The organism is Enterococcus mundtii, assembly GCF_002813755.1.
GTDB classification, from domain to species: Bacteria; Bacillota; Bacilli; order Lactobacillales; family Enterococcaceae; genus Enterococcus_B; species Enterococcus_B mundtii.
In genome coordinates this window covers 2,707,815-2,765,485 of sequence record NZ_CP018061.1, presented here as the reverse complement: position 1 = coordinate 2,765,485, position 57,671 = coordinate 2,707,815, and the positions used below count along the sequence as shown (strand labels likewise).

At 39.3% G+C, this 57,671-nt stretch carries 44 protein-coding genes and 3 rRNA genes (1 of these 47 only partly in view); 38 read left to right on the top strand and 9 right to left on the bottom strand.

Annotated features, from left to right (window positions below; genetic code table 11):
• Nucleotides 1–270: 270 nt before the first annotated feature.
• The 14 genes from EM4838_RS12920 to EM4838_RS12855 all read left to right on the top strand — a co-directional run bounded on the left by EM4838_RS12920 (nucleotide 271) and on the right by EM4838_RS12855 (nucleotide 15,208).
• Entirely contained in the window at nucleotides 271–837 is a 567-nt protein-coding gene (locus EM4838_RS12920) for a hypothetical protein (RefSeq protein WP_139843993.1), read from the top strand.
• 122 nt (nucleotides 838–959) lie between these two features.
• Nucleotides 960–1,565, top strand: a complete 606-nt coding sequence (locus EM4838_RS12915) for a hypothetical protein (protein ID WP_071867532.1) — start codon at nucleotides 960–962, stop codon at nucleotides 1,563–1,565.
• 132 nt (nucleotides 1,566–1,697) lie between these two features.
• On the top strand, nucleotides 1,698–2,165 hold the full coding sequence (locus EM4838_RS12910) for a hypothetical protein (protein ID WP_071867533.1): 468 nt from the start codon (nucleotides 1,698–1,700) through the stop codon (nucleotides 2,163–2,165).
• Between the two features lie 151 nt (nucleotides 2,166–2,316).
• On the top strand, nucleotides 2,317–3,966 hold the full coding sequence (locus EM4838_RS12905) for a putative polysaccharide biosynthesis protein (protein ID WP_071867534.1): 1,650 nt from the start codon (nucleotides 2,317–2,319) through the stop codon (nucleotides 3,964–3,966).
• 31 nt (nucleotides 3,967–3,997) lie between these two features.
• Nucleotides 3,998–4,717, top strand: a complete 720-nt coding sequence (locus EM4838_RS12900; protein ID WP_071867535.1) for a pseudouridine synthase — start codon at nucleotides 3,998–4,000, stop codon at nucleotides 4,715–4,717.
• A 462-nt stretch (nucleotides 4,718–5,179) separates the two neighbouring features.
• A complete protein-coding gene (locus EM4838_RS12895) occupies nucleotides 5,180–5,872 on the top strand; it encodes a cell division ATP-binding protein FtsE (protein ID WP_081367455.1) in 693 nt (230 codons plus the stop codon).
• Nucleotides 5,873–7,012: 1,140 nt separating this feature from the next.
• Nucleotides 7,013–7,960 (top strand): ABC transporter permease, encoded by a 948-nt coding sequence (locus EM4838_RS12885; RefSeq protein ID WP_034689760.1) that lies wholly within the window; start codon nucleotides 7,013–7,015, stop codon nucleotides 7,958–7,960.
• Between the two features lie 11 nt (nucleotides 7,961–7,971).
• On the top strand, nucleotides 7,972–8,892 hold the full coding sequence (locus EM4838_RS12880) for a carbohydrate ABC transporter permease (RefSeq protein ID WP_071867537.1): 921 nt from the start codon (nucleotides 7,972–7,974) through the stop codon (nucleotides 8,890–8,892).
• 25 nt (nucleotides 8,893–8,917) lie between these two features.
• The gene (locus EM4838_RS12875; protein ID WP_071867538.1) at nucleotides 8,918–10,378 is read left to right on the top strand and encodes an ABC transporter substrate-binding protein; all 1,461 of its coding nucleotides are present in this window, start codon (nucleotides 8,918–8,920) and stop codon (nucleotides 10,376–10,378) included.
• Between the two features lie 236 nt (nucleotides 10,379–10,614).
• Nucleotides 10,615–11,229, top strand: a complete 615-nt coding sequence (locus EM4838_RS12870) for a YesL family protein (protein ID WP_065095929.1) — start codon at nucleotides 10,615–10,617, stop codon at nucleotides 11,227–11,229.
• Nucleotides 11,222–12,967 carry a sensor histidine kinase gene (locus EM4838_RS12865; RefSeq protein ID WP_071867539.1) on the top strand — a complete coding sequence of 582 codons (1,746 nt, stop codon included), beginning with the start codon at nucleotides 11,222–11,224 and terminating at the stop codon, nucleotides 12,965–12,967. The genes EM4838_RS12870 and EM4838_RS12865 overlap by 8 nt, the downstream gene beginning before the upstream one ends.
• A complete protein-coding gene (locus tag EM4838_RS12860) occupies nucleotides 12,957–14,411 on the top strand; it encodes a response regulator transcription factor (protein ID WP_071867540.1) in 1,455 nt (484 codons plus the stop codon). The genes EM4838_RS12865 and EM4838_RS12860 overlap by 11 nt, the downstream gene beginning before the upstream one ends.
• A 211-nt stretch (nucleotides 14,412–14,622) precedes the next feature.
• A complete protein-coding gene (locus EM4838_RS16905) occupies nucleotides 14,623–14,724 on the top strand; it encodes a putative holin-like toxin (RefSeq protein ID WP_219908715.1) in 102 nt (33 codons plus the stop codon).
• A gap of 382 nt (nucleotides 14,725–15,106) precedes the next feature.
• Nucleotides 15,107–15,208 carry a putative holin-like toxin gene (locus EM4838_RS12855; protein WP_071867541.1) on the top strand — a complete coding sequence of 34 codons (102 nt, stop codon included), beginning with the start codon at nucleotides 15,107–15,109 and terminating at the stop codon, nucleotides 15,206–15,208.
• A gap of 298 nt (nucleotides 15,209–15,506) precedes the next feature.
• On the opposite strand, the gene EM4838_RS12850 is transcribed toward EM4838_RS12855, so the two are convergent.
• A complete protein-coding gene (locus EM4838_RS12850) occupies nucleotides 15,507–17,660 on the bottom strand; it encodes a GH92 family glycosyl hydrolase (RefSeq protein WP_071867542.1) in 2,154 nt (717 codons plus the stop codon).
• The gene (locus tag EM4838_RS12845; RefSeq protein ID WP_071867543.1) at nucleotides 17,641–18,708 is read right to left on the bottom strand and encodes a GntR family transcriptional regulator; all 1,068 of its coding nucleotides are present in this window, start codon (nucleotides 18,706–18,708) and stop codon (nucleotides 17,641–17,643) included. Before EM4838_RS12845 ends, EM4838_RS12850 begins: the two co-directional genes overlap by 20 nt.
• A gap of 150 nt (nucleotides 18,709–18,858) precedes the next feature.
• Here EM4838_RS12845 and EM4838_RS12840 point away from each other — a divergent pair, with 150 nt between their 5' ends.
• The 5 genes from EM4838_RS12840 (at nucleotide 18,859) to EM4838_RS12820 (ending at nucleotide 24,397) form a co-directional block, all read left to right on the top strand.
• Nucleotides 18,859–20,148 (top strand): glycoside hydrolase family 125 protein, encoded by a 1,290-nt coding sequence (locus EM4838_RS12840; RefSeq protein WP_071867544.1) that lies wholly within the window; start codon nucleotides 18,859–18,861, stop codon nucleotides 20,146–20,148.
• Nucleotides 20,149–20,162: 14 nt separating this feature from the next.
• Complete coding sequence (locus tag EM4838_RS12835; protein ID WP_071867545.1) at nucleotides 20,163–22,844, top strand: alpha-mannosidase; 2,682 nt, start codon at nucleotides 20,163–20,165, stop codon at nucleotides 22,842–22,844.
• A 3-nt stretch (nucleotides 22,845–22,847) separates the two neighbouring features.
• Entirely contained in the window at nucleotides 22,848–23,720 is an 873-nt protein-coding gene (locus EM4838_RS12830) for an ROK family protein (RefSeq protein WP_071867546.1), read from the top strand.
• A 184-nt stretch (nucleotides 23,721–23,904) separates the two neighbouring features.
• Complete coding sequence (gene relB, locus EM4838_RS12825; RefSeq protein WP_019723047.1) at nucleotides 23,905–24,138, top strand: type II toxin-antitoxin system RelB family antitoxin; 234 nt, start codon at nucleotides 23,905–23,907, stop codon at nucleotides 24,136–24,138.
• Nucleotides 24,128–24,397: a type II toxin-antitoxin system RelE family toxin gene (locus EM4838_RS12820; protein ID WP_071867547.1), complete on the top strand. Its 270-nt coding sequence runs from the start codon at nucleotides 24,128–24,130 to the stop codon at nucleotides 24,395–24,397. Before relB ends, EM4838_RS12820 begins: the two co-directional genes overlap by 11 nt.
• Before the next feature lie 115 nt (nucleotides 24,398–24,512).
• Here the strand turns inward: EM4838_RS12820 and EM4838_RS12815 are convergent, their stop codons facing one another.
• Together EM4838_RS12815 and EM4838_RS12810 are read right to left on the bottom strand one after the other, a co-directional pair.
• Entirely contained in the window at nucleotides 24,513–24,896 is a 384-nt protein-coding gene (locus EM4838_RS12815) for a GyrI-like domain-containing protein (RefSeq protein WP_071867548.1), read from the bottom strand.
• Nucleotides 24,897–25,057: 161 nt separating this feature from the next.
• Nucleotides 25,058–25,912: an RluA family pseudouridine synthase gene (locus tag EM4838_RS12810; RefSeq protein ID WP_071867549.1), complete on the bottom strand. Its 855-nt coding sequence runs from the start codon at nucleotides 25,910–25,912 to the stop codon at nucleotides 25,058–25,060.
• A 209-nt stretch (nucleotides 25,913–26,121) separates the two neighbouring features.
• On the opposite strand from EM4838_RS12810, the gene EM4838_RS12805 reads away from it, so the two are divergent.
• The 3 genes from EM4838_RS12805 to EM4838_RS12795 all read left to right on the top strand — a co-directional run bounded on the left by EM4838_RS12805 (nucleotide 26,122) and on the right by EM4838_RS12795 (nucleotide 29,409).
• A complete protein-coding gene (locus EM4838_RS12805) occupies nucleotides 26,122–28,296 on the top strand; it encodes a PBP1A family penicillin-binding protein (RefSeq protein WP_071867550.1) in 2,175 nt (724 codons plus the stop codon).
• Between the two features lie 67 nt (nucleotides 28,297–28,363).
• Entirely contained in the window at nucleotides 28,364–28,705 is a 342-nt protein-coding gene (locus EM4838_RS12800) for a YlbF/YmcA family competence regulator (RefSeq protein ID WP_010734167.1), read from the top strand.
• Between the two features lie 173 nt (nucleotides 28,706–28,878).
• Complete coding sequence (locus EM4838_RS12795; protein ID WP_071867566.1) at nucleotides 28,879–29,409, top strand: hypothetical protein; 531 nt, start codon at nucleotides 28,879–28,881, stop codon at nucleotides 29,407–29,409.
• Nucleotides 29,410–29,643: 234 nt separating this feature from the next.
• On the opposite strand, the gene EM4838_RS12790 is transcribed toward EM4838_RS12795, so the two are convergent.
• Genes EM4838_RS12790 through EM4838_RS12775 form a run of 4 tightly spaced genes read right to left on the bottom strand, consistent with a single transcriptional unit; the run spans nucleotide 29,644 to nucleotide 34,705 of the window.
• The gene (locus EM4838_RS12790; RefSeq protein ID WP_071867551.1) at nucleotides 29,644–30,330 is read right to left on the bottom strand and encodes a rhamnogalacturonan acetylesterase; all 687 of its coding nucleotides are present in this window, start codon (nucleotides 30,328–30,330) and stop codon (nucleotides 29,644–29,646) included.
• 2 nt (nucleotides 30,331–30,332) lie between these two features.
• Entirely contained in the window at nucleotides 30,333–31,736 is a 1,404-nt protein-coding gene (gene uxaC / locus EM4838_RS12785; RefSeq protein ID WP_071867552.1) for a glucuronate isomerase, read from the bottom strand.
• 45 nt (nucleotides 31,737–31,781) lie between these two features.
• A complete protein-coding gene (locus EM4838_RS12780; RefSeq protein WP_071867553.1) occupies nucleotides 31,782–33,287 on the bottom strand; it encodes a UxaA family hydrolase in 1,506 nt (501 codons plus the stop codon).
• A gap of 5 nt (nucleotides 33,288–33,292) precedes the next feature.
• Nucleotides 33,293–34,705: a tagaturonate reductase gene (locus EM4838_RS12775; RefSeq protein WP_071867554.1), complete on the bottom strand. Its 1,413-nt coding sequence runs from the start codon at nucleotides 34,703–34,705 to the stop codon at nucleotides 33,293–33,295.
• A 372-nt stretch (nucleotides 34,706–35,077) separates the two neighbouring features.
• On the opposite strand from EM4838_RS12775, the gene EM4838_RS12770 reads away from it, so the two are divergent.
• Nucleotides 35,078–37,267, top strand: coding sequence for a helix-turn-helix transcriptional regulator (locus EM4838_RS12770; protein ID WP_071867555.1), 2,190 nt, complete (start codon nucleotides 35,078–35,080; stop codon nucleotides 37,265–37,267).
• Between the two features lie 164 nt (nucleotides 37,268–37,431).
• On the opposite strand, the gene EM4838_RS12765 is transcribed toward EM4838_RS12770, so the two are convergent.
• Nucleotides 37,432–38,304, bottom strand: a complete 873-nt coding sequence (locus EM4838_RS12765; RefSeq protein ID WP_023520460.1) for a carbohydrate ABC transporter permease — start codon at nucleotides 38,302–38,304, stop codon at nucleotides 37,432–37,434.
• Nucleotides 38,305–38,587: 283 nt separating this feature from the next.
• On the opposite strand from EM4838_RS12765, the gene EM4838_RS12760 reads away from it, so the two are divergent.
• The 15 genes from EM4838_RS12760 to EM4838_RS12690 form a co-directional block, all read left to right on the top strand.
• Nucleotides 38,588–39,559 (top strand): ABC transporter permease, encoded by a 972-nt coding sequence (locus tag EM4838_RS12760; protein WP_071867556.1) that lies wholly within the window; start codon nucleotides 38,588–38,590, stop codon nucleotides 39,557–39,559.
• 15 nt (nucleotides 39,560–39,574) lie between these two features.
• Complete coding sequence (locus EM4838_RS12755; RefSeq protein WP_071867557.1) at nucleotides 39,575–40,216, top strand: YesL family protein; 642 nt, start codon at nucleotides 39,575–39,577, stop codon at nucleotides 40,214–40,216.
• Complete coding sequence (locus EM4838_RS12750) at nucleotides 40,213–41,718, top strand: extracellular solute-binding protein (RefSeq protein WP_071867558.1); 1,506 nt, start codon at nucleotides 40,213–40,215, stop codon at nucleotides 41,716–41,718. Before EM4838_RS12755 ends, EM4838_RS12750 begins: the two co-directional genes overlap by 4 nt.
• A gap of 82 nt (nucleotides 41,719–41,800) precedes the next feature.
• Nucleotides 41,801–42,904, top strand: coding sequence for a glycoside hydrolase family 88/105 protein (locus EM4838_RS12745; RefSeq protein WP_071867559.1), 1,104 nt, complete (start codon nucleotides 41,801–41,803; stop codon nucleotides 42,902–42,904).
• Nucleotides 42,901–44,220, top strand: coding sequence for a glycoside hydrolase family 28 protein (locus tag EM4838_RS12740; RefSeq protein ID WP_071867560.1), 1,320 nt, complete (start codon nucleotides 42,901–42,903; stop codon nucleotides 44,218–44,220). The genes EM4838_RS12745 and EM4838_RS12740 overlap by 4 nt, the downstream gene beginning before the upstream one ends.
• A 5-nt stretch (nucleotides 44,221–44,225) precedes the next feature.
• The gene (locus EM4838_RS12735; RefSeq protein ID WP_071867561.1) at nucleotides 44,226–45,107 is read left to right on the top strand and encodes an alpha/beta hydrolase family protein; all 882 of its coding nucleotides are present in this window, start codon (nucleotides 44,226–44,228) and stop codon (nucleotides 45,105–45,107) included.
• Nucleotides 45,107–46,012, top strand: a complete 906-nt coding sequence (locus tag EM4838_RS12730; RefSeq protein ID WP_071867562.1) for a pectinesterase family protein — start codon at nucleotides 45,107–45,109, stop codon at nucleotides 46,010–46,012. Before EM4838_RS12735 ends, EM4838_RS12730 begins: the two co-directional genes overlap by 1 nt.
• Entirely contained in the window at nucleotides 46,013–46,438 is a 426-nt protein-coding gene (locus EM4838_RS12725; RefSeq protein WP_071867563.1) for a DUF4064 domain-containing protein, read from the top strand. It abuts the gene before it with no gap.
• The gene (locus EM4838_RS12720; protein WP_071867564.1) at nucleotides 46,425–47,987 is read left to right on the top strand and encodes a glycoside hydrolase family 43 protein; all 1,563 of its coding nucleotides are present in this window, start codon (nucleotides 46,425–46,427) and stop codon (nucleotides 47,985–47,987) included. Before EM4838_RS12725 ends, EM4838_RS12720 begins: the two co-directional genes overlap by 14 nt.
• 596 nt (nucleotides 47,988–48,583) lie before the next feature.
• Nucleotides 48,584–50,144: ribosomal RNA gene (locus tag EM4838_RS12715) — 16S ribosomal RNA — on the top strand.
• 230 nt (nucleotides 50,145–50,374) lie between these two features.
• Nucleotides 50,375–53,289 (top strand): 23S ribosomal RNA (locus EM4838_RS12710).
• 90 nt (nucleotides 53,290–53,379) lie between these two features.
• Nucleotides 53,380–53,495 (top strand): 5S ribosomal RNA (rrf, locus tag EM4838_RS12705).
• Together the 16S, 23S and 5S rRNA genes form the textbook arrangement of a ribosomal RNA operon.
• A gap of 203 nt (nucleotides 53,496–53,698) precedes the next feature.
• On the top strand, nucleotides 53,699–54,913 hold the full coding sequence (locus EM4838_RS12700) for a metallophosphoesterase family protein (protein WP_071867702.1): 1,215 nt from the start codon (nucleotides 53,699–53,701) through the stop codon (nucleotides 54,911–54,913).
• On the top strand, nucleotides 54,910–57,633 hold the full coding sequence (locus tag EM4838_RS12695) for an ATP-binding protein (protein ID WP_071867703.1): 2,724 nt from the start codon (nucleotides 54,910–54,912) through the stop codon (nucleotides 57,631–57,633). Before EM4838_RS12700 ends, EM4838_RS12695 begins: the two co-directional genes overlap by 4 nt.
• Nucleotides 57,617–57,671, top strand: partial view of a 3'-5' exoribonuclease YhaM family protein gene (locus EM4838_RS12690; protein WP_071867704.1) — the 5' portion only. Its footprint extends 890 nt past the window's final position; the window shows 55 of its 945 coding nt (coding positions 1–55); the start codon lies at nucleotides 57,617–57,619; the stop codon falls past the right edge of the window. The genes EM4838_RS12695 and EM4838_RS12690 overlap by 17 nt, the downstream gene beginning before the upstream one ends.

The window sequence follows — 57,671 nt, the reverse complement described above, 5'->3', positions numbered from 1 at the left end:
AAATAGTGCACAAAAAAACAATGAATGTAGTAAAGAAGTGTTCCATTGCTGATATCCAACAGCAGATCAAGCGAGATACGGAAATCTTACTAAGGAATCACTGATTGAAATAAAAAGAGAGAAGGTCTAAAAATGAATTCTGAAAAAATAAGCGGATTTAATGAGCAGTTATCAAAGAGAAATACTGTATCTAAAGAGAAACGAGAGCAATCTGAACGGAGCAGAGAGGTTGAATCTTTACATTCAAAAAATCATCTAGAGGATAGTTCAATGTATAGTATAGAATCTGACTCAATCTACTATAGTCTAGACGATAGCTATAGTTCACAAGATCATTTGATACCTAGGGAACAAGCCAAACAAGCGAGTCAAGACAGTGGGAAACAACTGGGAATGATGACCAGGGGGTGGAGAAATCTACTAGATTCTAAATTTTTAAATAGCGTAGCCTTAAATAAGGCGAAGGAAGAGTTCGGTGGAGGCAGAATCACGCAACATTCAGAAGAACGAACAAAAAAAACAGTCAACAGTGTTCCATCTTTAGGGAGAACCTCTCTACAGCTTAAATCAAAACGACGAAGAATTTTGTCATACATAGTTGAAAAAATCCAAAAAATAGGCAGGAGAACAAAGAGAAAAGAACCTAGAACAGTTGGGAATTGTTCGTTACCAAAGCCAAAAACGATCCAAAAAAATGAGAAGCAGTCCACTAAGATAATAAGGGATAGTCCAAGCTACTTGCCGCATAAACTTCGTTCGGCGAATGAAGCTGCCAAAACGGCAAATAACTTATTTTCAAAAAAAGAAAAGGCTGTGGTTTCTAAAGAACGAGGGTAAATCGTTTGGTCTCAGCTTTAACGTTTTAGTAGAAAAAACGTTAAAAGGACAGAAACAAACTAGGTCTGTCTGATAGTATCTGCAAGGCAAGTCTTAAATAAAAAAGAAAGAAGGAATAGAAAATGATTGATGAAGAAATACGTGAATTTGGGGAAAAGTTATTGAACAAAAAGGATCTATCGAAAGAGGAGAAGCTTATAGCCTTTAAATATATAGTTTCACATTATAATATACCAGAAGATGATGTAATAGCCAGACTAGAAAACAACTTTGTACGCAAAGAAGACTCATTTAATGAGGCGATAGATCAACCTCATCGTGAACAAAGATTCAGACCCCTAAAGCAAATCGGTCGAGCAATTCAGTTACTGTGGAGAAGAGCATGGGGAATGATAAGAGGCGATCGAAAGTCCGATAGAATTGCTTTAGAACAGGCGAAGAAGGCGCAAGTTGTCACTAAAAACAACAACGAACAACAATCGAAAGCAGGAATCAGTCGAAGCGACTTGACTACAAGTAGAACAAAACACGCAAACAAATTTGATGATGTAAAGGCTACAGAAGATTCGCCGCAGAGTCCACAAATGTCCAAAAAAACCATTGAGGCTGTGAAAGAGAGTCCGATATACTTCACACGTAAAATTCGTTCGGCGAATGAATTTGCACAGGCAGTAAACACCGCATTAACTAAAAAGGTAAATCATCCGATTTCCAAAGAACGAAGATAAACGTTTGGTCGGAGCGTGAAAGTCTAAGTAAAACAAAACCTTAAAAGGATGGTAGATGGTAAAGAGAATAATCTATCTTGTTTCAATCTAAAAATTGTTATTTAAATAAAAAATGGAAGAAGGAATAGGACAATGAATCCAGAAATCACTATGAATTCGATCATCCCATGTATCAACAAGTATAGGCGACAACGTGCAAAATATGATGTATATGAATTAATTAAATTAATACAAGAAGTAGAAACTAACCCTAAACTGCAAGAATTGTTAGCTAAAGAAGGAGGTCCGACTAAAGGGGAAGCAGCGTTAGACTATGTGTTAAATAAGATAGATCGTAAATTTGCAGAAGAACTAATTCCTAGCAAACGTTCATCTAAAAAGACTGTACCTACAAGCAAAATGTTTCCTATAAAATCAACGAATGATGGAAAGACAAGAGACGCTCTAGTTACCTCTGATCAAAATAGTAGAAAATTATATACTAAATTCGAAATAGAAGGTTTTAATAGAAAATGTGATTATGCAAAAAAAAATGCAACTGTTGTAAATAGCAACTTAGAAAAAAATGAAAAAGCGATGATTTCGAAAGAACGAAGATAGAGAACCAGTTCATCCTGTGAGTGAAATAAAACAGTGATTACGTAAAAACTACAACCGCTACAAAATAAAAAAAGCCGATAAAAAGATTGCTACTTTGTGGATTTACACTTAAAATATGAGTAATGTTTTGAAGAAAGTTGGAATCTGATCAATGACTAATCAAAGAAAACCAGCAGTAGAAAATTTGACAGTTCAAGAGAAAATGGCTAGAGGTTCTGCTTGGATGACTGCAAGTAATATGATCTCTCGATTACTTGGTGCGGTCTATATTATTCCTTGGTATGCTTGGATGGGCGAAAATGCAAAGGCTGCCAATGGATTATTCAATATGGGGTACAATATTTATGCGTTATTCTTAATGATTTCAACTGCAGGGATTCCAGCTGCCATTGCGAAACAAACCGCACGTTACAATTCATTGAATGAATACGGGACGTCTCACCGGTTGTTTCTAAGAGCAATGCAAATGATGGCTGTTTTAGGAGTGTTTTTTGCAGGATTTATGTATTTTGCCTCGCCTTGGTTAGCTCGTGCCTCTGGTGGTGGGGAAGAATTGATTCCAATCATGCGCTCATTAAGTGCAGCACTACTAGTGTTTCCTTGTATGAGTGTTATTCGAGGATACTTCCAAGGGAATCAGGAAATGATGCCTTATGCACTTTCGCAAATCGTTGAGCAGATTGCACGCGTTTTTTATCTGTTGCTTTCTACATTCATCATCATGAAAGTCCTGTCAGGTGACTACGTAACTGCGGTGACTCAATCGACTTTTGCAGCATTTATTGGGATGATCGTCAGCTTGGCAGTCTTATTATATTTTTTGAAAAAACATCAAGCGTATACAGCAGCTCGTGTGCAGTATAGTGAAAATCAAGTGACGATTGCCACGAAAGAATTGTTGTTGGATACGATCAAAGAAGCGATTCCTTTTATCATCGTAGGATCGGGGATCACGATTTTTAAATTAGTCGATCAATTTACATTTATTAAAATCATGTCGGATACCACTGAGTATTCCAATGCCCAATTATTGGATCTTTTTTCAATTTTCAGTGCGAATCCTGACAAGTTGACAATGGTCGTCATTGCTTTAGCGACGTCGATTGCTGCGACAGGCTTACCTTTGATCACGGAAGCGGTAACGATCAAGGATCGTCGTGGACTAGCAAAATTAACAAGCAGTAATTTACAGTTGTTTTCCTTTATTATGTTTCCTGCAACGTGTGGAGTGATGCTCTTGGCATACCCTTTGAATACTTTATTTTATACACCAGATCAACTAGGAAGCCAAGTATTGATCCAAGCAAGTTTTGTCGGTCTTTTTCTAGGACTTTATATGCTTGTATCGAATATGCTCCAAGGGATGTTTGAAAATAAAGCGGCGATCCAATACTTACTGGTTGGGTTTCTCGTAAAATTAGTCTTGCAGTATCCAGCAATCCGTATTTTTGAAGTGTATGGACCATTGCTCGCAACGATGATTGGATTTATCATTTCTTGTTCGTTGATACTAAAGAAAATCCATCAAGTGGCTCGCTTCAATCGGAAATTTGTATGGCGCCGCACCTTATTGATTTTTATTCTTACTCTGTTGATGCTCCTTGCAGCTGGGCTGACGAAAATGATTTTTGGGATGTTCTTGAACCAAGACAGTAAGTTCCAATCACTAATATTAATTGTTTTAGTCGCTGGAGTGGGTGGTTTGGTTTATACGTATCTGGCACTTAAGCTTCGTCTCGCAGATAAGTTATTAGGTCGTCAAGGGATGATTCGCTTACGCCGACGTTTGCGCATCAAATAAGACAGGCATTGCTTGAAAAGGGGACAATCACATGCGTTTAGATAAATTTTTAGCTGACATCGGTCTTGGCAGCCGCAAAGAAGTCAAAGGGCTAATCAAAAATGGCTTGATCACAGTCAATGGAAACTGTATTAAAAGTGATAAATATCAAGTGAAAGAAACCGAAGACACGGTGATGTATCTAGATGAATCCTTACATTATCAAAAAGATTTTTATTATATCTTGAATAAACCTGCCGGCGTAGTTTCAGCAACTCAAGATAATCATGATCAAACCGTCATCGACTTACTTTCTGATGAAGATTTTCGGGAAGATTTATTTCCAGTCGGTCGGTTAGATAAAGATACAGAAGGATTGTTGATCCTGACCAATGATGGACAGTTTTCACATCAATTACTCTCTCCTAAAAAACACGTAGAAAAAGAATACTTGGCAGAGGTCAAAGGTGTGATGACGAAAGCAGATGTGTCAGCCTTTGCAGAAGGGTTACTCATTGATGGAGAGGAACAGACCCTGCCTGCAAAACTGTTCATTGACTCAGTCGATGAAAAAACAAACACTTCTCGTATCCGCTTGATCTTACATGAAGGCAAATTCCATCAAGTGAAACGGATGGTAAAAGCCGTTGGAAAAGAAGTCACTTACTTGAAACGGATACGTATGGGGAATTTTCTTCTGCCAGAAGATTTAATTCTAGGAGAGTATCGCCAAATGACACCAGATGAATTGGCACAAGTAAGAAGTAAATAGAGCCTGAAACACAGCTTATAGGATTGGGGTATACTACTCAATCCTATAAGCTTTTTGTTTAGGGCTGACAAAGAAGTGTATAGTGGAAAGTCTAAACACAAGAAGGAACTAAAAAGTAATTTCCATATACGATTATGATGTTAAATCAACCAATTATGACGGATAAAACAAAATAATAAATATATAATGTATTATACTCAGTGTATAAATCATTTGAATTTTTTATTAACTAAAAATATTAATTATGTAATTTGCTCAAATAATATTTTAGGAAATATTATGCTCTATTATATTTCTATTTTCCCAAAATGGGAGGTACATAACGAATGAAAAAAAGCTGTTTTAAAAGTTTATTTAGTTTATAACCAGGAATAATAATTTATTTATGTGAGATGGTAGTTCAGAGAAAATATCTATAGGTAGGTTCTATGTCAATATTTCAAAACAAGGCAGAGGGGAAGTATGAAAAAGAATAATTTCATCTTGATGGATAATCTTGGAGTGGAACATAAAAACAATAAAGTATTAAAAAATATAAATATGCAAATTGAACATGGAGAATTTGTATTTTTGATAGGAGAAAGTGGCTCGGGAAAAACCACTTTAATTGAGTTGATTCAAGGGAGACGAATGTATAATACGGGTAGCTTGAAAATCAAGGATAAAGAATTATGTCAATATAACTATATCGAATTACAAAATTTAAGGGAAATGATGGGGGTAGTTTTTCAAGACACAAGATTGATTGAAGAGTGGACAGTATTTGAAAATATAGCTTATAAATTGGAATATTTAGGTTATCCATTCTCATTGATACAGTCGAAAGTTGAGGAAGTTACAGCAGATCTAAAAATAGATCAATGTATAAAAAATTTACCTAGAAATTTATCTGGTGGTGAAAGACAACGTGTGAATATTGCCAGAGCAATCGTTGCGAATCCCCAAATTATTATTGCTGATGAACCGACAGCTAATTTAGATAAGGCAAATGCAAAAATAGTATTTGAGTTATTGAAAAAAAAGAATAAAATAGGCTCTACGATTATTATGTCTACTCACGATCCTAACTTTATAAAAGAATCTGAATTTAGAATCATTAAGTTAACTAAAGGAGAGAAGGTATATGATCAATGTGGGTCCAACTATTTTATCTAACCTATATCTTGTTAGGAGAAGTATTAAAAGCGCATACAAAGTAGGGATTAGATATGTTGTTTCGATTACTATTATTGGCATCCTATTTTTTGAGTGTGTCTTTTTGCAATTGTATTTACAAAGGTTTATTCAAATCATGGAACAAGAAATAATGAGTAGCAATTTAAAGTCGGCACAACTAAGTTTAGATGGAAATCAGTTTTTAATTATGCAAATTTCTTTTGGAAGGGATATTTTATCCTTTTTAATAGTGATAATTAGCATATATATATTATTTGACTTTAGAAATAAAATTTTACTAATCAAGGTAATTGATAGAACAGATGTTGAAACAAAAATATATTTGGGAATCCAACCTAAATATGTATTGAGAGAATTATTACTAAAAATTTTTTTTATCTACATAATTGGATTAAGTCTTAGCTATATCATTTGTATCTTTCTAAATATGAAACTATTTTCTTTATTCAATTCTATTTTGCCTTATGATTTACAAGGACATCATAGAAACTCGATTTTCTTTTCAATGTTTTTTTTTATGTTAATACTTTCTATAGTGTTAGTATTCTACACTATTATAATAGAGTTTATTAGTATTCAGAGATTTAAGAGAACCTTTTCACTGTATTAGTACTAATACAGTGAAAAGGTTTCATAAATATTATTGTTTTTTTTTGTACATGTGTAATCAGTTTTATTACGGAGTTCTTTTTTTCACATTCTCACCAAATAAAAGTATAGATTTATAAAAATATGCGTATGTAGAGCAAATAAACTGACTTAATTATTATCCAACCACAGTCATACATTATTATGTAAGCATCCAACAGCAAAGTACATAAAAGTTTTTCTAACTGCATTTAAACTAAAAATAGATAGAGCAATAGAAACAAAACCTACTTATAGGATTCAGGAACGTGTTCCTAAATCCTGTAAGTAGGTTTTGTTTATTTATTGAAATCATTATAGATGGCAACCTAAAACAGCTATTTTTCGTTTTTCTGTCTCACGCCTCAGATCAAAATGATTCTTTTACAATCTTCTCTATAATTTGTTTCATTTTCCCTATGATTTGTTCATTTATTATATCTTTTGAAAGCGCTATAATGACAGTGCGAATGAGGTGAAAGGAGTTTTTATATGAGAAAAAGGAAGGGGTTAAAAGGTTTTTTTGGGAATTTATGGCGTTATAAGGCGCTTGTTTTGATGGCGATCCCTGGGATGATCTGGATGATTTTTTTCTTTTACATCCCGGTATTAGCAAATGTCGTTGCGTTTAAAAATTTCCATATTTCTGCGGATGGCTTTCTTGCCAGTTTAAGAGAGAGCCCATGGGTTGGATTGGAGAATTTCAAATTTTTATTTTCTTCTGATCAAGCCTTTCTGATTACTAAAAATACGATTTTATATAATGTGACATTTATTTTACTGAATCTTTTGATATCTGTCGTGTTTGCAATCATTATGAGTGAATTGCGAAATAAACGATTGGTAAAAGTATACCAGACCATGTCATTGCTGCCCTATTTCCTTTCTTGGGTCATCATTAGTTACTTTGTCTATGCGTTTTTAAGTCCAGATAAAGGGATCTTTAATCAATGGCTGGCAGCAAGTGGGAGAGAAACAATCAATTGGTATAATGATCCTAAATATTGGCCGTTTATTTTAGTCTTTATTGGAACATGGAAAGGGATCGGCTATAACAGTATCATCTATTTTGCTTCAGTTATGGGAATCGATCCGACGTATTACGAGGCAGCGATGGTGGATGGCGCAAGCAAGTGGCAACAAATCAAACATGTGACGATTCCACAATTGATCCCTCTGATGACGATCTTGACGATATTAGCAGTTGGAAATATTTTCCGAGCGGACTTTGGTTTGTTCTACAATATCCCAAGAAATTCCGGAGCGCTTTATGAAGTGACACAAGTTTTAGATACTTATATCTATAATGGGCTGACATCCACTGGCGACTTTGGTATGACGGCCGCAGCTGGGCTGTATCAATCGGTCGTCGGCTTTGTTTTATTAATGATCACCAATACGATTGCTCGTCGTTTTGACAGCGAATCGGCATTGTTCTAAGGAGGAGAAAAATGAATAAAAAGAAAGTTCAACGAGTAGAGATTCGCTCGTTTAGTCAAACCACCAACTTTTTCTCCAATATTTTGATTGCACTTTTTGCTTTTTCTTGTGTATTACCATTTATTTTTGTAATTGCGATCTCTTTTACAGATGAATCCATTTTGTCCACGCAAGGGTATAGTTTCTGGCCTAAAACACTTAGTACATTTGGATATACTTTTTTGTTTGACCAGATGCAAAACAAAATTTTTCAGGCTCTTTTCGTCACTGTTCTTGTGACAGTAGTAGGAACGTTGATCAATAGTACAGCAACTTCTTTATATGCTTATGCTATTTCTCGATCCAACTTTCCATTTCGTCGTTTCTTTACAGTCTTTTGTTTGATTACGATGTTGTTCTCACCAGGGATGGTTGCGAACTACTTAGTGATGACGAATTTATTACAACTGAAAGATACGATTTGGGCATTGATTTTACCGATGGCGGTCAGTCCGTTCAATATTATCGTGATGCGAACATTCTTTAAACGTTCGGTGTCTGATTCGATCATTGAATCTGCTAGGATAGATGGGGCGAGTGAACTTCGGATTTTTGTACAAATCGTCTTACCTTTAGCGATTCCAGGAATTGCGACAATTAGTTTATTTGCAGCCTTAGGTTATTGGAATGACTGGTTCAATGCGTTGCTGTATATCCAAAACGATAATCTCGTACCATTGCAATATTTATTGATGAAGATTCAAAGCAATATCCAATATCTTACTCAAAATGCTGGAGCAGGTAGTCAGTTAGCCGGCGGTCTTGCTTCTGTTCCTGGAGAGTCTGCTCGTATGGCAATCGTTGTTATCTCAACATTACCGATTGCGATCAGCTATCCATTTTTCCAAAAATATTTTGTTAAAGGGTTAACGATTGGCGGCGTCAAAGAATAAAGCACTAAAATAGGAGGAAAAAGATATGAAGTTATGGAAAAAATTAGCTTTTACAGGATTCTCAGCACTAACAGCAATCAGTTTAGCAGCTTGTGGGGGCGGGTCAGGTGACAAGGACGATGCAGCGGCCAGTGATACAACGACATTACAAATGTACCAGATCGGTGACAAACCAGATAACCTTGACCAGCTGCTGGAAGTCGCGAATAAACGTATTGAAGAAAAAATTGGTGTAAAAGTCAATATCAATTACATTGGTTGGGGTGACTATGAGAAGAAGATGAACGTGATCATCTCATCTGGTGAAAATTACGATATTGCTTTTGCCAACAACTACGTATCAAATGCACAAAAAGGCGCATTTGCAGATTTGACTGAATTAGCTCCTGAGTATGGAAAAGAAGCGTATGATTCTTTGGATGAAGCATATATCAAAGGTAATCTGGTCAATGGGAAATTATATGCGTTCCCAGTAAACGGCAATGTCTTTGCACAACAAGTGTTGACCTTCAATAAGCCACTATTAGATAAATACAATTTATCGATTGATGGTATTGAAACGTATGCAGATGCAGAAAAAGTTTTACAAGAGTTCCATAAAAAAGAACCGAATACAGCGGCTTTTGCCATTGGTCAAGGATTTAAAGTACAAGGTGATTTTGATTATCCACTAGGAAATACTTTGCCATTTGCGGTTGATTTGAATGGTGACAAAACAAAAATTATCAACCAATATGACAACGAAAATTACATTGAACTGTTACGGACGATGCATAGTTGGTATGATCAAGGATTGATCCCTAGTGATGCAGCGACTAGTAACAAAGATTATCCGTTAGAAGGTAATACATGGTTGATGCGTGGAGAAACACAAGGACCATACGATTACGGCGATACGATTTTAACAAATGCTGCAAATCAAGAATTAGTGTCTAAACCGATCACGGTTCCGTTGAAATCAACAGGACAAGCACAAATGGCAAATTTTGTTGTCTCTAATACGTCAAAAAACAAAGAGAAATCAGTAGAGTTCTTAGCGTTATTGAATAGCGATCCTGAATTACTTAACGGCTTGGTTTGGGGGATTGAAGGAGAAGCATGGGAAAAAGTTGGCGATGACAAAGTGAAATTATTAGACGGATATCAGCCAAAAACTCACATGTCTGCTTGGAATACCGGTAATAATAAAATTCTTTACACACAAGATACGATTACCGATGAAATGATTGCTAAAAGAGATCAATCGATTGCAGAAGCTGAAACTTCTCCAATCTTAGGCTTCAGCTTTAATACAGACAGTGTAAAAACTGAATTGAGTAATATCTCAAATGTCATGAATCAATACCTTGATGGGTTGAACACTGGAACTGTCGATCCAGATGAAACCTTACCAAAACTAATGGATGCCTTAGATAAAGCTGGATACGACAAAGTACTGACAGAAATGCAAAAACAATATGATACATTCCGACAAGAAAACGATTAATCCATACTGAGGTTGTGACGGAAGTGTCTAGCTCCGATAAATAAGGCGGAATCCACGGAAATTGCTCTTGAATTTTTGTGGATTTCGTCTTATTTCCGAAGGAGTTACTTCTAGCTGATGACCGAAGATGTGCTTCTTGAACACCATTTATTTGGTTTTAGATATTCCAATATGCTCAAGGTTACAGTATGTTTTTGTATAATAGGATATGATGAAGAATAAAGGGGGAAAGTCCTGTGTTAGGTAGAGCATTGGAAACAGTATTCATACGCGTATGGGTCATCATGAAATTGACATTGTATTTTTGGGGCTTAGCTGTGTGTGGCGGCGTCGTTTTAGGAATCGGGCCAGCTTGGAAAGTTGTCAATGAACAGTTTTATCTCCATGGCTTCGAATATAAAGACATCACGATCAGCGAAAGTTGGCAGATGTTCAAACAGTCCTTCGTGCGAGGAAATCAATTGTTTGGTCTTTTTTCGGCTTGTCTTTTTTTGCTTAGTTATAACTTGTATTTATCTGTTCAGATTCAAGGGATTCTTTTCTTAGTGATTGATTTTATTATACTGTTTAGCATGTTGTACGCTTATGCGACGTATCAATATAGTATGATCTTAGATAGTGGCTATCAAATGACTTTAAGAAATCTACTGAAGTTGAGTTTAATTTCCAGTTTCGCAAGTTTTTCAACTTTCTTAAAAATCATCCTTGGCAGTGGTCTGATTCTTTGGGTGACGTGGAATTATAAAGGGTTGATTTTATTTGGTTTGATTGGGTTACTTACAGTTTGGAACGGAACGATCACCAAACAATGGCGGGAAAATCTGGACTTGCAGTTGGAAACATATGAATAGGTTAGATTTTATCTTTTCAAAAGGAACGTTGTTAAACCGTTTATTGCGTAAATATGCCATCATGATGATTGCTTTGACGATGATTGCAACGATCATCATCAGCGTGCATACATTCATCCAAAGACAAATCCAAGCACAACAAGTAGTGAATGAAGCAGTTCAAAGTACGTTGCGAACGCTTAGTGATAAAACAACGTTAAGTAAAGTGATCAAAGATCAATTTGTAGGGGATTCAGATAAAATCGAGAATACCACCACTTATTTAACTAAACCGATCGATCAATATTTGATGTATGCGTACGACCGACAACGACAATCTGCTGATTTTCTTTCATTCCCTAACGTAGTTCGTGATATGTATGTCAATTATGAAGAGGTAAGTAGTGTGTACCTTGTGTTCAACCAATTACCAGAATATTTTGAGTCCACTAGAGAGAACAAAGGCGGGACAGTCAAGAAGGGAACGCCACAATTAAAACAGGCTTTTTATATCAAAATGACGATTACACAAGGTGGCGCAGAAATTGGCAGTATGTTTGTAGGTTTTGATAAAGATGAACTTGATGCAGCGCTAACGAATTTAAATACGTTTAAGGGGTTATCTCTTTACATGATTTCCGGAACGAGTAATCGGCTGTATACATTTCATGATCGAGCACTGGGCAAAGAACGAATCTTTGAGCAAGAAAAGTTGATCAGTCAGACCCTACAAGCAGATTCTACATTACCAGTAGAGAAATTAGAAAAATCGAATTTTATCCAATCGCAAGAGGTGTCCGACGATTATCGTATTTTAGCCACATTGGATAAGCGTACGGTTCGCCAAGTAACAGAAAAAAGTTTAGCACCGTTGATTATTGGCGTCATTTTATTGGATGGGTTATTGCTTTTATTTTTATACAAGACGTTCAAACGTTACTCTCAACAAATCGATCGTGTCATGGAAGCTATGGATGAAGTGGCTAGAGGGAATTTAGATACTCGTGTGGATACTAGTATCACTGAATACGAGCTAAAAGACCTATCAGTTGGAATCAATGAAATGCTAGGCAGTATCAATCAGTATGTGGAAGATATCTACAAATTAGAAATCAAACAACAAGATGCGCACATGCGCGCATTACAAGCGCAAATCAATCCGCATTTTCTATACAACACATTGGAATATATTCGAATGTATGCCATCAGTGAAGGCAGTGAAGAACTAGCAGATGTTGTCTATGCTTTCTCTGCATTATTACGTAATAACACCAATCAAGAAAAGACGATTCATTTAAAAGAAGAATTGGATTTTTGTGAGAAGTATGTGTACCTCTATCAAATGCGTTATCCTAGTCGCATCGCTTATCATTTCACGATCGAATCATCATTGGAAGAGATTGAAGTACCGAAATTTATCATCCAGCCATTAGTAGAAAATTATTTTAAACATGGCGTTGATTTTACTCGTTTTGATAACGCATTGAGTGTAAAAGTATTTGAAGAAAATGGACTTGTTCATCTTTTGATCCGTGATAATGGCAAAGGAATCACAGAAGAGCGACTAGCTGAAATCAGCGCACAGTTGGCGCAAAGTAAAGTAAAACTCAGTGGATCGATCGGCTTACAAAATGTCAATGAACGGTTACGTGCTAGTTTTGGACCGAGTTATCAGATGACCCTAGCTAGAAATGCAACTGGTGGATTAACGATCCATATTACTTTTAAAATAAAAAGGGGAGCTGCTGATGTCTTATAATGTACTACTAGTTGATGATGAATATATGATCTTGGCTGGCTTACAAAAAATCATCAATTGGCAAAATTTAGGATTTAACGTTGTTGCTACTGCAGAAAATGCTATGCAGGGACTATCGATTTTAGAGACGCAGCCAATTGATCTAGTCGTCACAGATGTAACGATGCCTGAGATGAATGGATTAGAATTTATTGAAGCTGCTCAAAAAGAACATCTTTTTGAATTTATGATCTTATCGGGCTATCAAGAATTTGATTATCTAAAAAGCGGGATGCGGTTAGGCGCTGTTAATTATTTGATGAAACCTGTCAATAAAGCAGAACTGATTACTAGTCTTGAAACCGTCAAGAAACGCTTGGATCATCGAAGACAACAAAAAAACCAACAAGAAGTGTACCAAGAAATTCTATTTAGCCAATGGTTGAATGATGAATTGGATGAACCTAGTGAAGAAGAACTATTAGAAAAACTAGGCAAGCGTCAGCGACGTGTCTTACTTGCACAAGTACCTAGACAGGCTGAAACGACAATCAGTCAGTGGCTAACAAAAAGAAAAGAACCTTTTTATTACCAACGGAATTATGGAGAACTTGTTTTATTTGTTTTGTTGCTTCAGGAAGAGGCAGTAGAGCGGTTTAGCTATTTTGTCGAACAGTCGCTGATGTGTGAGAATTGGCTGATCAGTATTGGGGATGAATCTTGTGATCCGGAAACGATACCGCAAAGCTTCCAGCATGCTAAAGATAATTTACAACTACATCAATTCTATGGGGATCGAAATCAACGTATTTTTTATGCCGAACAAGCAGGAATCAAACAATCAATTGATTTTGTATCATTTAGTCGTGTGTTGAAAAGTGGTCAGTTAGCGGTCGCGCAACAAATGATCTCTGACTTTTTTGAGCAATTCCAACAGGCGGTCATGTCGCCTGAAGACATCCGTCATTTCAGTTTTTTATTATTTATGGATATCCATCGTGAGCTGATCCGTTTAGAAGATGATGAATATTTAACAGGCATCCAAAAAATCAATCAAGCAAAATCTGTCCAAGAGTTGCATCAACTCCTATTATCTTTATTGGAAAATCAGCATAATCAAAAATATAGTCAAAATGTCGAAAAAGTTCTTCAAATCTTACATGAGAAATATAAAGAACCGTTAACCTTGAAAGAAGTCGCAGAACATTTGCATCTGAATGTCATGTATCTAGGACAACTGTTTAAAAAAGAAACTAAAAAAAGCTTCTCTGCGTACTTGAATCACTTAAGAATGGAACAAGCAAAATGGTTGCTGATCCATAGTAATCAAAATATCAATGAGATCTCTAATGAAATCGGCTATAATAATACGACCTATTTTTCAAAATTATTCAAAAAAATCGTCGGACAGTCGCCTTCAGAATACCGAGAAAATCAAGGTCAAACAGAAGGAAGTTTCATCTAAATAAAAAACAGAGATCGTGAGATTTAATATCTCGTTATCTCTGTTTTTATATGATTGAATTAGTAAAAAACAATCATATAAAAAAACAAAAAATATAAAATATGTGATGGGTTCTATGTTAAAATGGACGATGTAGATTGTTTATGATGGTAGCTACTCAGGGGGTGATGCGTATGAGCATTTTCCTACTTCAACGAAGGGAGTAGCCATTTTGTCTGTTGCGGAAGCGCCGACATTGATGATCCAGTTCGGATCGTTGATGCTTGCGCTTGTTGGCATTATGCTGACAATCAGCAAAAAAGATAAAAAATAACCACGTCATAAACCTTAGCGAGATTTAACGGGGAATTTCCAAATAATTTTGCTACCGTCATGCGGCTACATTGAAGTGATGTTGACGCATCACTTCTTTTCTTTAGTATAGCATCTTAACGAGTCATCTGTAAATAATGAGTCATGAATAAAAAATCATTTGAGTAAGGTAAATAAAAAAACAGAGGGTATGCGAACGTAGCTCTCTTATCTTCTTTTTTTATATGGTTGAATAGGTGGAAACAATCATATAAAAAAACGTAAAAACAAAATGTTACGATAGCTTCTATGTTAAAATGAATGATGCAGATTGTTTATGATGGTAGCTACTCAGGGGGTGATGCGTATGAGCATTTTCCTACTTCAACGAAGGGAGTAGCCTTTTGTCTGTTGCGGAAGCACTGGCATTGATGATCCAGTTCGGATCGTTGATGCTTGCGCTTGTTGGCATTATGCTGACAATCAGCAAAAAAGATAAAAAATAAACCCGTCATAAACTTTTAGCGAAGTTGACGGGTTTATCATACGTTAATACATGCTACCACAAAACGGCTACATTGAAGCGATGTTAGCGCATCGCTTCTTTTCTTTAGTATAGCATCTCAACGAGTCATCTGTAAACAACGAGTCATGAGTGAAATCAATCATTCAATAAAGTCCTAATGGAGTCGCACATTCTCTAAAATTAGTGCTGAAGAGGATGGCAAATGGAATTAACTAAAGAGTAAGCGCTGGGGTAGAAGCTTCCTTAACCACGCTTCTTTTCTAGCTGAACCACTGATATTATTCTTGGCGACTTAAAGAATAAGGCAAACTATCCTCTGAATAAGTTTTAGTATGAGGAACAATGCCTAAATGGTAGTTGATCGTGCCACCGTTTAGTAAATCTTTATGAGTAAAATATAGCTTTTCATAAGTGTAGCCATCTCGACTTACATGGTGAATAAACTGTTGTTGGGGCTGATTAGGCGTAGCATAGATAGTCAATTGATTGCCGTTTGAAAGTGTTAAGATCACTTGATCAAACAGTGGGATACCAATGACATACTCACCGGTTCCAGGTGTAACTGGGTAAAAACCTAAACTGTTAAAGATATACCAAGCGGCCATACTGCCATTATCCTCGTCGCCAGGATAGCCAGTAGGTGATGCATCAAACAGTTGCGTAAGCAACTGTTTGATCAAAGGTTGTGCCATTTCGGGTTTCCCAAGGTAATGGAAAAGATAAGGGTAGTGAAAACTTGGTTGATTAGAGATGGCTAATTGTCCAAATTCAGTTGCTGCCATCTCACTCATTTCATGGATTTCAAACCCATAACCACCGACTTCAAACTTAGGCGGTTGATTACATAATTCAACTAATTTGTTCTCAAAAGCTTGTTTTCCACCATGCGCTTCGATCAGACCTACAAAGTCATGGAAAACAGCAAAACTGCTTTGCCATGCACTTCCTTCTGCGTAATCGGTGCCCCAAGAGATAGAGGAGAAATCAGGACGGAATTTTCCTGAGCAGTCTTTTGAACGCATAAAACCAGTTTCTGTATCAAAAACATTGCGATAGTTCATGGATTGTTGCTGATAGTGACGAGTTGTTTCAACATCGGCTAGTGTTTGAGCAACTTGACTGATACAAAAATCACTGTAGGCATAATCAAGTGTGTGATTGATCGATTCATGGTAATGGTTTGGCACGTAGCCATACTTTAAATAATCGATTGTCCCTTGGCGACCATAATTTTGTTGATCACTTTGAACTGTCGCTCCTTTTTTCATGGCTTCTAAAAATTCCGGCATATTCTGACTGCCGATACCTTTGATGGCAGCATCAGCGATCACTGCATCGATCAATGTTCCAGGCATGAGACCTCGTTCATCTGGAGAAAGCCATTTAGGTAAGAAGCCAGTTTCTCGATAACTGTTTAAAAAACCTTCCAACATCTCTTCATATTTTTCGACCGCAATCAATGAAAAGAGTGGGTAAACCGTTTTGTACGTATCCCAAAACCCATTATTTGTATAAAGAATCCCATTTTTTACTGTACAACTAGTGGTATCATAATGGATTTTTTTTCCTTCTGGATCAATTTCGTAAAAAGTTTGTGGGAATAGGAATGTCCGATATAAATTGTGATAGAACGTTTGCGTTTGTTTTTGATCATGATGGTTGATTTTGATTCGATCAAAGTAGTTTTGCCATTGCTCCTGACTGTCTAAAAGATAGTCTTTTTCTTGTTTTTCTTGCTCTTGTTTCAAATTGTGGTGAGCTTGTTCATTACTAATGAATGACGTCCCTAGCCGAATCGTCTGTTGCTTGATATGACCAAAATAAAGAGCTACGGTGTCTGCTTGTTCGCTAGAATACTCGAGTTCACTAGTTGTCAGAGGCTGTTCGAAGCCCAAAACAAAATAAAAAGTGAAATTTGGATCTTCTGCGCCCGCAAAATGAGTGACTTGGCCTTCTAGTGTGTAGGCATCTTTTGCAGTAAGACGGAAACGGCCAGGAAATGCTAGTAATAAACCGCTATCATTTTGTTGGTAAGTGATGGAAAGGATGCCACCATACATACTAGGGATCAATGTCGATTGAATACCGTAACGCAATTGGTCAATGGAAAGGTGGGTGGGACAAAAAGTACATTCTTCTGGGCGATACGAACTTTGGGCATGGAACACCGTGGGTTCTTGTAATACTCCACTGAACGGAGTCATCAAAAAGTGGCTGAAATCCCCCATCCAAGGACTAGGTTGATGAGTCAAACGATAGCCTTGGAAAATCCGGTCATCGGGGTGAAACCACCAACTACCTCTTTGTTCATTTGTCTGTGGGGCAAAATAGTTCATACCAAAAGGAACGCCTGTATAAGGCAGGCAATTCCCATTAGAAAAGTTGGCTTGATTCGCAGTGCCATGACGTGTATCAATTTGTTGAATGTCCATGTGTATACTCCTTTGTCGATAGTCGTTGGATCAAAGTAACAGGATGTTTGATGTCAGCCGGTTTTTCTTTTGTTTGTAACCACTGGATCATCGCTTTGCCCGCCAATTCGCCTAATTGGAGAAAATCTTGGGCAATCGTTGTTAAAGGCGGATCAACCAAAGCAGCAGCTTGGATATCATCGAACCCAATGACGGAAAAATCATTGGGAATGGTGTAACCCAATTGTTTTAATGTAGTCATTGCTTGAATTGCCACTAAGTCATTCTCACAAACAAATGCTGTAACGTTATGTGTATGAATATAGTTAGCTAATTCATTAGTGGTCGCCATTGGATCATTTAATGCAGTATGGAACGATAACTCTGCTTTATTCAGTGCTTCAAGATAACCGAGATAGCGTTGTCTCACGGATTGTGGATGGAATAAATCACCAAAAAGATAAGCGATTTTTTTGTGACCTTGTTCAATCAATTGATTGGTTGCTAAAGAACCACCTTGAAAGTTATCCGATAAGACAGTTGGAAAAGGTAACTCATATATTTTTTTATCTAGCATGAGTACTGGAAAGTCTTTTAAGGAAAGCTCAAAAAGCAAGTCAAGATGTTGATCTGTTTCAAAAGCATAATAAATCAAGCCATCAAATTCTTGCATCAAATCATTGGCTGTCTTTGTTTCTAAAAAATCTAAAGTCGTCATCATGACCTCGAATTGATGTTCTTGCATGATTGGATTCAAGCCCTGAGTAAAGTCACCCACGGATAAATCAGACAAGTAAGGCAAAAGAAATAAGATTCTTTTATGAGTAGAGAGACTACGTGAAGGAACACCTTTTTTGGGAGCTTTAACAAAACTTCCTTTTCCGCGTACACGATAAATCAATCCTAGTTGTTCTAATTCTGTCAATGCCCGTTTGGACGTGATCCGACTAACATTGTATTGTTGGGATAGTTCTTTTTCAGTGGGAACTTGACTGTCGACAGGTAAAGTTCCATCATGTATTGCTTTTTCTAGCGCTAAAAATATTGTTTTATATAATGGTTGCTCCATAATTACACCTCTTAATGATATATCATAATTAAATCATAGCATAATACTTGAAAAAGTAAATAGAAAAAAGTTTATTGAAAGCGTAGACATTTATAGCGTGAGCAGGTATAATCCATAATGACATATCAAATAAAAGGGAGTTTATATAATATGGTTTATAAAGATATACCTAATTCAGTGAAGCAATTTATGGATGACATCATACAAAAATGTGGAGAAGAGCATGCAGATTGGGCTAAGAATTTTTCTTCGGCTTTTGCGAATACGTTGTTGACCACAGTCAAACGGCAAGAGGATGGGACAACTTTTCTACTCACAGGAGATATCCCTGCAATGTGGTTACGTGATTCCACCGCGCAGGTTCGTCCTTATTTAGTGATTGCGAAAGAGGATGAAGATTTAGCTGACATGATCAGTGGGTTAGTCAAAAAGCAATTTTACTATATCACGATCGATCCATATGCAAATGCGTTCAATGAACAAGCAAATGGCGCAGGGCATCAAACCGATCACACTCAAATGAACGATTGGATCTGGGAAAGAAAATATGAAATCGATTCTTTATGCTACCCTGTTCAACTAGCTTATTTACTTTACAAGAATACCGGACGTACAGATCAATTTGACCACTCATTTATTGAGGGGATTCAAAAAATCTTAGAAGTTTTTCAAGTAGAACAAGACCATCGACAATCGCCTTACACCTTTACAAGAGACACCACAAGAAAAGAAGATACGTTAGTCAACGAGGGACGTGGATCGGCGATTGCGCCCACGGGTATGACTTGGTCAGGATTTCGTCCGAGCGATGATGCCTGTCAATATGGCTATCTTGTCCCATCCAATATGTTTGCTGTAGTTATTCTAGGATATGTGGAAGAGATTTTCACCTCAATTCTTGAAGACCAAGAAATCGTTGCAAAAGCAAACGACTTAAAAACAGCCATCCAAGAGGGGATTGCCACCTATGGAAAAATCGAAAATCAACAAGGTGAAACGATTTATGCGTATGAAGTAGACGGCTTAGGGAATGCCTCATTAATGGACGATAGCAATGTGCCTAATTTGATTTCAGCACCTTATTTGGGTTATTGCTCCAGTACAGATGAACACTATATAAATACGCGAAATACTTTGTTAAGTAAAGAGAACCCTTACTTTTATGAAGGGAAGTATGCAAAAGGAATTGGTTCTTCGCATACGCCCGAGAATTATATTTGGCCAATCGCCCTAGCGATGGAGGGAATGACGACAGAAGACAAACAAGAAAAAGAACGAATCCTTGATTTACTAGTAGCGACCGATGCAGGGACACACTTGATGCATGAAGGTTTTGATGTGAACAATCCGCAAAACTACACAAGAGAATGGTTTTCTTGGGCAAACATGATGTTTTGTGAATTAGTCATGGATTACTTTGATATCCGAGTGGAAAAATAAGGAGGAGAATAGATATGAAGAAAAAAGTGTATATCATTTCTCATAGCCATTGGGATCGTGAGTGGTACATGGCATATGAGCAACATCACATGCGATTAGTGGAGTTAATGGATGATTTGTTGGAGCTGTTTGAAACCGATCCAGACTTCAACAGCTTTCATTTAGATGGACAGACCATTATTTTAGATGACTATCTACAAGTACGTCCTGAAAAAAGAGAAGCAATCCAACAAGCCATCGATGCAGGAAAATTACGGATTGGACCATTTTATATTTTACAGGATGATTTTTTAATTAGCTCAGAGTCAAATGTTCGGAATATGTTGATCGGTATGGAAGAAAGTCGCAAATGGGGAACGCCGGTCATGCTAGGTTATTTCCCTGATACTTTTGGCAATATGGGACAAACGCCACAAATGATGAAGCAAGTAGGACTAGAAGCTGCTGCGTTTGGTCGTGGGGTGAAACCGATAGGCTTTGATAATCAAGTACTAGAAGCTGAGAACTATTCGTCACAATATTCTGAGATGTGGTGGAAAGGCCCTGATCAAACGGAGATCTTTGGGTTATTGTTTGCCAACTGGTACAGTAACGGGAATGAGATTCCAGCTGAGAAAGAAGCTACAATTCGTTTTTGGGATCAGAAGTTAGCAGATGCCGAGCAATATGCGTCAACCAACCATCTATTGATGATGAATGGAGTGGATCATCAACCTGTACAAAAAGATATATCAAAGGCAATTCGATTAGCCAATGAATTGTATCCTGACTATGAATTTATTCATTCCAATTTTACGGATTATCTAGAAACGGTACAACAGGATCTTCCTCAGGATCTTGGCTCAGTTGAAGGAGAATTGACGAGTCAAGAAACCGATGGCTGGTATACGTTAGCCAATACAGCTTCTGCGAGAGTTTACCTCAAACAGTGGAACACAAAAGTACAACGTCAACTTGAAAATGTCACAGAACCTTTAGCAACGATGGCGTATGAAGTGACAGGAAAGTATCCGCACGATCAATTAGATTACGCTTGGAAAACACTGATGCAAAATCATCCTCATGATAGCATTTGCGGATGCTCAGTTGACTCCGTTCATCGAGAAATGATTCCGCGTTTTGAAAAAGCCAATGAAGTGGGGAGATTTTTAGCACAAGAAGCATTGGATCAACTGGCAACAGCTATTGATACCAGTGGATTTTCGAAGCAAAGCTATCCTTTTGTTATTTTCAATACAGCAGGAATGCCCAAAACAGGGTCAGCCGTAATCACTTTAGAGTTGGAACGAAAACGATTTGCAGAAGGGATTCCAGAGGAGCTATATCAAGAATTAGCGGAACAACCTAAGAAATACTACCATGTTGAAACGTCTGAAAAAAAACAGATCCCAGCTTTGATTTCTGAAGAAGTTGTATCATTTGGCTATGATTTACCGAAAGATCGCTTTAGAGTGCCATATATGGCAAGATATGTCACGATTGAGCTACCGATTGATGAAATGCCTGCATTTTCATGGGAAACATTCGCTTTAGTTGAAGGAGCAACGGATGAAAAACAAGAGTCGATGATTACTCAAGCAGGACGCTGTATTGAAAATCAATTCGTGCATGTATCCATTAAGCAAAACGGGACATTGACCTTATTGGATAAAACGACCGGGCAAGAATTTGAAGAGTTATTGACATTTGAAGACGTCGGTGACATCGGTAACGAATATATCTTCAAGCAACCAGAGAATGAACAAGCGATTCTTTCAAAAGACCAACCGAGAAGTACTGTTGAGATCATCAAGGATACATCTGAAATTGCTCAAATCAAACTAACTCAAACCATTGACATCCCTATTTCTGCAGATGATCGGTTAGAAAAAGAGCAACAAATGGTACGAGAGTTCCGCTTTAGACAAGCCCAACGCTCAAAAGAAACAAAGCCACTGACAATCACAACACTGATTACGTTGCGTGCAGAGAGCAAAAAGATCGATTTTACAACAACCATCGATAATCAGATGAAAGATCATCGCTTACGTGTCTTATTCCCAACGAAGTTACATGTGGAACAACATGAAGCAGATAGTATTTTTGAAGTCGTAGCTCGTCCAAATCAAGTCTCTGCAAGTTGGGAGAACCCGACCAATCCCCAGCATCAACATGCCTTTGTCCAATTAGGCGATGCAACCCAAGGAATAACGATTGGTAATTTTGGTTTGAATGAATATGAAATCTTGGATGGAAAAACCATTGCGGTGACATTACTGCGTTGCGTCGGTGAGATGGGCGACTGGGGTTATTTCCCGACACCGGAGGCACAGTGTTTAGGTGTTCACCAATTCGATTACAGTTTAGAGGTTCACTCCGGAAAAGATAAATTTGCCACATACAAACATGCTTATGCAGCTCAAATTCCATTTTCGACAAAGCAATTGTCCATTCAAGTAGGCAAACTATCACCGAAAAACCAATATTTATCAATCGAAGGGGAAACGTTTGCAATTACTGCTTTGAAACGAAGCAAACTTAATGATAAACTAGTAGCGAGAGGATTCAATATGTCTAGTCATTTAGAATCGTTGCATTTGACGAAAAATGGCAAAAAAGGCAAACCGTTGAATCTCCTTGAAGAAGAATGTCAAGAGACGATTGACGAAATGCTCCAGCCTTATGAGATTCGGACAGTCGGCTTTGAGGAGGAATAATTGATGTATGGTGGAATAGAAGCAGGTGGAACAAAATTTATTTGTGCAGTATCAGATCAGGGAGAAATCATTGAAAAAATCAGTGTACCGACAACTTTACCAGAGGAAACATTGGCGTTAGTGTTTGATTTCTTTGATCGTTTTGAATTAGAAGCAATTGGAATCGGTTCCTTTGGTCCAATCGGTATTGATCCAACGAATGATCGCTATGGCTATGTCTTAGCTACGCCTAAACAAGGATGGCGAGATTTTGATTTCTTAGGAAGCATCAAACAACGATACGACGTTCCTTTGGCATGGACAACTGACGTCAATGCTGCGGCATATGGCGAATTGTTGAAAGGGGCGGCGCAAGGTAAAAATAGCTGCATCTATTTGACTGTCGGCACAGGTATTGGTGGCGGAGTCGTGTTGAATAGCGATATTCTTTCTGGTAGTGCGCATCCGGAAATGGGACACATCATGGTCAAACGTCATCCAGAAGACAACTACGAAGGAACTTGCCCTTTCCATAAAGACTGTTTAGAAGGATTAGCTGCTGGACCATCGATCGAAGCACGTACAGGAATCAAAGGACAAAATTTACCTGAGGATCATCCTGTCTGGGATATCCAAGCATATTATCTTGCACAAGCATTAGTCAATTATACATTGACGTTAGCGCCAGAAAAAATCATTTTAGGTGGTGGTGTCATGAATCAAGCACACTTACTACAAAAAGTGAGAGAACAATTTATGACATTGATGGCTGGTTACATGGAAACACCGCCAGTAGATGAGTATATTGTTCAATGGGGCATGCCGAACGAAAGTGGGATCATTGGAAGCCTGCTGTTAGCGGAAAAGGTACATCGAGAAGCAAATGAATTTGCATAAATCTAAGAAGAAAATAGCGACTTTTAATTTTTAGATGGAAACTTGAATAAAAATAGGTATAGAGAACGACTGTCATTATTGGTAGCCGTTCTTTTTTATTCTATATGTTACGTACTAACGTTGTGTTGACAAAAGAATGTATTTTTAGTACGATGTTGTTACAAATTAGAGGGAGGGGTAGATTATGGGACAATCCACAATTACATTTAGAATTCCAGATGATGAAAAAGAACTAGTAGCAGAATATGCTAAAGCACATAACTCATCATTGACGGAACTTTACAGGACTTCAGTACTTGATAAAATCGAAGATGAGATTGATTTAAAATTATTAAAAGATGCAATGGCACTTTCTAAAAAGAAAAAAGAGAAGGGGATTTCTCAGTCTGACATGGAGAAGTTGTTAGATGAAGTATAAAGTTATCTATATGCCTCAAGCGCAGAAACAGTTAAGAAAGATGGATCGAAATCAAGCAAGAATAATCGTTGCTTGGATTAGAAAAAATTTGGAAGGAACCAGCACCCCTCGACAACACGGTAAAGGATTGACGGGAAATCGAGGTTGTGAGTGGCGGTACCGCATTGGGAATTATCGCATACTAGCAAATATAATTGACTCTGAAATTATAATTGAAATATTTGCTATTGGTCATAGAAGTATTATTTACAAGAAATAATCGTTGCAAATGAGACTGGTTTGGAGCAACATGAATCCGAACTTAATTGATTGGAAAAACAACTTGTGTCAATAATTGGTCTTCCGGTGTATCAAGCGGATTACTTAGATAGTAATCATACGCCTGTACTTTCCAAATGATTTTCTTGGAGATAAACCAGCATTGCCTCGTATGTTGCCTCAAGTGTGGCGTAAGAATCTGGATGTGTGGCGATAACGGCTTTTCCACCATACGTTTGACTCATATACACCTCATCACTTGCAGAAATAGCTGTATTGATAGGAATCCCTAACTCAATGTCAAAGACGGTAAAGTCTTCGTTGCTATTCAGATAAGCACAGTAGGAGGCGCTAATCAGTTGGGCACCTTGTTGGGCAACAGCTTGCATCAATTTTTCATAGCCAGTATCTATTGCAGCGGTCATGTTCTCCATAGTAACAGCAGTCGCTTTGGTTGCTACAGCAATTTGTGACGAAAGGTTAGTTCTTTCAATATTCATATGAATGATTTCCTTGATGTTTTATATACATATAATGTAAGTGAAACATATAGATGCTTACTGTCGATTTATATTTTTTGATAGAAATAGGAAAAAACTGAGAATCGGGACCGTATTAAGTTCCCAAATCTCAGCTTTTTTTTATGACTATTTTCAAGTGTTTACCATAATCCCGGCAATGCTCGTGCAATGATTTTTTCTTGTGTAAATGGATGGGTCATATGGAGTTCCAACGCATGGAGCATCAAACGTTTCGCTGACTTCGTTTGATAGAGCGGGTCACCAACAATGGGGTGGCCTTGATGCGCTAAGTGTACGCGGATTTGATGCGTCCTCCCTGTATCTAGGACACAATAGACCTTTGTTTTATCTGCCGAAACTTCGGCGACTTGGACATGTGTGCTGGCTGGTTGCCCATTTCTTGGATCGACCACTCGTTTGCGACGATCATGACGATCTCTGCCGATTTTGTCTGTGATTGTTACATCTTGAGAAATTTTACCCCAGACAACGGCTTGATAACGGCGGTAGATTTTTTTCTGTTCCAACATTCTACCTAAAATAGGCAAAATAAAAGGATTTTTAGCGAATAGAACAGCCCCGCTTGTTTCTTTGTCTAATCGGTGAACGACATATGGACGTTGGTTTTTTTGAGCTAAGTAAGCAGCCAGATGATTCAATAACGTATTCGTTTCCGTCGGTTCATTCGGATGCGTTTTGATACCGACTGGTTTATTAACAATGATCAAGTGCTCGTCCTCGTACAACACGCTGACTTTTGTTGCTTCCCCCAATTGAACATCTTGGTAACTATAGTCAGTTTCCTCAAAGTGCAAAGTGATCTGGTCCCCAGCTTTTGCTTCGTGATGGAATAAAACAGGTTCGCGATTCACTAAGACGTTTTTACGTATACGCAAAAAGTGACGGACTTTTCTTGGTACAAGCCACTCGTTTTCTAGTAATTCTCGAATCGTCATCGTTGGATGAGATTCAGGTAACGTGATCGTGATGTCCACATGCTCACACCTTTCATTGAAATTCAGATTCATTGTAACATTTTTAACAGATATTTAAGAAAAAAATGGAAAATTTCTGTCATTTCATATGCTAAACTATCCACATTGTGAATAAATAAAGCGTACACCTACATCTCAAGCAGGACGTCACGCATAATTAGTTATGTTAAAATGAGAAGAATGAGATCAATAGACAGGAGAAGAAGTGAATGGATTTTCAGAGCATGTTAGGAAGAATAAAAACTGCGCTCATCAGTTTTTGGCGATGGATTAAGCCTTACCTTGGACAATTCCATCGCTGGCGCAAGCGCATTTGGAAAAAATATCATATCAACAAGTTGATTTTACTGATCGGACTGATCTTCGTATTGATCACGAGTATTTATCTATTTGTATTAGCAAAACAAGCGAATGTTGAAACACTGAAATCTGGTTTGAGTCAGTCGACCGTGATTTATGATAAAAACAACGAAGAGGCGGGGACGTTGTATGCACAAAAAGGGTCTTATGTGGAGTTAGATGCGATTTCTCCACTGATCCAAGATGCCGTTATCTCGACCGAAGACCGGAATTTTTATCAACATCCTGGTTTTGATATCAAAGGGATTGCCAGAGCAGCAGTAAGGATGATCACATCTGGTGGTACAGGCGGGGGTGGCGGAAGTACCATTACCCAACAGTTAGCCAAAAATGCGTATCTTACACTAGATCAAACGTTTGACAGAAAAGCGAAAGAACTTTTTCTAGCGATTGAGATCGAGAAGAAGTACAGCAAAGAAGAAATTTTAACGATGTATCTGAACAATGCCTATTTTGGTAATGGGGTTTGGGGTGTACAAGATGCATCTAGACGCTATTTTGGAGTGGATGCTAACAATGTCACGCTGTCTGAAGCTGCTACGTTAGCGGGGATGTTGAAGGGTCCTGGTATCTACAACCCAATCGATCATCCAGAAAATGCCAATAATCGGAAAAATACGGTGTTAAGCGTGATGGCAGACAATGGTAAAATCAGTGAAGAACAAGCAACTGCTGAGTCTCAGACGGACATCACACACTATTTGAATGATACGTATACTGGTTCGGAGTCTGGTTATCGTTATCCTTATTATTTTGATGCAGTGATTGATGAAGCTGTTAGTGAATATGGCTTAGATGAAGCAGATGTCATGAACAAAGGCTATAAAATCTATACGTCATTGAATCAGAATTATCAGCAACAACTAGAAGCGACTTATCAAAATGATGCGTTATTCCCTCCAAATGCGACAGATGGTGCCATGGTCCAATCAGGTTCAGTTGCACTAGATCCGAAAACAGGCGGGGTTGCAGCGCTCGTTGGTCGACGTGGGGAACATGTCTTTAGAGGATTCAACTTTGCGACGCAGATGAAACGTTCACCTGGTTCATCGATCAAACCGCTTAGTGTGTTTGCTCCCGCATTAGAAGCTGGCTATACACCGTCAAGTATTCTTGAAGATAAACCACAATCTTATTATGATGCACACAACTTTGATGGGACCTATCAAGGGGAAGTACCGATGTATCAAGCGGTTGCTCAAAGCTTGAATTTACCAGCTGTGTGGTTACTTCATGAGATTGGTCTTCAAAAAGGTTTTGATAAGACAAAAGAATTTGGCTTACCTTTAGCTGATTCAGACAAGTATTATGGGTTAGCGTTAGGTGGTTTGAAAAATGGGGTATCTCCTATGACTATGGCGGGGGCTTATGGTTCATTTGCCAATAATGGGAAGATGTATACACCGCATTTGATCACCAAGATCGTTGACTCTACTGGAGCAGTCATCGTTGATAATACCAACAGTAAACCAAAGCAGGTCATTTCCGAAGAAACGGCGAACCAAATGACCAGCATGTTACTAGGCACGTTCTCAAATGGAACGGGTGTTGCAGCGAATCCATATGGTTATACGGTGGCAGGAAAAACAGGAACGACAGAAACCAATTTTGATGCAACAAAAGCGAATGACCAATGGATTGTTGGATATACCCCAGATGTAGTCATCTCTACTTGGTTGGGATTTGAAGAAACGAGTGAACTTCACTACTTAGAAGGTACAAGTGGCAATGTGGTGGGGAAAGTCTTCAAATCAGCAGCAGAAGGCATCTTGCCTTACACTGAGCAAACAAGATTCAATGTTGCGGATGCCTATGCTACCGGTGGTCAAGTCGTCCCAGCAGATCAAGTACCAGATAATTCACAAACCAATGAAGAGAATCAGGGGAACTGGCAAGACAATTTAGATCGTTATGGTGAACAAGCGAAAGACGGTCTAAGGAATTTTGGTGATATGCTGAGAGAAGGCGTACAAGGTATCGGTGATGCAACACGAGATCTATGGCGTCGATTCCAGGGAGAGTAGGCACTTTGAAAACGAATCACCTCATGTTACAATAGAGTTTATTAAATAGAAGAAAAGAGGCCGTCGTATGTCAAATATTTATGATAGTGCAAATCAAATCGAACGTGAGATTCGTGAACTAAAAGAATTCAAAGAGCTAGAAGAAGCTTATGCAAAAGTAAAAGCGAATGAAGAAGCACATCAACTATTCAAAGATTTCCAAGCAATGCAAATCGAATTACAAGAAAAACAAATGAGCGGACAAGAATTCAGCGATGAAGATGCTGCCAGAGCCCAAGAAATGGCAATGAAAATCCAAACAGAAGAAGTTATCAATGACTTGATGCAAAAAGAACAAGGATTCAGCACGATCATCAATGATTTGAACCGTATCATCATGACACCAGTACGCGACTTGTACAGCGAATAGTCATCAGCAAAATAACTCTCTGGCATGAAATCTCTAAAGGATTTCATGCCAGTTTTTTTTATAAAAAACAATTTTTTCTTTCAGGAGAAAAAGTGATGGACAGGCAAGGATCATCCTTTGTTATCATTAAGTTGCAGAAAGATACCAATAAACAAATGAGAGGATGTGAACCTATGCGAAAAAAAATGACAATTGAAATTAACGCACCTATTAAAGAATTGAATGTTACAAAACCTTTTGACTTAGCCCTTTTCAATCAATTTATTCTACATAAACGAACAAAAGAGTTACTACAGACACTAAAAAAAATGAAACATCAACTTGTCGAAGATTCATGGGCCTATGATAAACATTTTCGTTGGGTATCCACAAAAACGCATTTCGAGCATTATCAAAACAGTTTGATTTGGGCAGAAAAACTGGATCGAGTCATTTACCAGCGGTTAACAGAAAAACAAAAGAACCACACGCCTTTTTCTCTTCTTTCGCTCATGATAACTCATCGTTATATCCACGAATATGCACGTTATACGGTGAAAGACCAACGAATGATCTTTCAAGAAATCCGCCAAAGTCCACAAATAGAAAATAAAGATCTTTTTATGTTTGAAAAATTAAAAGAGGGTGTCAGCTTGGCAATTACGTCTAGAAGGCCTTCGCTAGCGGAAAAACCAAAGAATAACAATCAAACACAAAGTCTTTGATTGTGTCGGTGAGTCATAATTTAATAGACTGAATGAGGTCGGGACAGAAGTGTTTAGCCTCAAGAAATAAGGAGCCATCCACGAAAATTGTTTTTAAAATTTTTGTGGGTGGCGCCTTATTTTTCGAAGAGGTTACTTCTGTTCCCGCCGTTTATTCGGTTTTAGGGGGGCGAGAGTCCTAATGTCTCAGACACGCTTTGTCTGGGGAAAATTGTAAATTCTTTGAATCGAGTTTTAGATAGAAGCGGTTTCAAGGTAATTTACTAATGAAAAATCTGTTTCTTTTAGTAGTTCAACGACGAGTTGAGCGACTAAAGCAGCGCCTTCTGGACTAAAATGGGTGTTGTCACAAAGGCCTGAGGGATAATTTTCATAAGTATCAACTGGTAAATGCAAGTAGAATTTTTTTGTTTCTTCTTGCGTATACTGTTGAAGAGTAGTTTGTGATCGAGTAAAAACATCCAAAATAGGGTAGTTATTTTTTTCTGCGAATTGCCTCATTGCGTTTGGATATTCTCCTAAGCAGTTCGGATCTAATTCCCCATTTTTTAAGTAAAGGCGTCGTGTGACAGGGGTCAAGAAAATTGGCTGTACATTTAAGGATAAGGCTGTTTGCGCATAGATATCAAGTGCCTCCAGATACCCACCAAATGGTTCTGTTCCTTTTGCTTCAGTGATTTTTTGGTCGTTGTGGCCAAACTGGATCAGTAAAAAGTCTCCCGCTTGAAATTCTTCTTTCAAGCAAGTGAATCGTCCTTCTTCAATGAATGATTTTGAACTACGGCCATTTTTTGCTCGGTTGTTTATCCGAATCTTAGGTTGGAAGTATTTACCGAGGACTTCTCCCCAGCCGGTCTCTGGTCGAGCAGTCAGGTTTTTGATTGAAGCAGTGGAATCGCCTGCGATATGGATCGTTTGCATAGTCACTTTTCTTCCTCAAAGAAACCGAAATAGTTTCGCGCATTTGTATAACAGATATCTTCCACTAAGGTTCCTAAAAGATGGATGTCTTCGGGCGCTTCGCCTCGTTCCACGATTTCACCGATCAGCTCACAGAGAACACGTCGGAAATACTCGTGTCGTGTATAAGAGAGAAAACTGCGAGAATCCGTCAACATACCGACGAAATTTCCTAAAACACCGCTATCAGCAAGTTGTGTCATCTGTTCACGCATGCCTGCTCGGGTATCGTTATACCACCAACCAGAACCGAGTTGGAGTTTTCCAGCCGTTTCCTTTTGAAAGCTACCCATCAGAGCAAGCAGTAAGGGATAATCATTTGGATTGAGCGAATAAAGGATGGTCTTCGGTAATTGATTGTTTTTCTCGGCATGATCCAGCAATTGTTGCAGGTGGCTGGTTAGTGGTTGATCGTTGATCCCGTCGTAACCAGTATCTGGCCCTAAGCGTGTGAATGCTTGGGTATTGCAGTTACGATAAGCATGGAGATGCAACTGCATCGTCCAACCATGCGCATGATACAGAGGGATCAGCCTGTTGAGTGTTTCTGTTCGATAAGCATCAATTTCTGTCTGTGTCAGTGTTTCTTTTGCCAATGCTTTCTGGAAAATCTGTTCAAGTTCTTTTTCAGAAGCTTTGTGATAGGACAAGCGATCTAATCCATGATCCGATAGGCGACAGCCATGCAGGTGGAAATAGTCGATCCTTTGACTCAATGCGGTGATCAAAGAAGTGTAATCAGCGATTGGTTTGCCAATTACGTGAGACAATTTTGACAACCATTCAGAAAATCCCTCGTGGGTGAGATTTAATGCAGCATCTGGTCGAAACGCTGGTAATACTGTGAGATCAGGTTCTTCTTTTGCCAATAATTCGTGATAGACTAACTCGTCAATGGGATCATCTGTTGTGCAAATGACAGTCACCTTCGCATTTTTCGCAATCTCTCGTCGACGAAACGCTGGTTCAGCTAACCGTTTATTTGCTTGTTCCCAGATATTAAGAGCATTTTCTTCATTGATCAGTAAATCGATTTGGAAGAAACGTTTCAATTCAAGATGTGTCCAAGTATACAAAGGATTGCCTATGATTTTCGGCACCGTTTGACACCAAGCGTAAAATTTTTCGTAATCTGAGGCGTGACCAGTGATTTTTTCTTCTGGAACACCACAGGCTCGCATCAAACGCCATTTGTAATGATCGCCACTCAACCAGGCTTCTGTCAAATTAGTGAAAGGTTTGTTCTCATAAATTTCTTTTGGTGATAGATGACAGTGATAGTCGATGATCGGCATTTTTTCAGCAGATGAATGGTACAGTTTTTTTGACCATTGATTGGTTAATAAAAAATCATCAGATAAAAACATTTACTTCACTTCTTTCAATTTCAGATTGGGTAGTGATAAGAAAAATCAAAGTGTGACACCATTTTTAAAAATAGCTAGTTCTCTTACATCGTTGGCTTCGTTTTTTGTCTCTTCTCCGCTCGCAACACGGATGATTTTATCGATAAATAAAGGTAAGACCTCTGCCATGGATTGAGTCAACAATTCACCAGCATCAAAGTCCATCCAATGTTGTTTTCGTTCGAATAAAGGTGTATTGGTTGATACTTTTAGCGTGGGAACGTAAGAACCAAAAGGTGTTCCTCTGCCTGTGGTGAACAAGACGAGTTGACAATCAGCAGAAGCTAACGCAGATGCGGCAACAAGGTCATTACCAGGTGCCTCCAGTAAACTCAGCCCAGTTTTACGTACTTTTTCACCATAAGCTAACACATCGACTACCGTTGAATTTCCTGCTTTTTGGGTGCAACCAAGTGACTTGTCTTCTAAGGTAGAGATACCACCTGCTTTGTTTCCGGGAGAAGGATTTTCATAGACTGGTTCATTATAAGAGAGAAAATATTGTTTGAAATCATTGATCAATCGAACGATCGATTCAAAGACTGCTTGATTTTCTGCTCGTGCCATCAGAACTTGTTCGGCACCAAACATTTCGGGCACTTCCGTCAAGATCGTGCTACCACCTTGTGAAATCAAATAGTCAGAAAAGGCACCTAGCAATGGATTTGCAGTAATCCCTGACAACCCATCTGAACCACCGCATTTTAGCCCAATCGTTAGTTTATCCAGAGGAACAGGAACACGGAAATCTCTTCGTGCGATTTCTGCTAATTCTTCAAGCAAAGAGACGCCATGTCCTATTTCATCAGTGACATCTTGGGCAGTTAAAAATTTTACTCGTTGTTTGTTATATTTATTTAAACTAGCCTTTAATTCTTGTATCGTATTATTCTCACAACCTAATCCAAATACAAGCACACCGCCAGCATTCGGATGATGGATCGCATCAGCTAGAATCTTTTTCGTATTCTCATGATCCTTGCCTAATTGAGAACAACCATAAGGATGTTTTAAAATCGTGAGATGATCAAAAGGATTGTCATCTGCATGTCGTTTTTTATATTCTTGGATGATCAATTCAGCGATTCCATTGACACAGCCAACGGTTGGAACGATAAAGAGATCATTGCGAATCCCAGCTTGTCCGTCTTCACGAAGATAGCCTTGAAAGGTGCGATTTTCTTGTGGATAGACGATGGGGCATGATTTTGGTTGGTATTGGTAGCTTTCCTCACCAGAAAGATTTGTTTTGATATTATGCGTATGTATCCATTGTCCTGCTTTGACATCCGTCAAGAGATGACCAATCGGATAGCCATACTTGATCACATCAGCCCCTGCGCTCAAATCAGACAAAGCAATTTTATGACCTAAGGGGATTTCTTCAAAGGTAGTTAATGTAACATCATCGAAGCGAAGTGTTGTATTCGTTGGAATCGTGGTAGTAGCTACGACAACGCTGTCCTGTGGGTGTAATTGGATGATTCGAGTGGAGAAATCTGGATCAGTCATGTTTTTCATCCTTTCAATTCATATAATACGTTACGAATGCCTTTTTGATCGATCTCTGTCACGTAATGTGAAACTGTTTCTGTTAAATCAGGAAGTACGGATAGATCTTCGCCCCAAAGCGTTGGATTTTTCAATAGTTGAAGGACAGCAGTCTCTGGCTCAGCCCAAGCTTCAGCGAAACTAGCGAGTACCATTGGGTCATCGTTTACATGGATTTTCGAATGATCGGCACGATAAAGCAAGATCAAGGCAGCAAATGAGACAGTCAGATAGGAAGGAAGTGCTTCCCTTTTTTCAATGTATTTTTTTAGAATAGGTAGTAATCGTGTTTGAAATTTGGCAACACTGTTCAAAGCAATCGCATGTAATTGATGATGTGCAAAAGGATTTAAGAACCGTTCGTTGATTTGTCTAGCGTATGCCAGCAACTCTTCTTCAGGTAAGCGTAGCATTGGGATCAATTCCCTAGTCACTAATGTGTTGATGTAATCGGATAGTAGAGGATCTTTCATGACTTCTTCGACTGTTGAGACGTTTGACAGTAGACCAATCGCCACCATTGCAGTATGAGGACCGTTGAGTAGATGGACTTTTCGTTCACGATAGGGCGTCAAATCATCAGTCAAGACAACATTCAGACCTGCTTTTTTTAATGGTAAGTGTTCATTCAATTCCTCCGGTGCTTCGATCACCCACAACATAAATGGTTCAGCTTTTACCAACAGTTGATCGTCATATCCCAATCGTTGGTGCAGTTCATCGATTTCATCTCTCGGGAACCCAGGAACGATCCGATCCACCAAACTACAATAAAAATGATTTTCTTGGTGTAACCAATCGATAAATTCTGTTTCAAGCTGCCAATTTTTTGCATACTGTAAAACGAATTTTTTTAAAAGCTCTGCATTGCGATCAATCAGTTCGCATGGGATGATCGTGAGTCCATTTTTATTCATTTTGAATCGATGATACAAAAAGGCAGTCAATTTTGCGGGGAAGCTTGTTGGGGGGAGATCATTTTGCGTATCGGCTTCATGATAACTAATACCAGCTTCTGTCGTATTAGAAAAGACAAAGGCTAATTCATCGATTTCTGCCAATGCGAGGAACCCTTGCCATTGCTCGTAAGGGTTGAGCGTACGGTCGATCACAGTGATCGGCTCTGTCGTATCGATGACTTTACCATCAATTAACCCTTGGAGTAGAACTGTATAGAGTTGATCTTGTTCAGCCAGCTTGTCACTTAGTCCGTGAGCTAGTGGTTGGACGATTGCAACATTTCCTTGATAGAGGCCTTGATTGTTTAACTGCTGAAGTTGCCAATCAACGAATCCTCTCATAAAATTCCCTTCACCAAACTGTAGACAAGTAATTGCAGCTTGATTTTTAGGGTATTGCTTTTTAGTTAATCTTTCCATTGAATGATTTCCTTTCTGTGAGACAAAAATTTTATGATAAAAATCTCTGAAACGTAACGAGAATTATCAATAGTTGTTATTTTTATGACGGCTACATGCTTATTTTTCACGAATTTGGTGTTTTTTGTTGATAGCAAAATCTATTGCTTGTGTTCATGCTTAAATCAATCAATTGGTGGCGCATTTATCGTAATATGAATAGAAGTTTTAGTCAACATAGCTTGATATCGTTAGGTTTGACTCTTTCAAAAAAACTTATGTTTTTAAATAGTAGTATGTTAATCTGAAAGAGTGAAGATACTCATTGCTTTAGAAGATAATCAATTTTACATAAAATGTAAGCCTTTTAATTTCGGGAGGAGAGGAAGTTTGATGAAAAATAAAATGTTGTTTTATCAAATGTTTTTACCGATTTTTATTATCGGTATGGTACTGGTCATTGGCTTTAGCTTATTTATCTATACCAACACCTATGACTCGATTGAAGAGAACTATTTACTAGATAAACAAAATCTATTGAAACAAATCAAAACAAATGTAGAATGGAAGTTTCGAACGATCGAGTATTCTTTCGCTACATACGGCTCCACTAAAAACTTCTCCGAAATATTTCAATCTCCCTTGAATCATACCGACTACGCTATTTATTCCGAAGTACGAAAAGAACTTAATTTTATTGAAACGATCGCAATGGAGGAAAATGCGTTTAAGTTAGTCAGCCTAAAAGGCGGTTGGGGTGTCGTGAATGGTTCACTGAATCAACTATCACCACAAGAAGCGACTGATTTAAAAGCCCAGTACGTCCATCAAGATCAACAAGTTTTTTGGACGAAACAATCTGATGGAATTGAAATGGTTGTTGCATTACCTAAAGCAGTCAGTGAAAAATATGCGCTAGGTTTTGCTTCGATCGACCACCAGGCGCTGAAACGAATCATTGAACGAAGCAATGAAGATCGCTTAACGATCTATTATGGAGCAGAGATCCTTTTTACCGATGCTGAATCATCAAGAGAAGGGATGATAACAGTCAAAAATATAGAAGCGAATGTACCAACAGTGGTTCAAAGGAATGGTCGGAATTTCATCTTGCTCCAATCTGATTACAATCAATGGCAGTATCAATTAGAGATCGATCCTGCAACTATAGGTACGACTGTCCGAAACTTGCAAATCGGATTAGCCACTGTATCCTTTACTTTGATCATTTTACTGGGGGGCTTGTCCTATATCTTTTCTGAACGATATGTTCGTCCTATCAGTCAGATTCAAGACCGACTGAATCTCCATTCGGAAGGCTTGTCTGGGAAGAAATTAGAGAACGTTGTCCAGTCAGTGAGCCAAGTAATTGGTGAAAATGAATTATTAAGTGCGAATTTGATTACACAGAAACCACAACTAGAAACTTTATTTGTCTTGAGCCTCTTTAGAAATCGTGTGGAAAAACGGGAATTGGATCAACGATTACAGCAGTTCAACTATGACTCGCAAAATGAATGTTACTATACAGCAATCGTGCAGATCGATCTTTTAGAAGAGAGCCATGGAGGAGAACGAGATTTATTACTATTGGCTATCAACCAAATGATTGCTGAGATTGTTCCTAAAGAAGAACGAATGATTCCTATCGTGCTAAACGAAGAAATGCAAGCAACGATTTATCGAAGTCCAAAGGAAGAAGTATTCGCGAATAAAAAAGTAATGGATCACTGTCGCCAGATACAAAAAATGATTCAAGAATATCTCAAATTGACTGTTAGCATTGGGATCAGTGATTGTTTTACTACGCTGAATGACAGTAAGCAATCTGTCGACCAAGCGAAAGAAGCCTTATATCATCGGGTAAACACTGGACCAAATTCAATTGTGTTCTACCATGAAATCATCTCAGAGCAACAGGAGAAGACACTGATCAAATATCCGATGGAAAAACAAAATCGTTTATTTGAAGCAATCCGTTCAGGAAACGAACACGTCAGTTGCCTTCTTCACGAATTGATCGTTGAGATGTTCACTCAAAATAAAAATCGATTGAATCGAGAAGTTGTAGCTATTCGTTTAGTCAATGAATTTGTTCAGTTGGGGCAACTATTGGGTGTGAATATTACGCAGTTTGAAGAATTGAAGCAAATATATGTTAAGGTGTTATATACTTATCATCCTCAAGAACTTGAACAATTGCTGTTAGAACAATTTGTTCAACCGATCACAAAAAACTCTCAAGAAATCACGGAGCAAGAGTTTAAATCGTTATCAGAAAAAATGATCCATATCATCTATAGCGAATATGATCGTGATCTGTCGCTAGACATGGTGGCAGATCGCCTTCATTATAATCCTAACTATTTGAGTAACGTGTTTAAAAAAGAAACCGGTGAAAACTTTGGAGATTTCATTCAGAACTATCGCTTAGAGATCGCTAAGAAGTGGTTGACGGAGACGACGTTATCCGTGAAAGAAATAGCAGAAAGACTCAAATATCGTAACTCACAAAATTTTATTCGCTTTTTCAAAAAGAAAGAATCCGTCACTCCTGGTGAGTACCGTAAGAAAAACCGCTGAGGACAACTTAGTGACACCGATCATTAAAGTCCTACATGAGTTACTCAGGAAAAATATTTGTTTTTATTGTGAGGAATAGCACGATCTTTGAAAAATTAGTTTTTCTTAGATCGTGCTATTTAAATGAATAATTAATTTTAAGCGTATCTTTAAGTATGAAAGGGTCAACCTTTGACAGAGCCGACCAATGCCCCTTTTACAAAGTACTTTTGAACAAATGGATAAGCAACCAACATTGGCACTGTAGCAATCACGATGACGGCCATTTTGATCGTTTGTGCCGGTGGAATGATATCGACAGCACTACTTTCTGCCTGCATCCCGCTTGACACGATCACGATTTGACGTAACAAGATTTGAATCGGCCATTTTGAGGAATCGTTAATGTATAAAATCGCCGTCATATAAGTATTCCAATAGGTCACAGCATAAAAAAGTGAAATCGTCGCAATGGAAGGTAAAGCAAGGGGCAACATAATTTTGAAAAAGACCCCAAAATCAGTACAGCCATCCATTTTGGCAGATTCTTCTAAACTATTAGGTAAAGCTTGAAAAAAGTTACGCATGATGATCATGTTCATGGCGTTGACAGTTACAGGTAAAATCATCGACCAGTACGAATTGATCAATCCCAAGGAGCGCACCACTAAGAATGTCGGGATCATTCCACCACTAAAGAGCATGGAAAAGACAACCATAAAGTTAAAAAATCCTCGCCCAAAAAGATATTTACGTGATAATCCATAGGCCATCAATGAAGTCACGCACATGCTGACGACCGTCCCAAGCCCAGTAACCCCAATAGAAACAGCTAAAGCTCGGAAAATCGTTGGTGTAGATAAGATGTAACGATAGGCATCTAAAGAAAACGTAGTAGGGAAAAGGATGAATTTTTTTGCTACGACTTCTTGTGTAGAAGCAAATGAAGTGGCGATGATATTTAAAAACGGTACGATACAGATCAAAGCTAATAATAGTAGAAAAATGGAATTAAAAATCGTAAAGCTTTTTTCTCCAAGCGAAACCTTTTTTTTCATTTAGAGAGAACCCTCCTTAAACCATAAGTATTTTTGTACCTCCAATCTATCATCTGCTTGAAATTACGTACATAATCATTTTTTAGGGAAGGAAAATCATGAGGTTTCATATAGCTGCAACGGGCATTCCCTAAAAAATCGATCAGATGAAGCGGAAAGTGAGGAATCAAGTGATGATCGCCAGTTACCTACGTCAGTGAAAATGATTATATACGGAATTACTTTTCTTCCTTTATGCTGTGGATAGCGGTTAAAGTCACACAATGTTTAACAAGGAGGGCTTATGGAGAGTGTAAAAAGAGAGCTGGGTTCAATTACTTTATCAAAAAAGGAAGAACGAATAAAAAGAAGAAGGAAGACGATTGCTGGAATCAAAACGAATAAATTTTTGTACTTGATGATTCTTCCAGGAATCCTTTATTTCATTGTTTTCAGATATTTACCTATGGGTGGCTTAGTGATTGCGTTCCAAGACTATCAACCTTATCTGGGGATTCTTGGTAGTCCTTGGGTTGGTTTCAAGCACTTCATTCGATTATTTACTGAGCCAACATTTTTTATGCTGTTGAGGAATACGCTGATTTTGTTTGGACTGAATATTTTTGTCTTTTTCCCAATGCCGATCATTCTGTCACTTCTATTGAATGAAGTAACGAACAAGCGATTCAAGAATAGTATCCAAACAATCATTTACATTCCGCATTTCATGTCTTGGGTCATCATCGTCTCAATCACCTATGTCTTTTTGAATGTGGACGGTGGGGTCATCAATGAATTTTTGGCCAGTATTGGGCTAGATAAAATAAGTTTTTTGACGTCGCCTGACTGGACACGAACAGTCTACATTGGACAGGTGATTTGGAAAGAACTAGGGTGGTCAACGATCATTTATCTCTCTGCAATCACCGCAGTAGATACGCAATTATATGAAGCAGCCGAAATGGATGGGGCAGGACGTTTACGTAAGACGTGGCATGTGACATTACCTGCGATCCGTCCAGTGATCATTACCTTGTTGATTTTAAAAATTGGTCAAACACTTGACTTAGGATTTGAGCATATGTACTTACTACTCAATTCATTGAATCGCAGTGTGGCAGAGATTTTTGATACATATATCTATACTGCTGGATTGAAAAATGGACAATTAAGTTTTAGTACTTCAATGGGCTTATTCAAAGGTGTAGTGGGCTTGTTTATGGTCGTACTTGCGAACAAGTTAGCAAAAAAATTGGGTGAAGACGGTGTGTACTAGAAAAGGAGCAAACAGATGTTGCAAAAGTTAGAGAGTACAAATAAAAATTTGATCAGACTCCTGCAACTCGTTTACTTAAATTTTTTGTGGGGAATATTAGTCGTTTTGGGTCTCGGACTATTCACTTTTGGTCCAGCGTCTTACGCAATGGTCTCAGTGATCCGAAAGTGGCTACGCTCATCTGAAGATTTTCCACTGACACATACGTACTTTCGCTATTTTAAAGAAAATTACAAAGAAACGTTGTTGATCAGTTGGTTATATTTTGCAGTTGCTTTCGTCCTGTACGTAGATCTTGCCTATATCCAAAATTGGTACTTACGCGTAGTGATTTTGGTCATCAGCTTTTTTTACGTGTTATCTGCGCTGTATATTTTCCCGATTATGGCCCATTACCAATGGCAAGGGATGTTTTATAAAATCAAAATGGCTTTTTTGTTTGGTTTTTCTCAGTTACATTATTCACTTGTTTTACTATTAATCATTATTGGCAGTTATGCGGTAATTATTCGCTTAGTGCCTGGTATGTTGACATTCATGGGGAGTAGCTTCTTCTTTTTTGCCATCACTTGGACAGCGGTGCAACTATTTGATCGTCTTAAAAAGAAAGAAGTAGCAATAGATAAAAATACATTCAGTGAAGGAGAACAATTATGAAGAAAAAAATGTTAGTAACAGCAGGAATCGGTTTGCTCAGCATACTTGCTTTATCAGCTTGTGGCAATGATTCAAGTGATACATCCGCAGATACAGAGGATGGAAAAACACGAATCACGTGGTTGAACATTTTACATACAGCTTCGCCGCCTAATGATACGATCGTTGATAAAATCGAGGAGAAAACCAATTCAGAATTGACGTTCAACTGGATTCCTGATGCGTCAAAAGAGGAACGGTTGACCACTGCATTAGCTTCAAATGAGCTGGGAGATATCGTAACACTACAAATTGCTATGTTAAAAAATTCCTCTGTGCGAAATGCGTTAAAGTCCGGTGTTTTCTGGGATGTGTCTGATTATTTAGCTGACTACAAAAATTTAAGTAAGATATCAGAGGATCGAATCGAAGCGGCAAGTATCGATGGTGCACTATATGGCGTACCTATGCAAAAAGATTACGCTCGTGCAGGTTTAGTTATCCGAAAAGATTGGTTGGACAATCTAGGATTGGAAGTACCAGATACATTGGATGAACTTTATGAAGTAGCGAAGCAATTCACAGAAAATGATCCAGACGGCAATGGTGTCGATGATACAGTTGGTTTTGGCGATCGCGCCCCGAGTGATATCCGTTACACGAGCTTCAAATTATTTACGTCGTATTACGGTGCACCGAATGGTTGGAAAGTAGAGAGTAACGGTCAATTTACACCTGAATTTGATACAGATGAGTATATGAAAGCGATGAATTTTTCTAGAGACTTATTTGAAAACGGTTACTTAGCGCAAGACTTTGCAGTGACTCAAAAGACAGATCAACAGGAACAATTTGCACAAGGTAAAACAGGGATCTATACCGGGATGATCGATATCAAAAACCTAAAAAATATGGGGAAAGATATTCAACCAGAGATGGAGCTTGTGCCAGTAAATAAAATATCAGATGGTGAAGATGGGGATTACCATGTATGGTCAGAAGGAAATGGCGTAGGGGGACTATTGGCATTTCCTAAATCCTCGGTCAAAGATGAAGCGCAATTGAAGAAATTACTTCAGTTTGTCGATGATTTATTAGAAGAAGATATGTATAAATTGATGACAGGTGGTATTGAAGGAACACACTACCAATTGCAAGAAGATGGCGCGATTGAATACATCGACATGGATCTTTGGCAACAGGAAGTGCAACCATTATCCAGTTCAAGACCAAGTGAAGTTACATTTTCATTTAAAGATGCTGATCCAGAGAAAGAATTATCCAATCAATTAGTCAAAGAAAATGAACAGTTTGTTGTGTTAGATCCAACGGTTCCATTAGATTCAGAGAAAAACAATGAAGTCGGTTCAGAAATCGAAAAAATCATGATCGATGCAACTGTCCAGTATATTATGGGACAAATAGATGAAGATGGATTCAAACAAGCAATCAGCAATTGGCGTGCCCAAGGTGGCGATCAAATTGCTGAAGAATATGAAGAGGCTTATAAAGCTGCACAGTAATAGTAGATGTATCAAAGAAAGGGCTGTAACTATTCCAACCGCAGCCCTTTCTCTTTTAAAATGATTGATTGGAGGAAGAAGATTGAATTGGTCAGAGAAATTAGCAGATAGTATTATGGCACGTACACCTTATTTGTATCAAGATAAAGGATATGAACGAAAATGGTCATATGATTATGGTGTCGTTTTGAAAGGATTTCAGTTGTTATGGCTGAAAACGAAGGAGAAGAAGTACTTAGACTTTATTCAAACAAATATTGACTACTTCGTACAAGAAGATGGCTCGATCAAAGGCTATAAATTAGAAGAATACAATATCGATCATATCAATACTGGAAAACTGTTCTTTATCCTCTATAAAGAAACAGGAGATGAAAAATATCGCAAAGCAGCAGAAAATTGCGCCAAACAATTGTCGAATCATCCAAGGACCTCTGAAGGTGTGTTTTGGCATAAGGCGATCTATCCTTGGCAAATATGGTTAGATGGTTTGTATATGGGAGCGCCTTTTTATGCAGAATTTATCCAAACCTTTACGCCGAAAAAAGATTATCAAGATGTCTTACGTCAATTTGAGATCAGTTATCAGCGATTGTTCGACTCAAAAACGAATTTATTGTTCCATGCATGGGATGAAAAGATGAAGCAACCTTGGGCAGATCTAGAAACGGGATTATCCCATCATTTTTGGAGCCGCTCAATTGGTTGGTATTTGATGGCGTGTGTCGATACTTACGAGTTGTTGCATAAAGAAGTGGACTGTCGATTATTGGGGCAAATTGTGACATCCACATTGGAAGCATTATTGCCTTATCAATCAGAAACTGGCACCTGGTACCAAGTAACAACCGAAACGAAACGTAAAGGGAATTATTTAGAAGCTTCAGGAAGCAGTATGTTCGTTTATGCGATGGCAAAGGGGATTCGCTTAGGAATACTGGAGAAAGAAGTGTGGTTTCCTCAGTTGAAAAAATCTTATCAAGGTTTGTTTGATGAATTTGTTTTGGAAACAAAAGAAGGCTGGCTGAATCTGAATAAAAATTGCCAAGTTGCAGGTCTAGGCGGTGCAGACCAAAGAGATGGTTCTTATGCTTACTATATTAGTGAACCAATTGTATGTAACGATCAAAAAGGTGTTGGTGCCTTTTTGCAAGCCTTAGTAGAAGTGGAAGGTGTATCTAAGTGATAAATATTTTAAGCTTAGGTGCCTCAGTCGATAGACTCAACACGACGGTGATCCAACAAGCCATTGATCAAGTAGCCGAAGCAGGTGGGGGAAGAGTAATCATTCCAAGTGGGCAGTTTTTAACGGGGCCATTGTGCTTGAAAAGTAATGTGGAGTTGTATCTTTCTCCTGGAGCAGTATTGAAATTTACAGATGACCCAGCTCAGTATTCAGCTATTTTATCCAGCTGGGAGGGTGTACCTAAAAAGGTCTATGCTTCATGTATCTATGCGCAACATGCAGAAAATATTGCTGTCACTGGTTTAGGGAAATTAGATGGTAGTGGTCCTAGCTGGTGGCGCATTTTTCGAGAGGAGCATGAAACACTTGAGTACCCTCGGCCAAAATTGCTTGGTTTTGATCATTGTCGACGAGTAACAATTCGTGATATCCAGTTGGTCGACTCACCAAGTTGGACGATCCATCCGAATCATTGCCAAGATGTGACGATCGATCATGTAGTCATTTGTAATCCTGCTGATTCCCCGAACACAGATGGTATTGATCCAGAGTCTTGTCACAATGTGCATATCAGTAACTGCCATATTGATGTTGGGGATGACTGTATTGCAATCAAAGCAGGGACAGAGGATGCCGTTAATAAGGTACCTTGTCAAAATATCACGATCACCAATTGTACGATGGTACACGGTCATGGTGGCGTAGTGTTAGGAAGTGAAATGAGTGGCGGGATTCGGAATGTAACGATTTCGAACTGCGTATTCCAACAAACCGATCGTGGGATTCGATTAAAGACACGCCGAGGTCGAGGGGGGATGATCGAAGATGTCCGAGTAACTAATTTGATCATGGACCAAGTACTGTGTCCGTTTGTCATCAATCTTTATTATTTTTGCGGGCCTCGTGGCAAAGATCCTTACGTCTGGGACAAAGAAGTGTATCCAATCGATGAGCGAACGCCACAAGTTCGGCGTATTCATTTTTCATCGATAACTGCTAGAAATGTCCATGCTTCCGCAGGTTTTATTTACGGGTTAGCAGAACAAGCGGTTCAAGACATTTCTTTCGATCATGTCGATATATCAATGGCAAAAGATGCAAAAGTGGGAGTGCCAGCTATGATGACGGGTTTAGAACCCATGCGCCAACAGGGATTTTATGTGCGGTTTGGTAAACATATTTCTTTCCATCAGATCACGATCAATCATCATGAAGGACCAGCAATCATGATTGAAGATTCGGAAGATATCGAAATTAAACGTATGCGATCGACAGAGTTGGATAAAAAGAATGTATCTATTATAGAAGGAACTTAAATAAAATGGAGTTGATCGAGTACTTAGGGAGAGACGCACGTTGCTTGAGACCGAGTGGTAGCTGTTTATCACAAAAAAACAACGATGATCAAGTAATTGAGTATTATCAATTGGCATTAAATGATCTTGAACCTGTTCCTGCCATTTATATTTATCCAGCAAAAAAGAGGGAGCCTCTGCCTGTTGTGATCTATCTGCACTCGCATGGTGGCGATTTTTCACTTGGAAAAAGTGAATTGTTAGAAGGTGCATCCTATTTTGTGGAACCTTCGTTTGCGAAGGTTTTGACGAGTATGGGATATGGGGTATGGGCGATCGATGCTTGGGGATTTGAAGAACGCAGCGGAATTGCTGAAAGTGAACTTTTTAAGCAATTCTTATTAACAGGACGAACACTTTGGGGAATGCGGATCTTTGATGTGCTAAGCTTGATCGATTACTTGGAAACACGAGAAGATATTGACACACAACGTATCGCAACGATGGGGTTATCTATGGGTGGCCTATTAAGTTGGTGGACAAGTGCATTGGATGAACGTGTGAAAGTATGTATTGACCTAGCTAGCCAAGTAGAGGTTGAAACGCTCTTGAAACATCAGATGTTAGATTGCCACGGTTACTATTATTATATTCCTAATTTATTGAAGGAATATACGACCCTAGCTATCCAGCAAAAAATTGCTCCTCGTAAACGGCTTACTATAGTAGGGACAAACGATCGAATGTGTCCAACAGAAGGCGTCTATCACTTGAATAAACAGCTAGATTTGTATTATCAACAACTGGGAGTACCAATGAATTTTCAAGGACACTCTTTAAATGGTGGACACTTTGAAACACGTGACATGCGAAGTAAGTGGCAAGCATTTTTAAAGGAGCACCTGTAATGGAAACAGAAATCGTGATCGACCCATTCTCAGAGCAAGCAGACTATCAGACCATCCAAGCAGGAATTGCTCATCTTAGTTCATTGCCGGATAGCGTAAAAAAGACCATGATTATTCAAGAAGGTGTCTATCATGAATATGTCGAATGTCGGCTATCGAATTTCCAAATGCTAGGACAAGGAGAAGTACAGATTGTTGGGTGCCGTTTTTCGAAACAAACACTTTCATCTGGTGAAGCAAGAGAAACGTTTCGAACCGCGACGCTATTTCTTGAAGGAGAAAACATTCGTCTCGAAAATATACAGATCATCAATAACGCCGGTGCAGGAGAACAAGTGGGGCAAGCAGTCGCGCTGTTCAATCATGCTCATCAAGTCCAGTTGATCAATTGTCGATTGTGTGGGCAACAAGATACATTGTGCACAGGACCGTTGCCGGCTACACAAAAAGATGGTCGTCTCTTTCTTACACCAGTGACGAAGGAACGCAAGTATTGTCGACAATATTATGAACGATGTTGGATCGAAGGGACTGTCGATTTTATTTTTGGTGGAGCAGATGCGGTATTTGACCATTGTACCATCAAGAGTTTAGCTTGTTTTTCTAATGGCTATATCACAGCCGCTTCAACGGTAAAAGTACAAGAACGAGGTTTTCTTTTTTTTAGGTGTGCAATCGTTGCAGATTTCGAGGTGCCTTCTATCTATTTAGGCCGGCCTTGGCGTCCATATGCTCAGGTGACATTTGAAGAGTGTGATGTAGGAGCGCATGTCCACCAAAGTGGTTGGCATGATTGGGATGAGAAACAAAACAGACAAACCGCACGCTATTACGAAAAAAATAATAGATACCAAGGGGGAATTTGTCGCGAATCATGGATCACTGTTGAAACGGAGGACGATTAGATGACGAAAAAATGGGAAATAAGTTTTGGTTTGATCGGTGGATCTGCTGCTTTGTTGTTTTTCGGTGGAATTGCTGTAACGTTCAATCAAATGTCTCTTTCAAATTTTCGAGAAACCTATCAGGCTCTCTCACTAGAGTACATTGGCAGTGTGGAAGAAACGTTTGAGTTATTAAGAAAAACAACAGGATTGTTTAGTGTGAGTCTGTTCCTCTCTTTGAGTGGATTATGTTTGGCTCTTTATTTATCGTTGAAGGGAAAAGCAAGTCCGATGGCAGCGCTCATTTATTTAGTTTCAGGAGTCTTGCTGTTGTTCGGTACACAATTCATTGCTTATCCTTTTGTCTTTTTCTATCTATTAGCAGCGGGTTCAAGTATGTATCGCCAAAAAATAGAGCAAAGGTGGGAAGCAGATGTTTCAAAGTAAAGCAATCAATCCAATCATTCGTGGATTTAATCCTGACCCGAATATTTTAAAAGTGGGTAGCTTTTATTATGTGATCGTTTCTTCTTTTGAATGGTTACCAGGCATTCGTGTATATGAGTCAACGGATCTAATCAATTGGGAACATAAAACGGATATTTTAACGAATCAAGTATCATTAAAGGGTCATCCAATCAACGGAAGTATCTGGGCGCCTCAAATCAGTTACTCAGATGGACGGTTTTATCTTGTTTATACAGATGTTAAAAGCGTAACACGTCCTTTTAAAGATGTTCACAACTACATGATGATTGCGGAAGATATCGAGGGACCTTGGGAGAATCCAATTTATCTAAATAGTAGTGGTTTTGATCCCTCTCTTTTTCATGATCCGCGTACAGGTAAGAAATGGCTGTTGAATGAAATCTGGGACTATCGACTAAAGACACCTAATAAATCTGCAGGGATCGTCATTCAAGAATATGATGCAAAACAAAAACAACTGGTCGGGCCGATTCACACGATCTTTACAGGCACGGAACTCGCAAAGACCGAAGCACCTCATCTCTACTATGTCAATGATTACTATTATTTGCTGACTGCTGAAGGTGGTACTGGTAGTGGACATGCCGTTACCGTTTGTCGTAGTCGTGATTTGTTAGGCCCTTACGAAGTTGATCCCAAAAATCCAATGTTGACAGCAAATGGTTACCCAAGCTCAAGCTTACAATGTGTAGGGCATGCAAGTTTGGTTCAAACAGAAGTCGACAGATGGTATATAGTCCATCTTTGTACTCGTCCTATCGAAGGCGTTGCTATCTTAGGTAGAGAAACAGCTATTCAAGAAGTGTATTGGACAGAAGACAATTGGTTGCGTATAAAAGAAGGAGGAAATGAACCAAGAGAGAGCGTCACCATTCCAACACAAGAGAAAGTGATCCAAAAGATCAATTCTTGTTTTTTTGATGATTTTGAAGGTAAAATGAAACAAAGTTGGAACGCTCGTCGTTGTTTACCAGACACAACTTGGTGCGATTTGACTAGTCGATATGGCTACTTAAGGATGCTCGCAGGAGAATCACTGCAGTCAATGTTTGACCAACACTTATTAGCGGTACGACAAACAACGTTTTCATTTATTGCACAAACTAAAATGGAATATGAGCCAAAGCACTTCAACCAAATGGCTGGACTACTTCTTTTTCTAAATGAAGAAAATTACTATTATTGCTGTTTGACCTGGGATGAAATGATAGGAAAGTGTCTCCGATTACTTAGTGCAGTTGAAGGCCATGTTACGATTAGCCCTGAAATTTATCCGCTAAGAGGAAGAGAGACAGTGATCAAAGTAGTTGTTGAAAAGACTTTTGGGCAATTTTATGTGGAACGTTCGCAAGACTGGAAAAAAATCGGTGCTAAAATTGATGTGCAGACACTATCAGGTGGTTTTACAGGAAACTTTGTTGGTATAGGTGTGCATGATTTAAATGTAAGAGGAGGGAGCTATGCTGATTTTGATTATTTTAACTATCAGGAAATAGAAATGGAGTGAAATAAATAAAAAAAGATTAGGTGCAGTGAAAGTTAAATTTTACCTTGACCAATCTTTTTTTTAATGATAGTATAGTCAACGTTGCTGAAACATGAAAACAATCATGAAATTTGTTTAAAAGTTTTGTTGACAATCATATTTTCTTATGATAATATAACGAAGTTGGTTATGAGAGATAAGTTCATACGTGTTGATTTCGCAAAGAAAAAAACAAAATAAACTGTTGACAAATAACAAACGATAAGTTATGATAAGTGAGTTGCTAAAACGACCTCGTGAAAAACGAGCTCAAAAAACTTTTAAAAAATAGTTGACAATCATTCGATGGTTTGCTAAGATATAAAAGTTGCTACGGCAATCACAAACGATAAGTTGAGGCAGTTGTGTTTCATTTATCACGTAGACCTTTGAAAACTGAACAAAGTAAGACAAACCAAATGTGTAGGGCGTCTTGATTCAATTCAAGACAACAAACATTTTTAACAAGCAAGCAATATGCTAGCAAACAATTGAGCTTAACAAATGAACTATTATGATGTTCGAAAGTAAATTTCGAACTACAGTTCCACATCAGCTTTCGCTGTGAGGAACTAGCATATTATGAGAGTTTGATCCTGGCTCAGGACGAACGCTGGCGGCGTGCCTAATACATGCAAGTCGAACGCTTCTTTTCCCACCGGAGCTTGCTCCACCGGGAAAAGAGGAGTGGCGAACGGGTGAGTAACACGTGGGTAACCTGCCCATCAGAAGGGGATAACACTTGGAAACAGGTGCTAATACCGTATAACAATCGAAACCGCATGGTTTCGTTTTGAAAGGCGCTTTACGGTGCCGCTGATGGATGGACCCGCGGTGCATTAGCTAGTTGGTGAGGTAACGGCTCACCAAGGCCACGATGCATAGCCGACCTGAGAGGGTGATCGGCCACATTGGGACTGAGACACGGCCCAAACTCCTACGGGAGGCAGCAGTAGGGAATCTTCGGCAATGGACGAAAGTCTGACCGAGCAACGCCGCGTGAGTGAAGAAGGTTTTCGGATCGTAAAACTCTGTTGTTAGAGAAGAACAAGGGTGAGAGTAACTGTTCACCCCTTGACGGTATCTAACCAGAAAGCCACGGCTAACTACGTGCCAGCAGCCGCGGTAATACGTAGGTGGCAAGCGTTGTCCGGATTTATTGGGCGTAAAGCGAGCGCAGGCGGTTTCTTAAGTCTGATGTGAAAGCCCCCGGCTCAACCGGGGAGGGTCATTGGAAACTGGGAGACTTGAGTGCAGAAGAGGAGAGTGGAATTCCATGTGTAGCGGTGAAATGCGTAGATATATGGAGGAACACCAGTGGCGAAGGCGGCTCTCTGGTCTGTAACTGACGCTGAGGCTCGAAAGCGTGGGGAGCAAACAGGATTAGATACCCTGGTAGTCCACGCCGTAAACGATGAGTGCTAAGTGTTGGAGGGTTTCCGCCCTTCAGTGCTGCAGCTAACGCATTAAGCACTCCGCCTGGGGAGTACGACCGCAAGGTTGAAACTCAAAGGAATTGACGGGGGCCCGCACAAGCGGTGGAGCATGTGGTTTAATTCGAAGCAACGCGAAGAACCTTACCAGGTCTTGACATCCTTTGACCACTCTAGAGATAGAGCTTCCCCTTCGGGGGCAAAGTGACAGGTGGTGCATGGTTGTCGTCAGCTCGTGTCGTGAGATGTTGGGTTAAGTCCCGCAACGAGCGCAACCCTTATTGTTAGTTGCCATCATTTAGTTGGGCACTCTAGCAAGACTGCCGGTGACAAACCGGAGGAAGGTGGGGATGACGTCAAATCATCATGCCCCTTATGACCTGGGCTACACACGTGCTACAATGGGAAGTACAACGAGTCGCGAAGTCGCGAGGCTAAGCTAATCTCTTAAAGCTTCTCTCAGTTCGGATTGTAGGCTGCAACTCGCCTACATGAAGCCGGAATCGCTAGTAATCGCGGATCAGCACGCCGCGGTGAATACGTTCCCGGGCCTTGTACACACCGCCCGTCACACCACGAGAGTTTGTAACACCCGAAGTCGGTGAGGTAACCTTTTTGGAGCCAGCCGCCTAAGGTGGGATAGATGATTGGGGTGAAGTCGTAACAAGGTAGCCGTATCGGAAGGTGCGGCTGGATCACCTCCTTTCTAAGGAATATTACGGAGACTACACACGTTTGTCGATACTTTGTTCAGTTTTGAGAGGTCTACTCTCAAAATTTTGTTCATTGAAAACTGGATATTGAAGTAAAAATGTAAGTAATACAAACCGAGAACACCGCGTTGAATGAGTTTTTTAATAAGTTCAATTGCTTATTTTTCTTGATTGGACTTCTATCGCTAGAAGAAAGATCAAAACCCAACCGTAAGGTTGATAAGGTTAAGTGAATAAGGGCGCACGGTGGATGCCTTGGCACTAGGAGCCGATGAAGGACGGGACTAACACCGATATGCTTTGGGGAGCTGTACGTAAGCTATGATCCAGAGATTTCCGAATGGGGGAACCCAGCATCTTTTATAGGATGTTACGTATACGTGAATACATAGCGTATACGAGGTAGACGCAGAGAACTGAAACATCTAAGTACCTGCAGGAAGAGAAAGAAAATTCGATTCCCTGAGTAGCGGCGAGCGAAACGGGAAAAGCCCAAACCAATGAGCTTGCTCATTGGGGTTGTAGGACTCCGATATGGTAGTTCTTTCAGATAGTCGAATGACTTGGAAAAGTCAGTCAAAGAGGGTGAAAGCCCCGTAGATGAAATTTGGAAGGCACCTAGGAGGATCCTGAGTACGGCGGAACACGAGGAATTCCGTCGGAATCCGGGAGGACCATCTCCCAAGGCTAAATACTCCCTAGTGACCGATAGTGAACCAGTACCGTGAGGGAAAGGTGAAAAGCACCCCGGAAGGGGAGTGAAATAGAACCTGAAACCGTGTGCCTACAACAAGTCAAAGCCCGTTAATGGGTGATGGCGTGCCTTTTGTAGAATGAACCGGCGAGTTACGATTGCATGCGAGGTTAAGTTGAAGAGACGGAGCCGCAGCGAAAGCGAGTCTGAATAGGGCGTTTGAGTATGTAGTCGTAGACCCGAAACCATGTGATCTACCCATGTCCAGGTTGAAGGTGCGGTAAAACGCACTGGAGGACCGAACCCACGTACGTTGAAAAGTGCGGGGATGAGGTGTGGGTAGCGGAGAAATTCCAAACGAACTTGGAGATAGCTGGTTCTCTCCGAAATAGCTTTAGGGCTAGCCTCGGAATTGAGAATGATGGAGGTAGAGCACTGTTTGGACTAGGGGCCCATCTCGGGTTACCGAATTCAGATAAACTCCGAATGCCATTCATTCATATCCGGGAGTCAGACTGTGAGTGATAAGATCCATAGTCGAAAGGGAAACAGCCCAGACCACCAGCTAAGGTCCCAAAATATATGTTAAGTGGAAAAGGATGTGGGGTTGCACAGACAACTAGGATGTTGGCTTAGAAGCAGCCACCATTTAAAGAGTGCGTAATAGCTCACTAGTCGAGTGACCCTGCGCCGAAAATGTACCGGGGCTAAACATATTACCGAAGCTGTGGAGTACACCTTTAGGTGTATTGGTAGGAGAGCGTTCTAAGGGCGTTGAAGGTAGATCGTGAGGACTGCTGGAGCGCTTAGAAGTGAGAATGCCGGTATGAGTAGCGAAAGACAGGTGAGAATCCTGTCCACCGAATGACTAAGGTTTCCTGGGGAAGGCTCGTCCGCCCAGGGTTAGTCGGGACCTAAGCCGAGGCCGACAGGCGTAGGCGATGGACAACAGGTTGATATTCCTGTACTCGTTGTTTTTGTTTGAGCAATGGAGGGACGCAGGAGGCTAAGGAATGCAGACGATCGGAAATGTCTGTCCAAGCAGTAAGTCTTGATAGGAGTCAAATGCTTCTAACTTTAAGGACAAGCTGTGATGGGGAGGGAAATAATAGTACCGAAGTTCCTGACGTCACACTGCCGAGAAAAGCTTCTAGTGAGAAAACAACGACCCGTACCGCAAACCGACACAGGTAGTCGAGGAGAGAATCCTAAGGTGAGCGAGAGAACTCTCGTTAAGGAACTCGGCAAAATGACCCCGTAACTTCGGGAGAAGGGGTGCTGATCGTCAGATCAGCCGCAGTGAATAGGCCCAAGCGACTGTTTATCAAAAACACAGGTCTCTGCAAAATCGTAAGATGAAGTATAGGGGCTGACGCCTGCCCGGTGCTGGAAGGTTAAGAGGAGTGCTTAGCGTAAGCGAAGGTACGAATTGAAGCCCCAGTAAACGGCGGCCGTAACTATAACGGTCCTAAGGTAGCGAAATTCCTTGTCGGGTAAGTTCCGACCCGCACGAAAGGCGTAACGATTTGGGCACTGTCTCAACGAGAGACTCGGTGAAATTTTAGTACCTGTGAAGATGCAGGTTACCCGCGACAGGACGGAAAGACCCCATGGAGCTTTACTGTAGTTTGATATTGAGTGTCTGTACCGCATGTACAGGATAGGTAGGAGCCGTAGAAGTCGGAACGCTAGTTTCGATGGAGGCGCTGGTGGGATACTACCCCTGCGTTATGGCCACTCTAACCCGCACCACTTATCGTGGTGGGAGACAGTGTCAGATGGGCAGTTTGACTGGGGCGGTCGCCTCCTAAAGAGTAACGGAGGCGCCCAAAGGTTCCCTCAGAATGGTTGGAAATCATTCGAAGAGTGTAAAGGCAGAAGGGAGCTTGACTGCGAGACCTACAAGTCGAGCAGGGACGAAAGTCGGGCTTAGTGATCCGGTGGTTCCGCATGGAAGGGCCATCGCTCAACGGATAAAAGCTACCCTGGGGATAACAGGCTTATCTCCCCCAAGAGTCCACATCGACGGGGAGGTTTGGCACCTCGATGTCGGCTCGTCGCATCCTGGGGCTGTAGTCGGTCCCAAGGGTTGGGCTGTTCGCCCATTAAAGCGGCACGCGAGCTGGGTTCAGAACGTCGTGAGACAGTTCGGTCCCTATCCGTCGCGGGCGTTGGAAATTTGAGAGGAGCTGTCCTTAGTACGAGAGGACCGGGATGGACTTACCGCTGGTGTACCAGTTGTTCTGCCAAGGGCATTGCTGGGTAGCTATGTAGGGAAGGGATAAACGCTGAAAGCATCTAAGTGTGAAGCCCACCTCAAGATGAGATTTCCCATTTCTTTAAGAAAGTAAGATCCCTGAGAGATGATCAGGTAGATAGGTCAGGAGTGGAAGTACAGTGATGTATGGAGCGGACTGATACTAATCGATCGAGGACTTAACCAAAATAAAATGAAAAACTCGGAGAGTTTCTTACTGATACTTCAAATCCAGTTTTGAGTGAACAAGATTTACTCAAATATAGATAACACCAAGTGTGGTGGCGATGGCGAGAAGGATACACCTGTAACCATGCCGAACACAGAAGTTAAGCTTCTTAGCGCCGATTGTAGTGAGGGGTTGCCCCTTGTGAGAGTAGGACGCCGCCACGCAAATGAAAACAGTTGAACGAAAGTTCAGCTGTTTTTTTGTCTGGATGCGAACAAATTTTCGGTTTTTGCTGAAAAAAAGCAATGGAAATGTTATGATAAATCATGTATAAACAAAAAATGTCAACAGATATCGATCTGTTTTAGTAAAGCGATACAGACAAACTTATATTTTATTATCTTGTATATAGGGAGGTAGTAGCTTAATGGTCAAATTTATTCATGCGGCAGATTTGCATATGGATCGTTCATTTGAAGGATTAGTGGAAATTGATGGAAAAGTTCAAAAGAAATTATTACGGGCTAATTTGACCGTACTTGAAAATATTGTGGAACAAGCAATCAAACATCAGGTTGATTTTGTTTTACTGGTAGGGGATAGCTTCCACCAGAATCGTCCTTCGCTAAAGATCCAAAAGCATTTTTCGGAACAAATCAAGCGCTTAGGAGAACACAATATCTCAGTTTTTTTAACATTTGGTAATCATGATTTTTATCAAAAAGAGAGATATTGGTTTGAATTCCCCGAGAATCTTTCTTTGTTTACTTCGGAAACTGTAGAGACACTGCAAATGACGACGGATGTTGGTGAAACGATCGCACTCAGTGGTTTTAGTTACACAAAACAATGGATCACTGAGGAAAAGGTACCTGAATTTCCCCAACGTTTTGCTGTCGACTATCATATTGGACTCTATCATGGTGAAATTGGGTCAACTCATGGGAATTATGCACCATTTCAAGCAAAGCAAATGGAAGCAAAAGGCTATGACTACTGGGCGTTAGGCCATATCCATGTGCCAACTAAATTAAATGAAAAAGGAACAATTCTTTATCCTGGTGCACCACAAGGACATACAAAAAAAGAAGAGTCAGCGACTTCAATAGTTCTAGTTGAACTTCAAGGAGCGTCTTGTCGAACAACACCTATAAAAGTAGCAGAGGTTTATTGGAAACGCCAGCAAATTTCTCTCAGAGAAGTGAAACAAACGACGGATGTATTGAAGAAAATCCAACAAGAATTAGTGGAACCCAATAAGATGACACTCGTTGAATTTGAGATCATTGATTATGAACACTTAGATCAGGAAGTGTTGGATCGTATTCATTCTGGAGAATTATTAGATTATTTGAAGGAAGAAACAAACAGGAAATTTTCGAATTTAGTTATTTGGCGTATATCTACTTTAGAAAGAGATAACAAGGTGAAAATTTCTTTGTCTGCTTCAACATTGATGTTTGAACAATTATTCGAAAATTACCAAACAAAAGAAGATTTTCAGCATATATTACAAGAAGCCTACACAAATCAAGAGGCAATCAAAGTGTTGGATCTGCTACCGGATTTTCAAGAATCTACGATAGAAAAGGCCCAAGAAATCATTCGGCAAGACTTTTTGTTTGAGGGGGGTACTGAATGAATATTTTAAAAATCGAAATAGCAGCTTTTGGAAAGTGGCGTCAACAAACCTTTGATTTTACCTCTGGCAATCAGTTGATTTACGGTGAAAATGAAGCGGGAAAGTCAACGATCTATCAATTCATCCAAGCCATCCTTTTTGGTTTTCCTTCTAAAGGAAAGAAAAAGAAAGACTACACACCGCGAGACGGTTCTGCATATGGTGGGAAATTATGGCTGAATCATCCCATACATGGAGAAATTTATGTGGAAAGATATAAACAACAGAATCGAGGCAAGTCGAAGGTCACATTCAATGGTCAAAGTGGAAGTGACGAACTCTTAGAAAAACTACTTTCACCTTTGACGAAAGAGTTATTCCAGCAGGTTTTTACATTTCAACAAGAACAACTGAGTGAACTTGCTCATTTAACAGAAAAAGAATTGCATGATGCGTTGATCTCATTAGGGATCACTGGAAGTTCTCATGTCTTTCAAAAAAGACAAGAATATTATCAATCAGCTGATAAGTTATTTAAAAGAAAAGGTCAAAAATTAGTGATTAATCAGCGACTAAATGAATGGAAACAACTACAAGAAAAGATTCATCAAAAGCAAGAGCAAGAGGCGATCTATAGTGAATGGATCATGGAGGAACAACGACTAGCGGAACAACAACAGCTCTTAGTACATGATATCGAACAAATCAATCAAAAACTTACGTTGTATCATCAACAAGAATTGAATTTCTCTTTATATGAAGAGTGGCAATCACTGAAAAAAAATATGCTAGCTGAAGTACCGGATGAATCATTAATACAAGATTTAGAAGTATTTACCAAACGTTATCAACAAATGAACGAACGCCTGGAAGAACTTGAGGCTTCGTTAGAGCGACATAGTGGGATGGATCAGCAGTCTGCACGTTATTATTTTTATTTAGAACAAGAACAAGAATTGAAAGCACTACAGCAAAAGCAATTTTCAACTGAACAATTAATGGATGAGTGGCAGAGACTGCAAGTAGAGACAAGGGAAACAGCGTCAGAATTAAAAATATTGGAACAACGTTGGCGCTGGGATCGATTGCAACGGCCACAGGAATTTATTGATGATCCAGAGTGGCGTTCTTTGTATACGCTGGTGCAACAATTAAATGATGAACACAGTCAGTTAGCGATTCGTTTTGATATTGTGAAGGAACAGCAACAAACACTAGAAGCAGAGATCAATGAATTAGAACTAGCCCACCCAACGCTGATCCAAACAAGGCCGATCCAAGATGTTCCAGAAAAACAATCTTTTTTCAAATTTTACATTGGTGCGTTAGTGTTAGCTGTAATTGGTTTGTTCTTACCTATGCCTGGAAAAATATTGGGGCCATTGCTTGCTTTGGGAGTGGTTGGCTATACGTTTACTCGTAGAACATCTAAGAACACTACAGACCAAAATTTGCCAGAAATCAAAGGGAAGTGGCAAGAGAAACTAGGGCAACTGGATATTGTATTGGCACAATTAGAAGAGATTACTCAAACAATCAATGAGAATAAACGAAAGCAACAAAAAATGGAACAATCAGTGGCTGATTTTGCCTATCATCACTCATTAGGAATAATGAACACGATTGAAACGATGAAAAATGAGGGCCAAGAAGTAACAGATTATCAAAAGCTTTATGCTGTTTTTCAAAAAAAACAACAACGAGAACGAGAGATACAGGAACAACTCTTACAGATAGAAGGGGAACTTGACCTAGCAAAAGAATGGTTACCGCTCCAGCATAAATCTCTCTCGGAAAAAATGGCTCTATTAACCACGTTCATCCAAGAAATGGAACAAATGAAATATGCTAGAAGTTATCAACAAAATACTTTGTTGAAGCAAGAAATCAACGCATTGAAAAAGAAACAAAAAATGTGGTTAGAAGAATACAAGGAACAATTTACTGAAGCAAAACTTTCTTACCCATCAGAAGTACCGATTTTTTTACAAAAGGCGGAGCAAACGAAGCAACAACAAGCACGTTTTGAAGAATTGGAGCATATTCTTTCCCCTATTTTTAAAACTGTCATTACTTATAGTCAGTTGCAGACTCAGATTGCTCGTGAATCCGAACGATTGCAAGAACTAAAGAGGGAAGAAAGTAGGAAAAGTGAGCAACGTCAACGCTTACAGTTGCAAATTGAGGGATTACAACAAGATGGGACATTAGATGAATTATATCAACAGGAAAGTCTACAAAAAGCTCAACTACAAACTTTATTTGAAGAGTGGGGCGGCTTAGTGATTGCTGGGACATTTTTAGGTGATCTTTCGACAGAATTAAGTGAACGGCAATTACCACAGTTACTCAAATTAGCTGGAGACTATCTAAGTATCCTAACTGATCGACAGTACCAAGAAATACAATTGAAAAACGATACATTGACATTAACAAATGGTACAGATGAGTTTCCAATTTATGAACTATCGACAGGGACAAAGGACCAGATGATCATGGCGATGCGTTTTGCATATCTTGCTTTGGAAGCGAAACGTTCGATCTGTCCAGTGATCATTGATGATGGCTGGCTACACTACGACCATAAGAGAAAATACCGTTTAGCTAAACTACTAGCTGAATTTAGCAAAACCTATCAAGTAATCTGCTTGTCTTCTGATCAAGAAATGGTAAGCTATTATCATGAGCTAGAACAATCTGTGAGAAAGTTAGAAGGTGCAAATAGTGAAAAAAATACGTGAATTAGTCGTTGATGAACAATTCGAACAATTCGTTTTGA

What these genes read in the sequence shown, in the direction of transcription:
- EM4838_RS12860 (WP_071867540.1), top strand. Translation starts at nt 12,957, where the DNA reads ATGTCTTATAATGTACTACTAGTTGATGATGAATATATGATCTTGGCT.
- EM4838_RS12915 (WP_071867532.1), top strand. Translation starts at nt 960, where the DNA reads ATGATTGATGAAGAAATACGTGAATTTGGGGAAAAGTTATTGAACAAA.
- EM4838_RS12795 (WP_071867566.1), top strand. Translation starts at nt 28,879, where the DNA reads ATGCGAAAAAAAATGACAATTGAAATTAACGCACCTATTAAAGAATTG.
- EM4838_RS12900 (WP_071867535.1), top strand. Translation starts at nt 3,998, where the DNA reads ATGCGTTTAGATAAATTTTTAGCTGACATCGGTCTTGGCAGCCGCAAA.
- EM4838_RS12920 (WP_139843993.1), top strand. Translation starts at nt 271, where the DNA reads ATGTATAGTATAGAATCTGACTCAATCTACTATAGTCTAGACGATAGC.
- EM4838_RS12750 (WP_071867558.1), top strand. Translation starts at nt 40,213, where the DNA reads ATGAAGAAAAAAATGTTAGTAACAGCAGGAATCGGTTTGCTCAGCATA.
- EM4838_RS12805 (WP_071867550.1), top strand. Translation starts at nt 26,122, where the DNA reads ATGGATTTTCAGAGCATGTTAGGAAGAATAAAAACTGCGCTCATCAGT.
- EM4838_RS12910 (WP_071867533.1), top strand. Translation starts at nt 1,698, where the DNA reads ATGAATCCAGAAATCACTATGAATTCGATCATCCCATGTATCAACAAG.
- EM4838_RS12790 (WP_071867551.1), bottom strand. Translation starts at nt 30,330, where the DNA reads ATGCAAACGATCCATATCGCAGGCGATTCCACTGCTTCAATCAAAAAC.
- EM4838_RS12800 (WP_010734167.1), top strand. Translation starts at nt 28,364, where the DNA reads ATGTCAAATATTTATGATAGTGCAAATCAAATCGAACGTGAGATTCGT.
- EM4838_RS12755 (WP_071867557.1), top strand. Translation starts at nt 39,575, where the DNA reads ATGTTGCAAAAGTTAGAGAGTACAAATAAAAATTTGATCAGACTCCTG.
- EM4838_RS12760 (WP_071867556.1), top strand. Translation starts at nt 38,588, where the DNA reads ATGGAGAGTGTAAAAAGAGAGCTGGGTTCAATTACTTTATCAAAAAAG.
- EM4838_RS12875 (WP_071867538.1), top strand. Translation starts at nt 8,918, where the DNA reads ATGAAGTTATGGAAAAAATTAGCTTTTACAGGATTCTCAGCACTAACA.
- EM4838_RS12695 (WP_071867703.1), top strand. Translation starts at nt 54,910, where the DNA reads ATGAATATTTTAAAAATCGAAATAGCAGCTTTTGGAAAGTGGCGTCAA.
- EM4838_RS12780 (WP_071867553.1), bottom strand. Translation starts at nt 33,287, where the DNA reads ATGACTGATCCAGATTTCTCCACTCGAATCATCCAATTACACCCACAG.
- EM4838_RS12835 (WP_071867545.1), top strand. Translation starts at nt 20,163, where the DNA reads ATGAAGAAAAAAGTGTATATCATTTCTCATAGCCATTGGGATCGTGAG.
- EM4838_RS12905 (WP_071867534.1), top strand. Translation starts at nt 2,317, where the DNA reads ATGACTAATCAAAGAAAACCAGCAGTAGAAAATTTGACAGTTCAAGAG.
- EM4838_RS12765 (WP_023520460.1), bottom strand. Translation starts at nt 38,304, where the DNA reads ATGAAAAAAAAGGTTTCGCTTGGAGAAAAAAGCTTTACGATTTTTAAT.
- EM4838_RS12840 (WP_071867544.1), top strand. Translation starts at nt 18,859, where the DNA reads ATGGTTTATAAAGATATACCTAATTCAGTGAAGCAATTTATGGATGAC.
- EM4838_RS12830 (WP_071867546.1), top strand. Translation starts at nt 22,848, where the DNA reads ATGTATGGTGGAATAGAAGCAGGTGGAACAAAATTTATTTGTGCAGTA.
- EM4838_RS12850 (WP_071867542.1), bottom strand. Translation starts at nt 17,660, where the DNA reads ATGGACATTCAACAAATTGATACACGTCATGGCACTGCGAATCAAGCC.
- EM4838_RS12730 (WP_071867562.1), top strand. Translation starts at nt 45,107, where the DNA reads ATGGAAACAGAAATCGTGATCGACCCATTCTCAGAGCAAGCAGACTAT.
- EM4838_RS12775 (WP_071867554.1), bottom strand. Translation starts at nt 34,705, where the DNA reads ATGGAAAGATTAACTAAAAAGCAATACCCTAAAAATCAAGCTGCAATT.
- EM4838_RS12895 (WP_081367455.1), top strand. Translation starts at nt 5,180, where the DNA reads ATGAAAAAGAATAATTTCATCTTGATGGATAATCTTGGAGTGGAACAT.
- EM4838_RS12820 (WP_071867547.1), top strand. Translation starts at nt 24,128, where the DNA reads ATGAAGTATAAAGTTATCTATATGCCTCAAGCGCAGAAACAGTTAAGA.
- EM4838_RS12725 (WP_071867563.1), top strand. Translation starts at nt 46,013, where the DNA reads ATGACGAAAAAATGGGAAATAAGTTTTGGTTTGATCGGTGGATCTGCT.
- EM4838_RS12880 (WP_071867537.1), top strand. Translation starts at nt 7,972, where the DNA reads ATGAATAAAAAGAAAGTTCAACGAGTAGAGATTCGCTCGTTTAGTCAA.
- uxaC (WP_071867552.1), bottom strand. Translation starts at nt 31,736, where the DNA reads ATGTTTTTATCTGATGATTTTTTATTAACCAATCAATGGTCAAAAAAA.
- EM4838_RS12815 (WP_071867548.1), bottom strand. Translation starts at nt 24,896, where the DNA reads ATGAATATTGAAAGAACTAACCTTTCGTCACAAATTGCTGTAGCAACC.
- EM4838_RS12885 (WP_034689760.1), top strand. Translation starts at nt 7,013, where the DNA reads ATGAGAAAAAGGAAGGGGTTAAAAGGTTTTTTTGGGAATTTATGGCGT.
- EM4838_RS12735 (WP_071867561.1), top strand. Translation starts at nt 44,226, where the DNA reads ATGGAGTTGATCGAGTACTTAGGGAGAGACGCACGTTGCTTGAGACCG.
- EM4838_RS12700 (WP_071867702.1), top strand. Translation starts at nt 53,699, where the DNA reads ATGGTCAAATTTATTCATGCGGCAGATTTGCATATGGATCGTTCATTT.
- relB (WP_019723047.1), top strand. Translation starts at nt 23,905, where the DNA reads ATGGGACAATCCACAATTACATTTAGAATTCCAGATGATGAAAAAGAA.
- EM4838_RS12770 (WP_071867555.1), top strand. Translation starts at nt 35,078, where the DNA reads ATGAAAAATAAAATGTTGTTTTATCAAATGTTTTTACCGATTTTTATT.
- EM4838_RS12720 (WP_071867564.1), top strand. Translation starts at nt 46,425, where the DNA reads ATGTTTCAAAGTAAAGCAATCAATCCAATCATTCGTGGATTTAATCCT.
- EM4838_RS12865 (WP_071867539.1), top strand. Translation starts at nt 11,222, where the DNA reads ATGAATAGGTTAGATTTTATCTTTTCAAAAGGAACGTTGTTAAACCGT.
- EM4838_RS12845 (WP_071867543.1), bottom strand. Translation starts at nt 18,708, where the DNA reads ATGGAGCAACCATTATATAAAACAATATTTTTAGCGCTAGAAAAAGCA.